The following is a 55,410-nucleotide window of genomic DNA, read 5'->3' as shown; positions in this document are numbered from 1 at the left end:
CGCCTGGCACTGCTAGAGAAGAAGCCGGACCTGCTCGCCGAGCAGCTGGAAGGCGATCACCTCGACCTTGCCCTGGACGTGGCCGATGCCGCCGCGTCCGGTCTGCGTCAGCGGCCGTTGTTCACCGAGCACTATCTGCTGGCCGGGCGGCGCGGCCATCCGGCCCTGGCCGCCCCCTTGTCCCTGGCGACCTTCTGCCAACTGGACCAGGCGCTGGTCTCTCCCACTGGCGGCGGCTTCGCCAGCACCACCGACCGCCTGCTGGCCGAGCGAGGCCTGGCGCGGCGCGTGGTGCTGTCGGTACCGCACTTCAGCACCCTGGCCAGCGCCCTGGTGAGCAGCGACCTGGTCGCCCTGCTGCCGTCGCGGATCGCCCTGGCGCACCCCGGTCTGCAGACCCAGCCGCCGCCCCTCGCCGTACCCGGCTTCGACATGCTGCTGCTCTGGCCGGAACGCCTGCACCGCGACCCGGCCCATGCCTGGCTGCGCGGGTTCATCGTCGCGCGCCTCGTCGGTTGACGAGCCGGGCCTGCAGGCCGGTAGAGCCGAGGCACAGCAGCCGCCTCACCAATCGACGCCGTGCAGGGGCGAGCATTGCCGCTGGCGGAGCGCCACCTGGCCGATGGCCGGGACTGACTGCTGAGCGGCGCGGCACCGACCTGCGCCGACATCACCCCCTGCACCGCCATCGCCTTCTCGAAATTCCCCACCAACCAGACACCACTGGACGAGCGCTTCGAGTACCTGGCGGCCTTCTGGGCGCGCCAGCTTCCGCGCCGCTGACTCCGTTCCAACCGCTGCTCCCCCGGGATGAAGGTCACCCGTAGCGTGGAAAACGGCGCAGCCTTTTCCACTGGACCGATCGCGATCGCCCCCTGTTCCAACCCCCCCCTCTCCCCCTGGGAAAGGGCCGGGGCGAGGGTCGTACACCCCTGACCCGCTAGTGTGGTGTTTCAGAAGTTCGCGCAAGAATTGGCGAGTGATTCTTTTGCTCGGGCTCGGCGTCGCGACGAGCCATGGCAGGGCTATGACGAGGAGTGGCAACGCCGCCCGGGCAAAAAAAGCGCCGCCAAAATTGTGCAGTCAACTTCTGAAACACCACACTAGCCCAGCCGCTCGCGCAACACCGCCAGAGCCACCTCCGGGCCGCCGACGACAAGGGATGTCGACACCGCCAGCATCAGATTCAGCGGCAGGCCGAATTCCTCCAGGGTCCAGCCATCGCGGTCCAGCAGGCCGGTGCCGAGCCACTCGGGATGGCGGGCACGGATGCGCTCGGCAAGGCTGCCCTGCTCCGGCACGTAGCCCACCACCGGCTTGCCCAGCGCCACGGCGTAGCCCACTTCGAAACAGGTACCGCTGTCGGGCTCGGCGCCACGGAAGAAGTCCAGATTGGCCAGCACGCCATCGGCCTGCTCGATCAACGCGACATTGGCGCGATAGATCCAGGCGGCCTGCGCGCGCGGCTCAGTCAGTTCGACGGGAATGGCATTGTCCAGGGGAAACAGGCCTTCGCAGCCCTGCCCGGCGCAGAGCGCCTTGAGCGCGTCGCCTTGGGCGATGGCATCGGGACGGAAGACATCGGGACCGGCGAGATAGATACGGGGCGGCATGGGCTGACCTCGGCAAAGCGGTCAGTCTAGACGGCTGACAGCTCCTCGTCTGCCCTGGCCCGGGGCGGCCCCGGACCAGAGCGGCCCGTACCTTTCACACCACGCCGATGACCGTTGGCGCCATAACCAACAGGTGACGCCCTGGTCGTATACCTTTTGAAAGGTAAGGGCTTTAACATCGCCGCCACTTGAAGAGCCTGGATCCCCCCGCTATCCGGAGTTGGGCTCGCTTCTTGGGCATGCTCACTCTGGTGTCGCTCGATGTCTGGCCGTTTCCGCCTTACCGCTCACCTCAACCGGCTGATCAACGGGCTGTTGGTGGTGGCTGCGCTCGCCACCGGCTGTGGCATGGCGCTGATCGTGCGTCAGGCCCACGAGGTGTCCGCCAGTCTGCAACTCACCCTGGCGCAGTTGCCGGTCTACAGTCAGGCCCTGCGCCTGGTGGAGGCCATTTCCGCCGAACGCGGCCCGACCAACGCCATGCTGGGCGAGCGCGACGGCGATCCCCAGGCGCTGGCCCGTGCCCGCGCCCTGAGCGATGAACGCTTCGCCCAACTGCGGCAGGCCGTGCAAGGCTGCCCGGAATGCAGCGTGACCGCCGAACAGGTAGCGACTGGCTACGACAGCCTGCGACAGGCCCGCGCCCTGGCGGACCAGCGTCTGAACCTGCCCGCCGGCGATCCCGCACGCCCCACCGTCGGCCAGGTGGTCAACGCCATGTTCCAGGCGTCCGACGCCAACTTCCGCGCCGCCGACTTCACCTTGCAGGATCTGGCCGTGCGGACCCCCGGCATCGCCGCCTGCCTGGTCAACACCAAGCTGGCGTCACGCCTGCGCGACACGGCCGGGCGCCTGGGCTCGCTGCTGACCCCGGCGCTGCAAGCGGCGCGCGCGCCCACGGCGGACGAGCGCGAGCTATTGCAGCAGACCCAGGGGCGCCTCAACCAGCTGGTGGATCTGTTACGCGGCAATCTCGAAGGCGCGGCGGCCAATGCCGAGCGCGAGCGCTTCCAGCAGTTGCGTGAGCGCTACCTGGGCCAGGGCCTGGAGTACTACCAGCAGACCCTGACGGCCCTGCTCGCCGGCCAGCCGTCCAGCGCTGCCGCCTTCGCCCGCGGCTACGTGCCCACCATGGCCAGCATCCTGGACCTGCGCGATACCGCCCTGAGTCTCGCCGAGCGCGAGGCCGCGCGCCTGGCTCGGGAAGCCCACCTGCGCCTGCTGCTGACCATCGCCGCGGCCCTCGGCATCCTGCTGGCGCTGGGCACCGGCCTGCTGCTGCTCAAGCGCCGCCTGCTGTCGCCGCTGCTGGCCAATACCCAACGGCTGCTCACCCTGACCCGGCGGCATAGGCCGGCCAGTGACGTCGCCGACGACGAGGACGATCCGCGCACCCTGTTCGCCGCCTTCGAGCAACTGGAACGCGAACTGCAGCAGGCCGATCTGCTGCGTCAGGAGCGCGACGCCCTGATCGCCGAACTCGGCGTCCGGGCGGAGACCGACTACCTCACCGGCCTAGCCAATCGCCGCGCCTTCGAACGCCAGCTGGCGCAAGGGGTAGCCCGGACACCGCATTATCTGGCGGTGATCGCCTTCGACATCGATCACTTCAAGCGGATCAACGATACCTACGGCCATCCCGCCGGCGATCTTCTGCTGCGGCACCTGGCGCAACGCTGCAGTACCCTGCTGCGCGAGGGCGATCGCCTGGCCCGCATCGGCGGCGAGGAATTCGCCGTGCTGGGCGACGTCGAGCAGCCGGAGGATGCCCTGGCGCTCGCCGAGCGCTTGCGCCAGGGCATCGCCGACACCCCCTTCGCCGTCGGTCCGACCGAAGCCCTGCCGGTCACCGCCAGCTTCGGCGTGGTCGTGACGGCGCAACGGCAGGAAGGCGCGCCGCTACGGCTGCTGGCCCAGGCCGATGCTGCCCTCTATCGCGCCAAGCACCGCGGACGCAATTGCAGCGAGGTTGCCGAAGTCGGCTAGACCAGCGCGGGCTCGGATAGCGTCTTGGCCTCGCTCAGCAGGCGTCGGGCCGTCTCGCCGACCCGGCGCACCCCCTCCTCCACCCCGGCCCGGTGGGCCTGGGCATAGTTCAGGCGCACGCAGTTGCGGTACTTGCCAGAGGCGGAAAAGATGCTGCCACAGGCGATCTGCACGCTCTGCGCCAGCAACTCGCGATCGAGCCGGTGGCTATCGCAGCCCTCGGGCAACTCCACCCAGAGCAGGAAGCTGCCCTGGGGCTGGCTGACCCGGGTGCCGGCGGGAAAGTAGCGCTGTACCCAGGTGCTCATCAGGTCGCGATTGCGCTGGTACTGGGCGCGCATGCGCCGTACGTGGACGGTGTAGTGGCCGGCGGCGATGAACTCGGCGATGGCCAGCTGTGGCTGGGGGGCGGTGCAGCCGGTACCGATGTACTTGAGGTGCAGGATGCGCTCGCCGTAGCGACCGGGCGCGACCCAGCCGACCCTCAGGCCGGGTGCCAGGGTCTTGGAGAAGGAACTGCAGAGGATCACCCGGTCGTCTTCGTCGAAGGCCTTGAGCGACCGACCCCGGGGATAGCCGTAGAGCAGGTCGCCGTAGACGTCGTCCTCGATCACCGCCAGGTCATGCTTGCGCGCCAGGGCCACCAGTTGGCGCTTGTTCGCTTCGGGCATGCAGTAGCCCAGCGGGTTGTTGCAGCTGGGAGTGAGCTGGATGGCCCGCACCGGCCACTGTTCCAGGGCCAGTTCCAGCGCCGGCAGGCTGATGCCGGTGCGCGGATCGGTGGGGATCTCCAGTGCCTTGAGGCCCTGCCCCTTGAGGGTCTGCATCACGCCGTGGAAGGTCGGCGAATCCACCGCCACGATGTCGCCCTCCTGGCAGGTGGCGCGCAGGGCGACGGCCAGGGCTTCGTGGGCACCGCTGGTGATGACGATGTCGTCGGCCGTGAGCACGCAGCCGGCATCCAGCTGCAGCCGTGCCACCTGTTCGCGCAGGGCGGCCACGCCCTGGATGCTGTCGTAGGACAGCCCGGCATTGCCCGGTCGCCGCGCCAGTCGCGCCATGCCGGCCAGGAGCGGGGCCAGGGTCGGCGCCTCGGTATCCGGCAGTCCCCGGCCGAGCTGGATCCGCACCGAATCGGGCGTACTGGTCATCAACTCGCGCACCGGTTCCCAGCCGGACACCTCCACCGGCCATTGTGCCGGGCGAGTCACCTGGGGCAATTCGATCACCCGCCGTTCGAGACGGACGAAATAGCCGGACTTGGGTCGCGGCTCCACCAGCCCGCGGTCTTCCAGCAGGCGATAGGCCTGCTGCACCGTGGCCAGGCTGACCCCGTGCTCCTGGGCGAGGGCCCGTACCGACGGCAGGCGTTCGCCCGGTCGATAGAGGCCCTGTTCGATACGACGGCCGAGCGCATCGGCCAACAGCTGATAACGGTTCATGCCCGGACTATAGCGGGGCGGATGGCCGGTGCGCGCCATACAGATACCTACGCGGGACACCATACAGCTCCCCGCTGTATAGCGACTGTATGGCGGACAACCCGCCGGCCTGGGTCTGCCCGTACAGCGTCCGGCGGCGGAGCATGGAGATAGACAGGAGAGACGCCATGCCCAGACCCGCTAGCCTTCATGACCAAACCCGTGCCGCCGGTTGCTGGCTGTTGTTCCGGCGCCAACTGACCACCCGCCGTCCCTTGCTGGAGCTCACGGAGCAGGAACTGGCCGATATCGGCCTGGATCGGATGACGGCCTGGCACGAGGCTCGACGTCCCTGGTGGCGAATACTGATCGATGCCTGGCGTCAGTCTGGCAGGCGTGACAGCCGCGCGCCCCAGTCGGCTACCGGTGCCGGCAGCTCGGGATGCCATAGCCTGCGCCAGACCACCGCCAGCTGTTCGCGACCGCCGCGCTCGCGGGGCCAGAGCGAAGGCTCGGCGACCAGTCGCCAGCCCGTGGCGTCGCGCTGAGCCAGCACGAAGCGAAAGGTGTGATAGCCCGTGGCGCCCAGGCGTAGGTCGGTCACCACCAGGTCGTCACCCAGCCGGTCGTAGCGCAGCCAGTCATCGGTGAACCAGCGCAGCCGTCGCTCGGCCGGTGCATCGGCGAGGATCGGCGCCAGTTCGCCACCGCGCGGCAAGGGCACCAGTTGTGGCGGACGATCGTCGAACAGCCCGACCCAGGTCTCCCGGTAGCGCTCCGGTCCATCGTCCACCATCACCCGCCAGAGCAGGCTGGTGAAGGGCAGGGGCGCGCTGAATAGCCGGGCATCCGCCTGTCCCTGGGCGGCCAGCACCTCGCGTACCTGGCGCTCGGCCACTTGCTTGGCCACCAGGGTCCAGCCCAGGTAGGCCGTGGAGATCACCAGGGCAACCACCGACAGGCGTGGGCTTCTGCCCTGCGGACCCATTACCAGCCCGGCGAGTACCGCCAGTAACAAGGGCAGGGTATAGAGCGGATCGATGATGAAGATGCTGGACCAGGCCACCGGGGTGGTCGGCATGGGCCAGAACAGTTGGGTGCCGTAGGTGGTGAAGGCATCCAGCAAGGGATGGGTGATGAGCACCAGCCAGAGCGTCAGGAACAGTCGTCGTCGACTGTAGCCCGGATCGCGCCAACGTCCGCAGAGCCAGGTCAGCGCCAGAGCCAACCCGGTCAGCACGAACAGCGAGTGGCTGAAGCCGCGGTGGTAGGTCATCTCGCTGACCGCATCGCCATAGTCGATGACCACGTCGAGATCGGGCAGGGTGGCCAGGGCGGCGCCGTAGAGGATGGCGCGACGACCCTGCCAGCGGCCGAGCAAGGCGGTCTGGAGGGTAGCACCGAGCACGGCCTGGGTCAGCGAATCCACCGGTCAGCGGCCTCGGGCGAAATCGAGCATCAGCCGCGCCAGGGCCTGGGGCGTCTGCAGCGGCATGAGGTGGCCGGCGCCGGGGATGACCTCTAGACGGCTGTTGGGGAAGGCGGCCAGGGTGGTACGGCGCTGCTCGTCCGGACCCGGTACCTGCTGATCATCGGCGCCGCAGACCAGCAGCACCGGATAATCCAGGGTCTCGATCCGGTCGCTCCAGTCCTCGCGACTGCCGTGATCGACCCAGGCGCGCCAGGCAGCGAGATTCAGCCGCTGGGCATCGGCGATCACCACCTCACGGATGGCATCCGGCAGGCGATGAGCGCTGGATTCGTCGACGAAGGCCTCGGCCTCCGCCCGGCTCTTGTCGTAGGCGCGCTGGGCGTCGCGATCGGCCTCGCTCATGGGTTGCGGCCCGGGCGGCGACGGCGCCACCAGGATCAGCCCGACCAGGTACTCCGGCCGTCGCGCCGCCAGCACCACGGCGACCTTGCCGGTCATCGAATGGCCGACCAGGATGCAACGTTCCAGACCCAGGGCGCGGATGCTGGCATCCACCCGATCGGCCATCTCGGCCACGCTGTAGCCCTGGACATCGGCTGCATCGCCGAACCCCGGGGTATTCAGCGCCACGCAACGGTGCTCGCCATCCAGGTAGGGCACGGTAGGAAACCAGGTACGGTGGGAGCCGCCAAGGAAGTGCATGAGCACGAAGGTGGGCGAACCGCTGCCCTGTTGGCTGTGGGGGAGCATCGGGAGTCCTCGGTGCGGAGCTGAAGGCGTACTAGTCAGATGGAGAGGTGGTCATCGCGCTAAGTTCCGCTTCGGTGAGCCTGCGCAACCCGCCCCGAGCGCGCAGGTCTCATCTGGAATCGTCCTGTTCGAGGAGTCCATCATGACCGCGCTCTCCCGCTTTCCCATCACTCAGCGCTGGCCCGCCCAGCATCCCGAGCGCCTGCAACTCTATTCGCTGCCCACACCCAATGGCGTCAAGGTCGCCATCCTGCTGGAAGAACTCGGCCTGCCCTACGAGGTGCATCGCGTCGACTTCGGCCAGGACGATCAGCACAGTCCGGAATTCCTCTCGCTGAGCCCCAACAACAAGATTCCCGCCATTCTCGATCCCGAAGGTCCCACCGGTGAGCCACTGGGGCTGTTCGAGTCCGGCGCCATCCTGCTCTATCTCGCGGAAAAGACCGGCCGCTTCCTGCCCACGGACCCAGCCCAGCGCTACCACGCCATCCAATGGCTGATGTTCCAGATGGGCGGCATCGGCCCCATGTTCGGCCAGCTCGGCTTCTTCACCAAATTCGCTGGCAAGGAGATCGAGGACCAGCGGCCCCGCGACCGTTACGTGACGGAAGCCCGGCGCCTGCTGGGCGTCCTGGACCATCAGCTGCAAGGTCGCACCTGGATCCTTGGCGACGACTACGGCATCGTCGACATCGCCACCTTCCCCTGGATTCGCGCGCTGGTGGAGGTTTACCAGGTAGATGACCTGGTCGGCTTCCAGGACTTCCGCGAGGTGCGCCGCACCCTGGACGCCTTCCTTGCCCGCCCGGCGGTGCAGCGCGGTCTGCAGATCCCGGCAGCGCCCTGATGCCCACTGGCGATCGGGAGCATCCGGAGCATCCGGAGCAGAATCCCGCCTCCGCGCGACCGATAGCGGGACCAGCGCTAGCGCAACTGACTGTCCTTGCTCCCGCGCCGGTTGTAGCCGCCGGCGCGCTGGTTCTCGGCATCCTGCTCCGTCTGGCAGCGGATGCACAGGCGTACCCCCGGCACCGCCTGGCGACGGGCCGCGGGAATGGCGTCGCCGCATTCCTCGCAGTGGCTGAGGCTCGCACCTCGAGGCAGACGGCTGCGGGCGCGCTGCACCGCATCGTCCACCGTGCTGTCGATCTGTTCCTGAACCGCGCCGTCTCCGGCCCACCCATTGGCCATGGCTGAGTCTCCCGTGTGTGGCCCCGATAGCCATTGGAAGCGACCTTCGCGCAGATGTTCGACGCCGTCCAGTATCCGCTGGTCGTGGCGCCTGGGGATGGCGCTGCTGGTGCTGGCCATGACGCTGACGGGCTGCTCCAGCCGGGAGCTGCTGCGCCAGGTCACGGTCGGACTGTGTGCGCCCAACGCCCGGCTCACCGGCTTCGCCACCCCGTGCCGCGCGGTGGTCGCCGACCCGGGCTATGCCGTGCTGCGCGCGCCTGGCGAGCGTCAGCATTTCATCCTGGTGCCGCTGCGTCCGCTGCGCGGGCTGGAAAGCCCGGCGTTGTGGCAGGAGGGTCAACCCAACTGGTTCGCCCTCGCCTGGCGCCAACGCTGGTACCTGAGCGCCTGGGGCCCGGTGCCGGTGCCGGATGCCTGGATCGGTCTCGCCCTCAATGCCCCCAGCGGACGCAGCCAGGATCAGCTGCACGTGCATCTCGCCTGCGTCCGGCCCGGCCTCCGCCAACAGCTATGGCAGCTGGCGCCGGGACTGGATGACCAGTGGCGACCGCTGCCCGTGGCCCTGGCCGACGGCCACTACCAGGCCAAACGCCTGAGCGAAGCCCAGTTGCTGGCACCGGACTTCTTCCACGACCTGGCCGCGCAACCGCCCTATCCGCTGCCCGATCCACGCCTGTCACTGGCCCTGGTCGCCTTGCCGGGCCGCACCGCCAGCCGCGAATTCCTGCTACTGGCCGGCCGCGCCGGTAGCCAGCCCGATGACTACGGTTCGGCGGAAGGGTTGCTGGCCGCGGACTGCCAGGGAACGACCAGCCCCCTGGCGACTCAATAGCGCCAGCGCGCCAGGAGGCTCCATGCCGCAGGAATTCCACGAACTCTTCGACTTCATCGACCAGCTGCTCGCCTGGTCCGACTTCTATCTCAAATCCGGCTTGCTGCTCTGCGGCCTGGGCATGGTCGTCGGCGCCGTGGCCTGGAAGCGCTGGTGGGGCAAGGCGCTGGCCTTCGGCTGCGCGGCGCTGGGGATGCTGGCCGCGCTGGGCCTGGATCTGCTCGGCCGGCTCTGAGAGCCTGTTCAACGTCTGCTGCACGTTGGCCAAACGCGTTGAAAAGCCCTTCGGAATGCTCATTTACCCCTCGTAAACTCGAGCGCGAGACCGATCCGCTTCCTCAGGCCTTTTCGTGGGGCCGCCTAGGCCTTGTTTGACTCTTGCTCGCGAGACTTGAACAGGCTCTGAATCCGGCGAGCCACTCCATATGGCGGCAAGATGACACTGGCCGTCGATTTCCGCCGCCAAAGCTTGAACTGTTTCACCGTCTCGAACAGCAAGCGGGCCGGGGTGGCGGATTGATCGCGCCAGCTTGTTAGGGTACTGCCCACAATAATGCGGCCTGGCCCACCACGGCCTTCATCTCTTCAGCTTATTCATACAGATCCCATCATGCCCATGTCCCTATCTCGCCTGCTGTCCCGCCTCCCGCGTCTCGGCCTGTGCCTGGCCGCCTCCCTCGTCTCCTTCGCCGGCACCGCCGTCGCCCAGGAGAGCAACGCCCGCTGGGTCAGCGACAGCCTGACCACCTATGTCCGCAGTGGGCCCACCGATGGTTATCGCATCGTCGGTACCCTCAAGTCCGGGCAGAAGGTCGAGCTGATCAGCACCCAGGGCGACTACAGCCAGGTCCGTGGCGAAGGCGGCGGCACCGTCTGGATTCCCAGCAGCGACCTGCAGGCCAAACCCGGCCAGGCCGAGCGCCTGCCGCAGCTGGAGCAGCAGGTGGCCGAACTGAGTGGCCAGCTCAAGACCATCGACGACAGCTGGAAGAATCGCGTCCAGGGCATGCAGGAGACCCTGGACTCGCGCAAGCAGCAGATCGACGAACTGGAAAGCCGCCGCAAGGAGCTGGACGCCCAGCTGACCCAGGCCCAGTCAGAACTGCGCAGCACCCAGGCCAAGCTCGGCAACGAGAACAAGCAGGCGCTGATGCAATACATGGTCTACGGCGGCAGCATCGCCGGTGCGGGCCTGCTGGCCGGTCTCATCCTGCCCTCCATGACCCGCCGGAAAAAGAACGACCGCTGGTTCTGACGGCGTAGCTCGGAGTTCTGCCCTGGCGACCGGGCGGAATCCACGCGGTGACGGACGATTCAAGGCAGCACGACTTCTGCTACCGTGCTGCCACGCTTCCCGCCAAGACGAGTCCCATGTCCGACACTTCCCGCATCCGTATCCAGCAGGTCGAGACCCTGGCCGACGACTGGGGCCTGCTGAAGAAGACCACCTTCGACTACCTGCGCCGCGACGGCACCTGGCAACGCCAGACCCGGGAGACCTACGACCGCGGCAACGGTGCCACCATCCTGCTCTACGACCGCGAGCGGCGCACCGTGCTACTGATCCGCCAGTTCCGCCTGCCCACTTTGGGCAACGGCCTGGACGATGGCCTGCTGGTGGAGACTCCTGCGGGTCTGCTGGATGAAGCGGCGCCCGAGGCCCGCATCAAGGCCGAGGTGGAGGAAGAGACCGGCTACCGCCTGGACAACGTCCAGCACCTGTTCGACGCCTTCATGAGCCCCGGCTCGGTGACCGAGCTGCTGTATTTCTTCGCTGGTGAGTACCGCGCCGACCAGCGCATCACCGACGGCGGTGGCGTGCACGAGGAAGGCGAGGATATCGAATTGCTGGAGCTGCCCTTCGACGAGGCCCTGGTCATGGCGCGGGATGGCCGGCTGGTGGATGGCAAGACCATCATGCTGCTGCAGTACGCCGCCCTCTACCTGTTGCCGCGCTAAGCCATGGAGTTCGTCCGCGCCCGTATCGAACGGCAGGTAATGAGCCTCACCGGGCTGTCCCTCGGTGAGGTCGACTACGAGCAGCCGCCCGGCGATCCCGGGCTGTTCGGCCCGCGCAGCGTCCCCTGGCGGGTGCACAGCGACTTCACCTGCATGCTGATCGGCGGCATCGCCGCCTTGCTCATGCAGACCCTGCATCCGTTGGCCCTGGCCGGTGTCTGGGATTACTCCCAGTTTCGCGAGGACATGCTCGGCCGCCTGCGCCGCACCGGACAATTCATCGCCGCCACCACCTTCGGCAGCCAGGCCGACGCCGAGCGGCTGATCGAGCGGGTCAAGGCGATCCACCGCCACATCCAAGGCCAGGCCGCCGACGGCCGTCCCTACCGCGCCGAAGATCCCGCCCTGCTGACCTGGGTGCACGTGGCCGAGGTCAGCCATTTCCTTGCCGCCTATCTGCGCTACTTCGATCCCGGGCTGCCGGGCGCGGAGCAGGATCGCTACTACGCCGAGATCGCCCTGGTGGCCGAGCGTCTGGGCGCGACCGACGTCCCGCGCTCACGAGCGGAGATCGCCGCCTACTATCAGCGGATACGCCCCGAATTGATGTGCGACGAGCGCAGCCGCGAGGTCTGTCGGGTACTGTTGCAGGCACCCGCGCCGAGCGTCCTGGCCAAGCCGTTCGGCAAACTGATGATGCAGGCCGGCATCGACCTGCTGCCCGACTGGGCCAGCGCGGAACTGGGCTTCCACCAGGGGCCGCTGCAACGACGGCTGATTCGTACCGGCATCGGCGCGACCGCCCCGGTGTTGCGCTGGGCGGTGCGCAACGGCTCGTCGCACCGAGCCCGGCGGCGGATGGGGATCGAGGGGTAGCCTTCGCAGTGATCGCGGCCATGGCGGTCCGCCGATACGACCGCTCTTACGGATGCCCAGGAGTCGGACACCTGCTCGGACAGCCCCCTCTCCCCCCTGGGAGAGGGCTGGGGTGAGGGCGCGCCTCGCGACGAAGTCCCCGTGGAAAAGGCTGCGCCGTTTTCCACGCTACGGCTCTGATCGCGACCATGGCGGTGCGCCGATACGACCGCACCTACCGGTAGCAAACCCATCCGTAGGAGCGGTCGCATCGGCGGACCGCCGTGGCCGCGATAAGGCAAAGACCGTTAGGAGTGGGCCGCCAGGGCCATACTGGCCGCAGCCAAATCCGCCCTACAACATCCGCACCTTGATCGACCGGCCCTTGATCTTGCCCTCGGCCAGGCGCTGCAGCGCCTGGCGCGCGATGTCTCTTTCCACGGCGACGAAGGCCTGGTGGTCGAACAGGGTGATCTTGCCGATCTTGGCGCCGGGCAGGCCGGCATCGCCGGTCAGGGCGCCGAGGATATCGCCGGGACGCAGCTTGTCCTTCTTGCCCGCCGCCAGGGCCAGGGTGTGCATGACCGGCACCAGCGGCTCCGGGGTATCGCGCAAGGCACCGAGGGGTTGCCAGTCCAGCGGGCTGCCCTGCTGGGCCTCGATGGCCTGGGCGCGGCTGGCCTCGGCCGGCGCCACCAGCGACAGCGCCAGGCCCTGCTCGCCGGCCCGGCCGCTACGGCCGATGCGGTGCACGTGCACCGCCGGATCGCGGGACAGCTCCACGTTGATCACGGCTTCCAGGCCGGCCACGTCGATGCCGCGGGCGGCCACGTCGGTGGCCACCAGCACGCAGAGGCTGCGATTGGCGAACATCGCCAGCACCTGGTCACGCTCACGCTGCTCCAGGTCGCCATGCAGGGCGGCGGCGGAGATGCGCTGGGCGTGCAGCGCCTCGACCACCTCCTGGCACTGCTGGCGAGTCTGGCAGAAGGCCACGGCGCTGGCCGGACGATGATGCCGCAGCAACCGCACCACGGCAGCCAGGCGATCCTGGGCGGCGATCTCGTAGAAGCGCTGGCGGATCTGGGTCTCGCTGTGCTGGCTCTCGACGCTGATGCGCAGGGGCGAGCGTAGATAGTCCTGGGCCAGCCGCTCGATGCCCTCCGGATAGGTGGCGGAGAACAGTAGCGTCTGCCGCCGCGCCGGGGTCTGCCGCAGGATGTCGGCGATGGCCTCGATGAAGCCCATGTCGAGCATGCGGTCGGCTTCGTCGAGCACGGCCACGTTGAGCCCGTCCAGCACCAGGGTGCCCTTGCGCAGGTGCTCCTGCACCCGGCCCGGGGTGCCGACGATCACCTGGGCGCCATGCTCCAGGGAGGCGATCTGCGGCCCCAGCGGCATGCCGCCGCAGAGGGTCAGGATCTTGAGATTGGCCGTGGCCCGCGCCAGGCGGCGCAGTTCGCGAGCGACCTGGTCGGCCAGCTCGCGGGTCGGGCACAGTACCAGCGCCTGGCAGCCGAAGTAGCGCGGATTGAGACCGGTCAACAGGCCGATGCCGAAGGCGGCCGTCTTGCCCGAACCGGTCTTGGCCTGGGCGATGAGGTCCTGGCCCTTGAGGATGATGGGCAGGCTGGCCGCCTGGATGGGCGTCATGCTCAGGTAGCCGAGGTCGGCCAGATTGGCCTGCATGGCGTCGGCCAGCGGCAGGGAGGCGAAGGATGCGGGCACGGGAGTCCTGTGAAACGGCTCGTAAAGGTTTGCCAGTCTAGCAGAAGGACACCGCCGCACTGGCGCGTGGACGCTGGTGGATGGCCTACCTATGCTAAGGGGTACGACAACTCAAGGAAGCGTCTCCATGCTCGACCGGCCCGTGCTCTATACCCATCCCATGTCGCGCGGACGCATCGTGCGCTGGCTGCTGGAAGAGCTCGGCCAGCCCTACGAGGTGCAGCGCATCGACTATGGTCCGGCGATGAAGTCGGCGGCCTACCGGGCGATCAACCCCATGGGCAAGGTACCGGCATTGCGGCACGGTGCGGCGGTGGTGACCGAAACCGCGGCCATCTGCGCCTATCTCGCCGATGCCTTTCCCGCCGCGGGCCTCGCGCCGCCGCTGCACGATCCGGCCCGCGGCGCCTACTACCGCTGGTTTTTCTTCGCCGCTGGCCCCCTGGAAGCCGCCACCACCAACCAGGCCATGGGTTTCACCCTGCCCGACGATCCGCAGCAGCGTCGCGCCCTGGGTTACGGCAGCCTCCCCGAGGTGCTCGATACCCTGGACGCCGCCCTGGCGCCCGGTGAATACCTGGTCGACGACCGCTTCACCGCCGCCGACGTCTATGTGGGTTCCCATCTCGCCTGGGGCATGGCCTTCGGCACCATCGAGCAGCGTCCGCACTTCGAGCGCTACGTGGCCGGGCTGGTAAGCCGTCCGGCTGCGATACGCGCCCGCGAACTCGACGACGCCGAGCTCGCCAAGCTCGACTGACCCTTTACGACAGCTCCACCGGTCCGCGCGGATGATGCAGTGGGCAGCCGTTGCGCTCGCTGCGAAACTGCGAAGACATCTCGTAGGCCAGTTGACGCGACCTCATGATGCCGCCCAGCGGGCGGTGCGCGGCCAGACCGTGCCAGGGGCTGAACACCATGCCGTCATCCACCTCGCGCGAGCGGGCCTCGTTCCAGGCCGGCTGCGGCGGCACCTCCAGGCGGGCCACGGTCACATAGGGCGTCAGGTCTTCCGGCCAGACCACCGAGGCGTCTTCGATGGGCGTCTGTTCGATGTCGACGCCCAGCTGCACGCGGATCTCCCAGACTCCGCCATGTTGGGCGAAATGGGCGTTGACCGCCTCGCGCAGGCCGTCGGGCTTGCCGTTGACCTCCACCGGGGCATCGGTCAGGGCGGTCAGCTCGGGGGCCACCGGCACCACGCTGAGCTTGGCGAAATAAGGCCCGTAGAGAAAGGGCACCATGGTATAGAAGGTCTCACCAAGGATATGGGTTTCCGGGTGACCGCCCAGGCTCTTCAGCGTCGGGCTCTCGCCACCCAAGGCTTCCACCACCTGCTCGGTGCCGCGCAGCACCGCCGAGGCCACCTGCTTCAGCCCTTCGCCGCGGTCGGTGGTCTTGGCCAGCAGCCTGAGCGTCTTGAGAAAGGTCTTGGGGTCCGGCGCGGTGAAGGCCGGCGCGTTCTGCATGACGAAATCCTGGGTCGCCTGCCCTTCGCTGCCTGGCAGGCGCGCACCGGACACGTCGATCAGCTTGAGCGCGAGACCGCGCGGGGTGGAGACGCTGTCCGGCAGGATGTCGCCCGGATTGGTGGAGAACCTCAATACCGCCGCATGGCTGCCAGGCGTGGCGAAGACGCCCTGGGCATAGGCCGGGGGCAGGCCGCCCAGAATCGTCACCCGGCCGGTGAGCAGTCCGTGGCTCTTGGCGTGGACGCTGCGAATGGCATGGCCGCCGTTGGCGTAGGTGGTCTCGGCGATGTCTCTCATGGCCTGGACCATCGCGCGAATGGTATCGGCTTCATCGTCCGGCACCTGTTCGAAGGCGGGCTGGAACGGCAGCGGGTGAACAGCGTTGGGCGTGGTCATCACGGGACTCCTCGGGCGCCGTCATTCGGGCGAGACGGTCCAACCGTAGACCGCTATCGCGCTAAGGACGTTCGGCCCAACTCCGTCGCCGCGACATAAGGCAAGCCTCCGCGGCCGCTCGGGAACGGCGCCGGCCAGACGGGTTCGATATCTGCGACGACCACGGGAGATCATCATGAGCGACGCCGACCGCAAGACCTACGACAACCCCAGCGACACCCCGCCGCCCGAAGAGCTGCCCTATGCCGACATGGAGCCGGAAGAGTTCCCCGATGACCCGGACGTGGCCGGCCAGACCGAATCGGGCACGCCCGGCTGAGTCCTCCTCGGCGCGGCGGACCGGGCCCGTCGCGCTTCTCGCCAGGTCCGCCGACGACACCGCCGGTTTGACGGCGCCCCTGGCTGCCGCGAAGATGAGTGGGCGTTATCCGCGTCGAGCCTCTCCTGCATGCTTTCCACCAAGATTCCTTTGCTTCTTCGCAGTCTCATCGGTCGGCTGGTGCGGATCGCCATCGCCTCCGGCGTGACCTACCAGACCTTCGACCGCCTGTTGCGCCAGACCTACTTCGAGGTGGCGCGCGACTTCGAACCCCTGGGCGACAAGCCCAACTCCGACAGCCGCATCTCGGTACTCACCGGCTTGCCGCGCCGCGAGGTCCGCACCCTGCGCGACGCCAGCCCCGACCAGCCGCGCGGCACCCCGAGCCTGGAATGGCAGGTGCTCAGCGCCTGGACCTCGCGGCTGGACCTGCTCGATGCCGAGGGCAATCTGCGGCCCCTGCCACGGACCCAGCGCCGCGGTGGCGAGCAGAGCTTCGATGCGCTGGTGGCCAGCGTCGGCAGCGACGTCCGCGCGCGAACCGTCTTGGATGAATGGCTGCGCAAGGGCTATGCCCGTCTCGACGAGGAAGACCGGGTGGTGCTCACCCCCCGCTCGCTGCTGCGCGGCACCGAGAGCCAGGAAGGCGCGGGCCGGCTATTGGCCCACTTCACCGGCGACCTGCTGGCCGGCTTCGAGCGCCTCTACCTGCAGGATCGCGCCGCGCCGGACTTCACCTTCCACGTGGTCTATGGGCACAACCTGACCCAGGACTCGACCCTCAGCCTCTATCAGATCGCCTACGACGAATCCATGCAGTTGCTCAACCGCCTGAATCGCCTGGTGGTGGAGCACGAAGCCTGCGACGCCGGCAAGGCCGACGCCACCCAGAGGATCACCCTGGGCTTCGGCGGCTGCCGGGTGGAACAGTGTCGGGATGCGGGCCTGGTGCAGCCGCGGGAGGACTAGCGCCAGCAGTTGCTGACCGTGGCGGCGTCGTTGGTCGCCGTCTTGCCCGCCGCGCCGCGCAGCCCGGTGGAGTCCAGCGTCAGGGTGCCGCAGGTGTCGCGGGCCTGGGCGTTCTGGGGCGTCGCGCTCAGGCTATAGGACGTCGCGGTCAGGGTGGTCAGGCTCAGGCTGTAGTAGCCGTTCGCCGAATCGACCGTGGTGGCGTTGGCCGTGCTGGTCAGGCCCAGCCGGTTGGGCGTGGCCGTGGCGTAGGTGCTGTTCTGCGCATAGTAGCGCTCCATCCGTGCCGCCGCCTCGCTGAGCAGGGCCATGCCCTCGGAGCGATGGCTGCGCAGGATGTAGCTCTGATAGCTCGGATAGGCGATGGCGGCCAGGATACCGACGATGGCGACGGTGATCATCACCTCGATCAGGGTGAAGCCTCGCGTGCTGCTCATGCTGCTGCTCTCTCTCGAACTCATTGCGGTTGCGGTATCACCCGCCAGGTTTGCCGGCCCGAGGCCTGGGGGCCCTTGCTGATGGCTTTCAGCTTGTCAGGGTCAGGGGAGAATACCTGGTCATTGGACAACGTGGTGCCGCCTGCAGTGCTGCCGAAGCCCGACACGACGGTTCCGTTGAGACCGTCCAGACTGTTGACCACACCATCGCCATTGAGGTCGAAGACGTTGAAGGCCGTGCGCCCACCCGAGGCCGGATCGACCGCATAGGTCCAGCCGGTGATGCCCGAGGAGCAGACATCCGCGTTGGGCGTGACCGTGCTGAACAGCAACGCCTGGCCGCTGGCCGTCATGGGGTTCACCACGCGCTCGCCGAGGGTCTGGTTGTTGCTTTGCAGATCCAGGTACCAGCCACTGGCGGTGGTCCAGTTCACCGTCGTATTGCTCAGTACCCGTGCGCTGGTCCCGTTCAGCGAGGACTCCAAGGTGAAGGTCTGCTGCTGCAGGTTGCTGCGCTGGAGCGCCGTCAGGGTGCTGGTGGTGTTGGGCGTGGCGAGGGTCGAGACGTTCTTGTCCCAGATGCCGTAGACGCTCTGCAGGTCGGTGGAGGTCTTGTCCTCGGTGGTGAAGTAGCTGCCGGTGCCGAACATGACGATGAAGCCGGTGCCCGAGGGATGCTTGACCACCGACGGCGGTGCCGTGATCGGCTGCAGCGTGCCATTGGTATCGCTGCTGCGCGCGGTGTAGAGCGGCCGGCCACCGAAGGCGACGCTGAAGTCGTTCAGGGTCGCCGTGGCCGTCAGGCTGCCGCTGCTCAGCAGGTCGAAGCGCCAGAGATTGCCCTTCAGATCGCCACCGTAGACGTAGTCGGCGATACCGTCGGAATTGACGTCCAGTGCCTTGAGGTTGAACAGCCCGTTGCTCTGGGTGGTGGTCTCGGCATCCAGCTGCTTGAGCAGCCGGCCCGTGGCGATGTCGAGGATCAGCAGCGAGGCGGTGCCACCGCTGCCGTTATAACCATTACCGGTCAGCACCGCCCATTGGCCGGTATGCAGGCGCGAGACCAGAGGCGTGCCGAAGCTGTAGCCCAGCGCGGCGTTGGTCTGGCTGTTGCCGCCGGCATTGCTGGCTTCGCCACTGAATTCCCAGAGCAGCTTGATGGCATCCGGGTCGGTGATGTCCAGGGCGAAGATCGAGCGACCGCCCCCGCGCAGGGTGCCGATGAGCACCTTGTGCCAGGCGCTGCCGAAATAGGCATCGGTGATCACCGGCGAGCCATCCACGTAGTAGGTGTGCTGCGACGCGGTGGCGTTGTTGTAGTTCGGCCTGGCCAGCAGATAGAGGTTGGGAATCACCGCCGTGGGCACGAAGGCGAAGGTCTCCTGCCCGGTGTTGGCATTGAAGCCGTGCAGCATGCCGTCGTTGGCACCCACGTAGACCATCGGCGTTTCGGCGGCCTGGTTGGTCTTGAAGGTCGCGTAGTCACCGCCGGTTTCCAGGGCGTTGGCCGCGCTGGTCAGGTACTGGGCGCCGACCGCCAGCGCCGGTGCCGAGTTGACGATGTCGCCCAGCAGGGTCTGGCGCTGGCGATAGCTCGAGGTGGCCAGGCTGTTGTCACCCCGGAGGAAGTTGACCTTGTTGACGTCCAGGTTGGTCTGCAGATCGTTGCCGCCATAGCGACGCCCGGAAAGCAGCGCATAGGTGAAGTCCTGGAGACCGGTGCCCGTCCCGGGTATCGCCGCCATCTTGATGGTCCGCGACGCCCAGCCCGGCATCTGGGCGCTGGCCTTCCACGCCGTGGTGCTGGTCTTGGTCGCCGTTCCGGTGGTGGTGGGCGTGATCTCGATGGTGGTCTTGGTCAGGTCGCCACTCCAGTAGGTGGCGTTCAGGGAGGTGGTGTAGCTGTCATAGCGCGTCGCCGAACCATTGGTGGTGCTCAGGTAGGGCAGCACGGCCGGGGCCGCTACCGAACTGTTGCTCTGCAGGATCTGGTTGAAGGCATTGGATAGCTGGGTCTTGAGCGTCGAGGCGTTGGTCACCAGGAAGTAATTGTCCGGCGTCCCCGACCGGTTGGAATCCCAGTCGCCAGCGACCGGCAGGGGGTTGCTGCTGGAATAGTTGTAGCCGCCCCATTTGGCCGCGTACCACAGCGGATTCTGCAGGTTGGTGACCAGGGAGCTGGCCGACGGGGTGAAGGTCCGCGAGGTGGAGGAACCTCCGTTCACGACCACGCTGTTACTCTTGCGCCCCGGCAAGGCCGGACAGTTGCTCGAACTGTTTACGCAGGCACCCGGTAGACGACCGGGTGGCGTGTCCAGCGCGTAGCGCAGGTTCCCGCTGTTGGACGAGGTCCCACCGCCAGTCACCTCCAGGTAGATGCCGTCCGCGTTGGTGCCCGACATGGTGTAGCCCATGTGGGAGTCGTTGCCCGACACCGAATACTGGGTATCGCTGGTGACCGTGATGGTGCCATTGGCATTGGCGGCCAGGGTGTAGAGGACGATGGCGTCCATGTCGTAGTCGCCGCCCTGGGCGGCGTCATCGTAGACCACGCGGAAACTGATCAGCGGGCGACCACCGTTCTTGCTGCTGTCCACCGGCATGCCGCTGAGATTGGCCATGGTGTCGACATAGAAACCGGTGATCTGCTCGGTCGCCTGATAGGTATTGCCCCCGGTGACCACCTTGCCGAAGGGCACCAGGGTCAGGGTACCGAGGCTGGTGGTCATCTGGATCCGCGGCTGGGTCGAGGACAGCGCCACGGCGAAGGTCTTCAGCCGTTGCCCGCTGGTGGTCAGGGCGGTCTTGTTGCCGTAGTAGGCAACGCTGGCGACGTTGTAGGTACCCTGCCGGGTAGGTTCGTCGGGCAGGCCGCGGAAATTGCCGAAGCCGTTCGCCGTCTTGGCGGTGGGGGCATAGTCGGTGGCGCTGCCGGCCACTTCGCCGATGTTGATGCTGCGGTTGCCGCTCACCTCGTTGTCCCAGATGGTCTGCCCCAGGGTACGGCTGCTGAACCCCGTCAGCGTGGCGGGCACGGAGGTCGCGGTGAAGGCACTGTCCGGCAAATCCGAGTCGTAGCTGGGATTCACGTCGCTGAGCAGCGTCTGGAAGGGCTTCGAGCACGAGGGATAGGTGCTGTAGGGATTGCTCCAGCGGGTCACCGCCGGCAGCCCCAGACCGCTGTCCACCGAACCGGCGGCATAGCCGGAGGTGGGCGTGGTGGCACCGCTGAAATAGCGCAGTACCTCGTAGGACATCTCCCCCAGCGGATTGCCATAGTTGTAGCACTGGCCGTTGCCGAGGTCGTTGCCGGGAGACGCCCAGCCCGAGCAGGAGCCATCCGAGGAATACTGGATGCCGTCCAGCGTGGCGATGATGCCCTGCTTGGTGTAGGTGATGTTCCTGCCGCTCCCCGAGGCCACCCCGAAGATTCCGGTGGTGGCATCCACCTCGTTGGCGAAGGAACTGATGGCCTTGCGCAGCACCCCGCCCTGAAGGTTGTCGTTGTAGGTGCCGGTCAGCAACCCGAAGTACATTTGGTTGCCCTCGCCATAGTCGTGCAGCAACCCGGTCGGCTTGTACTGCCCATTGGGATACGCCTTGCAGTTGCTTTCCAGCAACCCGCTGACGCAGGCCTGGACGCGGACGTTGAAGCTGTAGACGTTGCGGCCGGACGAACTGGTGAGAGTGCCCGAGGGCGTGGTCGCCGACAGGTTGACGTCCGAGAAGGACGTGGTGGTCGCGGTGTTCTGCCCCTGGACCGATTCGCGCGACACCCAACCCCAGATGCGGATATCCGAGGTACTGGGGATGACTCTCAGGCTTGGTTGGCCGCTGTAGGTGGTGTTGGCGAACAGCACGTAGGCATTGGTGCTGCTCGGCGTGCTGATGGGCGCATAGTCGGAGATGTTGTAGCCGTTGGCACGGTTGTATTCCTTGCCCCAGGAGTGGGCATCCGTCGGCACGTTGACCCGCGCCAGGACGGTGCTGGTCGCGGTATCGGTGGAGCGATAGCCGCCATAGAGCACCTTGCGCAGGGCATCCATCCGCGAGGTGGTCAGGTAGTTGAGGAAGTCCCCGCTCCAGGGCGCGGCGCTGTTGCCGGTCCCGCACTTCTTCGGCGTGCCGGTCGTGGGCGTGCCGGAAATCGCCGTACCCGGCCCCTGGGGGACGAAGTAGCCATTGGCGCTATCGTAGGCATAGCACTTGGCGGAATCGAAGTAACCGGTGTAGTCGATGACTCCCGGCTTGTAATAGATGTCCAGGACACCATCGCCATCCAGGTCCGCGGCATCGTTGTAGGCCGGGGCATAGAGCTTGTGGTCGCGCTCCACCACCAGCATGTTCAGCGGCGGCACCGCGCTGTTGACGAACAACGGCGTCTGGGTAGGGAAGTTGGTGACGGCCTGGGCGCTGGTCGCCAGGGCGAGCAGCAGCAGGGGCAGCGGGAAGCGACGGCGACCTTGCGCGTTCATGGCTTGCGCGTTCATGGATAGCGTCTCCGGTCGATCAGAAGGATTTGGTCATAACGGATCTCAGGGTGATCCGCTGCCCGCTCGGTGGGCTCGCGCAGCCCTCGCCAGCGCAGCTGTTGACTTCGTAGTAGCGGGTACCACAGCCGGTCAGGGCACAATTGTTTTCACTGCCATTGTCCAGCGGCCCGAGATCGACCACGTACCAGCGGGCATTGGGCGTCTCGGTGGCACTGGCGTTGCTCAGGATGCTGTAGCCGTCCAGGGTGGCGCTGGGATCGCCGTTGCGGAACAGCGGCGTCATATAGCCCCGGGGCACGCTGCGACCGCCGATCGTCTCGCTGCCCAGGGCCGTGCCGGCGGCATTGAGATAGGCGTTGTTGCGCAGCTGATAGGGCACGCAGAAGGTCGTCGTGCAACTGCTCGCCAGATCCGGCGCCACGACGGCCGTGCCGAGCGCGCCCTCCCCGGCCCGCAACGCGGTTTCGGCGGCGCTCTGCAGGTTGCGTTGCTGCTTGATGTTGCCCATCACCCGCGATTCCAGGGTGACGCCGCGCAGGCTGGTCAGCGCCAGGAGCGTCAGCAGCAACAGCAGGATCAGCGCGATCAGCAAGGAGGCACCGCGCTGCCGTTGTCCGGCGAGATTGCGCAAGACGGTCATGGCATCAGGTTCCTCAAGGTGATGGTGTCCTGGGCGATCTGATAGAGATAGGCGTTGCCGGTAAGGGTGGTGCCGTAGCGCCCGTTCCACTGGCTCAGGACGGCTGGCGTCTCGCCGCTGTCCCACACGCCCTGGGCTGGCGCCTGCATCAGTGCGGAATAACGCACCGTGAGGATCAGGTTGGCGGCGCTGACGGCGGGGGTGAGGCTGAAGGCGGTGACGCTGCGGTCGGCGCCGACGCCATAGTCGAAGCGCAGGTCGCGGACGCCGCCGATGAGTTGCGCGGTCGTGGTGTCGCCGTTGCTGCGGGTACAGGCGCCATTGCCACAGGCCAGCAGATTGCTGGCGCACACCAGGGCAGCGGGCCGCTCGTTGGCCGCGCCGGTCGTGACGTTGGCATCGGCCGCCAGGGAGAAGCGTTCGACGATCACCGCGTTCTGCGCCGTGTTGGAATACTCGTAGGGTGCATCGGCATTGTTGGCCAGGGCGGTAGACTGGGCACTGAGCACCTGCCCCCGGCAATCGGTCTCCTGGACGTCGCGGGCCTGGTAGCGGATGCAGAGGCTGGTGGCGGTGCCCGTCACCGCCGCACCGGCGGCGAAGTTGCAGCCCAGGGCGTTGCCCGTGGTGGTCGTCCCGCTGTCAGCGGGAAAATCCCGCGTGATGGCGATGTCCGGCCGTCGGCGATAGCCGGCCTTGGCCAGTTCCTGGCTCAACAGCGCCAACGCGAAGCGCCCGTTCTCCTGGTTGAATTCCTGGCCCTGCTGGAAGAGGTAGGTCTTCTTGTTGCTGATGTAGAGCTCGGTGACGCCCAGGATCAGGAAGCTACTGAGCGCCAGGGCCACCATCAGCTCGACGATGGACAGTCCCTGCTGCCGGACCGGTACGGTCGCGAAACGGTTGAGCATGACGGGCGCCTTCAGAGTCGGGTTCGTACGCGGTAGGTACAGATGGAGCTGGTCCCGCTGCTGGTCGCGGTGCCGTCCAGGCAGCTGTCGAGGGGTGCGCTCCAGGCCACCTGGATCTCGAGATAGTCGCCGCCGGTACAGGACGCCGTCGCGCCGGTAAGACCGGGGGTGGCATTGCGGCAGACATAGAAGGAGCTGGTCAGCAGATCCGCGGCACCCGGCAGCAGCGCACTCGCCTGGGCCGCCCAGCAGCCGAGCTGGTCCGCCGCGGCCGCGGGCGTGGGCAGGCAACTGTCCGGCGCGCTAGGAAAGTCGTCGCCGGGCGCCTTGAGATAGTCGGCGACGGCGTCGGGGTGACTGCGCACCAGTTCGAGCAGATCGTTGCTCAACATGATGGCGGCATTGCGCTGGACGGAATCCTGGGTGAAGGGCACGGCCTTGCTCTGCAGGGCGGCGATGCCGAGCAGCCCCACGCAGATCAGCACCACGCTGACCAGCACCTCGATCATGCTGAAGCCGGAGTGGCTGCGTCTCACGAGCACTCCCCGGTCTGCGGTCGGGTCGTCGAGGGCGGAGTGATGCGCCCGGTCACGCTGAGCCCGACGAAACGGCATTGCCCGGACTGGTCGGCGGAGCAGATGGTGAAGCACTGATTGGTCGTGGTGCCGCTGGTTCCGGTCGCGCTGAAGCTTGCCTGGGCCGCTCCCGAGCTGACCGTCACCCCGCTCTGCAGGCCACTCGCGTCGATCCGCCGCAGCGGCAGCGTCTGCCCGGCAGCGGACAGGGTGAAGCCGGCGTTCCAGGCGTTGGCGTCGGTCGCCGTCAGGGTCACGGTCACGCCCCGGGTGATGGCCTCGCCCCGCGCGTACTGCAATACCCCCACCAGCTCATCGGCGGCGGCCTGGACCCGGTTGGAACGGATCAGCCCCGCGAAGCTGGGCGCGGCAATGGCCAGGAAGATCCCCATCAGGGCGACCACCACCAGCATCTCGATCAGGGTGAAACCCCAGGTTCTACGCAATGACTCTCTCTTCACGACTGCAGTACCCAAGCGAAAGGCGTTAGCCCGGAGTCCGATTCCGCAGCAAAACAGCGCTCAGCCATCATCCTTGAGCATTCGGACAGCCGAACGTGAAGCCCGGGACCTCGAGCCCTGCACATTGACCATCGCGAATGATTCTCCCGCCATGCTGCGGTCAATCCCGCGACAAGTCAGTAGACGTATGACGTTCGGCCTCTAAAGCATGATGATCGGTGGCCCTGCCGGTGGAGCTGCCGCAGATGTGCCATTCATTCCCCATATGCAAATAAAGCCAGGCACCGAATAGCCTGCTACTGAAAATCTCGACAGCGCTCCGCAGCCTTGCAGGTAGCCGGAGCGCTGCGCGGCAGGACCACGGCGGCCCGAGCAGAGCGCCAAGAGCGTGCTACAGCCCTTGTCATGCGCGGATAGCGACGGCGAGACGGTCCAGCCGCCCGGTACCGGACGAAACGCTGCACTCTCGTCAGTAGGCTTCCCCGACCGCTGGGCAACCAGCGTCAGGCGCTAAGCCGTAGTTGTAATTCGCACTTCTGACGTAACAAAAGCAAGCTAAGCGTCAGCGAAGCAGCGGTAGCGGCACTTCCCTAAGCGAAGCTCCCAGGCCTTTCAATTTCACTATTAGACCAAAGTAGTAATGCTTATACCGCTGGGCGGATAGCCAGACGCGAGAGCAGCGCTCGTGGATGAGCCACCCGGATCGGCCTTGGCATTTGGGCAGATCCTGAATTCGCCGGACTTGCCCAGCAACGTCCATACCCCGCTGTCCCGCCCTGCTGATTGAACGAACAAATAACAAAGATTATTCAGCCGCCATATTTAATTGAAGAACCAAACAATAAAGACGCCATTAAAAGCACCAACTTCTCATTCGTGACGAACCTCTTCACCCATAACTAGCCAAAGACTTCGCAATTGTTTTAAAAAGAACGGGACCAAGGATCGCCGCGCGCCACCAAGGTCTCCGCGCCTGCCTCGCGGGACTGGAGTGCCAGGCCGCGAGTCCTTGCTGGACCGCGCTTCCGGAACGCCTGCGCGATGTCGACGTCTCGCCCTGGGCACCCACCTTCCACCATCGGACCCCGCTCCGAGTTAGCTCCGTACCGCCTCTGCTTTCATCTACCGACAATGACAAGGCCGCTATGCACGACTCGAAGAAAATCGATTATTCGCTGAATACCGCGGACACTTCCGCGCCCCATTCCGCACTGGACAATGCCGCCATCATTTCCGCCTACCGGCGCTGGGCCAATGTCTATGACCGCGTATTCGGCGGCGTCTCGGCGCCCGGTCGCAAGCGCGCGGTGGCGGCGGTCAATGCCCTGGCGGGCCCCCGGGTGCTGGAAGTCGGCGTGGGCACCGGCCTGGCCCTACCCCACTACGGACCGGACAAGCGCGTCACCGGCATCGACCTGTCACCCCACATGCTGGCCAAGGCCCAGGAGCGGGTGGCCCGCGACAGCATCGCCACGGTGGAGGCGCTGATCGAGGCCAACGCCGAGGAAACCGGCCTGCCCACCGGTTCCTTCGATATCGCGGTGGCCATGTTCGTCGCCTCCGTGGTGCCCAATCCGCGCAAGCTGATGCAGGAGATGCGCCGGGTGGTGAAACCCGGCGGCCACCTGCTGCTGGTCAACCACTTCCAGGCCGAAGGTGGCCTGCGCCTGCTGGCGGAAAAGGCCCTGGCCCCGGCCTCGCGCAAGCTGGGCTGGCATCCGGATTTCGCCATGGACTCCATCCTCTCCCGGGAAGACCTGCGCCGCGCCAGCCGCAGCAGCGTGCCGCCGTTCGGACTGTTCACCCTGGTGCAGCTGACCAACGATTGAGGCTTGTCTGAAAAGTCGCCGAGCGAAGGTGAGGCAAGGCGCAACGACCCACGGGAGTAACAGCCAACGGCTGGCCCGGAGGGTGAGCGCCAGCGAATCGAATCAGCGAGTAAGCGGGCCGGGCTCGCGAGCGAGTTTGCGAGTGGTAAATGAGCATTCCGGCTGCGCCGGCATTCCAGCTGATTTTTAACGCCGCATCGCCAATGCGCAGGCACTTTTCAGACAACGCCTAGTGTGGTGTTTCAGAAGTTCGCGCAAGAATTGGCGAGTGATTCTTTTGCTCGGGTTAGGCGCCACGACGAGCCATAGCAGGGCTATGGCGAGGAGTGGCAACGCCGCCCGGGCAAAAAAAGCGCCGCCAAAATTGTGCAGTTAACTTCTGAAACACCACACTAGCCCTACTCCACCCGATAGCCGCGCCCCGCCAGACACGCCCCCAGGGCCTGGCGGAAGCGCTGGGTCAGGTAGGGATCGGCCACCGTACCCGGGCGCTCGGGATCGAAGCCCGAGTCGCCGGCGGCATAGCGACGGCAGTCGTATCTGTCCGTGGCGTAGCGTTCCGGCGATTGCCCCTGCAGCGGATAGGCGGTGACGTCATAGGCGTCGTAGCCCATCCCGGTCGGCGCCGCGGAGGTGGTCGGCACCGCGGCGACCGTGGGATCGGCCACCGTGACGAAGCCACCGCCCGGATCGGTGCGGTAGTAGCTGCCCGCCGCGAAATAATAGGTGGTGCCGCCCATCCACAGCGTCTCGGCGAAGGCCGGCAGCACGCTCACCCGCACGCCGGTCGGCGGCAGCGTCACCACATAGCGCGGTCCCTGGGGCCGATACCAATAGCCGTCGGCATAGTAGTACTGACTATCGCGGTACCAGACGCGGGTGAAGCCTGCGGGAATTCCCGGCACCTCGAAGCCCGGTCGCCACTGCGGATGGGCGCCCCAGCCCGGTCGATTGCCTGACCAGCCCTGGTCGTATCCGGGATTGGGACGGGGCGGCCTTGGTGGATTCCAGTCGGGCTGCGCGGGCGCCGGCATCATGTAGCCGGGCCGCGGCAGCGGCACCGGACGATCCTGGAAGGCTGGCTGCACATCCGGCCGCGGTCCCGGAGCGGGACGCCCCCAGCGCTCCGGCGGCGGCGCATACCCCTGGCCCGGCCCCTGACCACGACCAGGCGGCGGCGCGCCGTTCCAGTTACCCGGACCGCCCCCTTGCCAGCCACCGCCATTGCCGGACTGTGCCGGCGGCGGTGCCGCGCCCGGGGTCGGCGTCACATAGCCACCGCCCAGGCGATAGTTGGAATCGGCCCAGGCGGGCGCGGTGCTCCCGCCGGCGACACCCAGCAGGGCGAGAGCGAAGAGGACGGCAGGCGCTTTCATCGCGCGGCTCCTTGAAGGAATGGCCCAGCTTACCTCAAGGCTTGGACCGCCCCACGACCCGACCGTCAGCCGCCGCCTGGTTCGGTGTCGCAAGGGCATTCCGGAGCGAGTCGCTCGGCCGCCAACGCTCACCGCTCACGCCATGGATTTCGACTACGTCCAGGGGCCAGCGGCGAAGTTATAGCCGTCTGTCATCGCACTTCTGGCGCTCCGCTCGGGTCTATCGCCCCACGCAAGGAGGAAAACACATGTCGAAACACCATCATCACGTCGGCTGGTTCAAGCGCCGCCATGAGGTAAAGCCGGACGACCTCACCATCGTCGACAACTCCCTGGTCAAGCGCGCCGTCGGCGCCGCCGCCCTGGGCAACGCCATGGAGTGGTTCGACTTCGGCGTCTATGGCTACCTGGCCGTCACCCTGGGCAAGGTGTTCTTTCCCGACGGCGATGCCGCGGCCCAACTGATCGCCACCTTCGCCACCTTCACCGTGGCCTTCCTGGTCCGCCCCCTCGGCGGCATGGTATTCGGCCCCCTGGGCGACAAGTACGGGCGCCAGAAGGTGCTCGCCCTGACCATGATCATGATGGCCCTGGGCACCTTCAGCATCGGCCTGATCCCCAGCTACGCGAGCATCGGCATCTGGGCACCCGCCCTGCTGTTGCTGGCGCGGGTGGTGCAAGGCTTCTCCACCGGCGGCGAATACGGCGGCGCGGCGACGTTCATCGCCGAGTACGCCACCGACAAGACCCGCGGGCGAATGGGCAGTTGGCTGGAATTCGGCACCCTGGCCGGCTACATCGCCGGAGCCGGGACGGTCACCGCCCTCACCGCGGCCCTGACCCAGGAGCAGTTGCTCGACTGGGGTTGGCGCGTGCCCTTCTTCATCGCCGGCCCCCTGGGCCTGCTCGGCCTCTACATGCGCCTGAAGCTGGAAGAAACCCCGGCGTTCAAGGCCCATACCGAGGCCAACGAAGGCAAGGGCGCGGAAAGCCCGGCGCACAGCCTGCGCGAGCTGTTCACCCTGCATCGTATCGCCCTGCTCAAGTGCATCGGCCTGGTGCTGGTGTTCAACGTCACCGACTACATGCTGCTGACCTACATGCCCAGCTATCTGGCGGTAACGATGGGCTATGCCGAGACCAAGGGTCTGCTGCTGATCCTCATCGTCATGGTGGTGATGATGCCGCTCAACATCCTGGGGGGCTTCTTCAGCGACCGCCTGGGCCGCAAGCCGATGATCATCGGTGCCTGCCTGGCGATCCTGGTCCTGGCCATTCCCTGCCTCAAGCTGATCGGCAGCGGCCACGACTGGCTGATCTTCCTTGGCCTGATGCTGCTGGGCATGGCCCTGGCCTGCTTCACCAGCACCATGCCCTCTACCCTGCCCGCGCTGTTCTACACCCCGATCCGCTACAGCGCCCTGTCCATCGCCTTCAACATCTCGGTGTCGCTGTTCGGCGGGACCACCCCGCTGGTCACTGCCTGGCTGGTGGAAAAGACCGGCGACCCCCTGGTGCCCGCCTACTACCTGATGGCCGCGGCGGTGATCGGCATCCTGACCATGCTCACCGTGCGCGAGACCGCCGGCCAACCCCTGCGCGGCTCGCCGCCCTCGGTGGCCAGCGAAGAGGAAGCCAAGGCGTTCCTCGCCAGCGACGCGCCCCTGACCGTGGACAAGCAGCCGCCGGGGCAGGCCTGAGTTTCGCGGATTGATCGCGGCCATGGCGGTCCGCCGATGCGGCCGCTCCTACAGACACGAACTACCCGTAGGAGCGGCCCATGGCCGTGATGCTCTTCCCCCTACCGAACCTCCCAACACCCCCCTCTTCAATTGGGAATAGCCCACCCCATTCCAAAAACCCCGCCCAAAAGAAAAGGGGAGACCTCGCGGCCTCCCCTTGAATTCGTTGTCCTCTCGCACCGCTCGTGACGGTGGCTGCGATCGACCAGGAATGGTGACCTGGGCGGGCCCGGGCGCGGCAGACGGGATGCCGTCGTTGGCGATGCGAAAGGCCCTCCTGGGGCACCTTCGTTGGACAGCTCTACCGGGCTATCGAAGTTGAGTTCAGCTTACGCCGCTGCCGCCAGCAGGGGGTTGCGTTGTACGCCTTCTTCACTGCCTCTTGCGCAATCCATGGCTAAAAATCTAGCATTCAGCGCAATCCGCCAGTACAAGGTAGGCAAAATGGACAAACTCGATCGCTTCGATCTGAAAATCCTGGCAGAACTGCAGCGCGATGCGCGCCTCTCCAACCAGGAGCTGGCCGAGCGCATCGGCCTGTCGCCCTCACCCTGCTCGCGGCGGGTCAAGCAACTGGAAGACAGTGGCTACATCACCCGCCAGGTCGCCCTGCTGGATCGCAAGAAGCTCGGCCTCTCGCTGACCGCCTTCGTGCTCATCGGCATGGACAGGCACACTCCCGAGCGCTTCGAGAACTTCCAGGCCGTCATCGCCCAGTGCCCCGAGGTGCTGGAGTGCTGCCTGGTGACCGGCATGGATGCGGACTACCAGCTCAAGGTCGTGGTGCCCGACATGGAGCATTACCAGCAGCTGCTGCTGGGCACCCTGACGCGCATCGAAGGCGTGTCCAGCGTGCGCTCGAGCTTCGTGCTCAACCAGATCCTGGCCAGCACCGAGCTACCGCTCAATCACCTGCGCCCCTGAACGCGGCGCGGCCTCGGCGCCAGGTGCGAGGAAGCGCGGCAGCACCAGCATGTGGGGCACGGCGAAGGCCGCCAGGACGGCGAACAGCGCGCGGATGCCGGTGCGCTCCTGCAGCAGGAAGACCAGTCCGCCGGCCAGGGTGAAAAGGGCCGCACCCAGCAGGATCGGCCAGGTCAGTTGCAGGTAGGCCTTGAAGCTAGACGCACCCAGCAACCGCTGGCGTACCCCGGTCTGGGGCGCGGCGTGCAGCAGATAGAAACCCAGGGCGAACCCGACCAGGGGCGGCGCCAGCACCGCCGCCAGCAGCGTGGCCGCCAGCCAGGGGCAGCGGCGCTGCCAGGCGGCCAGCAACAGCACCGGTAACGCCAGCGTCCCCCCCAGGGCAAGCAGCCTGCCCAGCCAAGCCGCCAAGGCCGGAGCGGCATCCGGTCCCATGGCCAGTGCCAGCAGCCGGGCCACGGCCGCTTCGTGTAGCACTGCCGGACCACCCACGATGAACAGTCCCAGCGCCAGCGAACTCAACCGATCGGCGAGGAGTTCGTCTTCATGGGCGAAATGCCAGATCGAGAGCAGCAGGAACAGCGGCAGGGCCACCTTGCCCGCCAGTTGCCAGCCCAGCAGGCAGGCCAGGGCAGTCGCCAGGTAGCCGCCGAGAAAGGCCAGGCGCCGCGCGGGAGCGACCAGGCGCAGATCGCTGGCGCCATGCAGCAGGCCCAGGCCCAGGCCTACTGCCAGGGCATAGGCCAGTTGCCCTGCCCCGCCTGCCAAGCTGGCGAGCCCGGCGGTCAGCAGCAGCGCCAGCCAGCCTCGACCGGCCTCGCGCATCCCTAGACGCCGGTCCGTGCCAGGGCCGCGCGCAGATTGCGCTCGGAGGTGAAGGCGTAGACCACCTTGGCCAGCACATCGAGGATCAGGAAGGCCCAGACCGTGGCGGCATCGCTCACCGTCCAGACACCCTCCGGCCCGATGGCGAAGACCACCGGATAGATCAGCCAGAGCACGCTGAGAAAGCCGACGTTCTTGCGATAGGCCGCGCCGACCGCCGCCGTCTGCCCGGCCAGGGCCGCCAGCGGCTTCCACAGCAGATAGAGCACCCCGGCGAAGGCCGCGCAGGACCAGGCGAAGAACACCCACTTGATGGTGCCGTAGGGCGCCAGGGAGGCCACCAGGCCGGTCACGATCATCACCACGTCCAGGGTGACGATGGCCGCCACGAAGCCCGCCTGGCCTTCCTGCTCGCGGGCCCCCAGATAGGCCGAGCTCACCACTCCGGCCAGCAGCAGCGGCGTGGTGAAGGTCCAGTCCAGGTAGCGGGCGACGTAGGTGACACTGCCGTCCGGCTTGAGCAGGTTGCCGACGCCCAGGTACATGGTCAGATAGGACGTGGCCGCGATGAAGGGCACCGCCGCGTGCACCAGGGTGTGCCCGCGTAGCGGGCCGTGGTGCGCGCCCTTGGCATAGATGGCCAGGGACGCGAGGGACATGATGACGAAGCCGATGAGCAGAGGGGTTTGAATCATGGAAGTCTCCAAAGGCGATGGGAGCGAACCGGTACGACCACCCTCTCTACCCTGGGGTTTTCACGACGACCGCTGCGCTTAAGGTAGAGAAGTCGCCGCGAAATTTGGTTCAAAATGTTTCAGCGCCGCCTGGCGGTGACCGCCGTTGACCGGTATCAAGACGCCCTTCGCGCCCCTCGGGCAGCCTGTCGCGTTTCTTGCCGCAGGGACCCGCCCATGCTGCCAGCCCAGAACGTGATGCTGAGCTATGGACGCTGCTGCGCCAGCCCCGCCTTCTTCGATGACTTCTACCAGCGCTTCCAGGCCAGCTCGCCGCGGGTCCGGGAGAAATTCGCCCACACCGACATGGCTGCGCAGCGGTTGCTGCTGCGCCACGGCATCATGAACCTGGTCCTGGTGGCCCGCGGCCTGCCCGCTACCAAGCTGCGCCAGCTTGGCGAAAGCCATTGCCGGGCGCGGCTGGACATAGGCACCGAGCTCTACGAACTCTGGGTCGACTGCCTGCTCGCCACCCTCGCTCAGCACGACGCCGAATTCTCTCCAGCGCTGCGCCAGGAATGGCGGGACGTGCTGGAGGCAGGGATCGCAGTGATGCGCAGCTACTACTGAGCCGGCCTAGGTCCTGTTGGGCCTCGCTGCGCTCAGCCCAACCTACCCGCTACCCGTAGGTTGGGCTGAGACAGCTCCATCGTCGAAGCCCAACGCCCCAAGGCAACGCACCTCACCCAAACGCCCCCTCTCCCCCAGGGAGAGGGCCGGGGTGAGGGCAAACCAAACCTCGAAGTACCGCTATCCCCCCAAAACAGCCCAATACCGGCCACCTGCCCGCCACCATCGGTCGGCCAACAGCGCCAATCACCCCTGAAAAGCCCTGCCCTGCTTTACCCGCCTCGCCCGCCTGGCTAACGTATGACGAAAGGATTTTTGTGCGCCAGGTCTCGGTTTGGTCCGCCCTGCCCGCACCTCGGAATGGATGACCGATGGCCCGCTTCTTCCCCGCTCGCAGCCAATGCCAGTTCGATACCGCCGGTGAACGCCGCTTCGCCGAACGCCTGGAAAAACTGCTCGAAGACGACTACCTCTGCTGGAGCAACGTCCCGCTTGGCCCCCGTTCGCGGTATCCCGACTTCGTCGTCCTGCATCCCCGGCGCGGCGTCCTGGTGCTGGAGGTCAAGGACTGGAAGCTGGACACCCTGGCGTCCATCACGCCGAACGAAGTCCGGCTGCATACGCAAGACGGACTCAAGACCCAGGTCAACCCCTTCCTCCAGGCCCGCGTCTGCGTGCTGGAGGTCACCGGTGTCCTGAAGAAAGACCCCCTGCTCCGCCAGGATCGGACCTCGCCGCGTCCAGGCGAACTGATCATGCCCTGGGGCTGGGGCGTGGTGCTCACTGGCATCACCCGTCGCCAGTTCGAGCAGGCCAACCTGGGCGATGTCCTCGCTCCCCAGCGGGTCATCTGCCAGGACGAGATGACCGAATCCGCCGACCCCGAGACCTTCCAGCAGCGCCTCTGGGACATGTTTCCCCATGTCTTTCCTTGCGCCCTCACCCTGCCGCAGATCGATAGGGTGCGCTACCACCTGTTCCCCGAGGTGCGTGTCAGCAGCCAGCCCGGTCAATTCGGCCTGTTCGATGCCGCCGAGGCGCCGCTGCCCAGCCTGATCAAGGTCATGGACCTGCAGCAGGAACAACTGGCCCGCTCCCTGGGCGATGGCCACCGGGTCATCCATGGGGCCGCCGGCAGCGGCAAGACCATGATCCTCGGCTATCGCTGCGCCCATCTGGCCAAGGTCTCGGTCAAACCCATCCTGGTGCTCTGCTACAACAAGTCCCTGGCCGGGCGCCTGCGCCAGGTGATCGAGCAGAAGGGCCTGGGCGAGCGGGTGGTGGTGCAGAACTTCCACGCCTGGTGCGCCGAGATGCTCACCGCCTACCAAGTGGACAAGCCGGATCACCGCCTGCCGGTGGCGGCCAAGATGGAGCAATACGTACTGCGCACCATCGACGGCGTCGACCGCGGCCAGATTCCCCGCGGCCAATACAGCGCCGTGCTCATCGACGAAGGCCACGACTTCGCCCCCGAGTGGTTCAAGCTGGTGGTGCAGATGGTCGATCCCAGCACCCAGTCGCTGCTGGTGCTCTATGACGACGCCCAGGCCATCTACCGCGGCAAGGGCGGCAAGAAGGCGCTGGACTTCAGCTTCGCCAGCGTCGGCATCCAGGCCCAGGGCCGTACCACCATCCTCAAGCTCAACTACCGCAACACGGTGGAGATCCTTGCCGTCGCCCGCGCCTTCGCCACCGAACTGCTGACCAGCCGCGACGCCAGCGAAGACGGCGTGCCCCTGATCGCCCCGGAAAGCGCCGGCCGCCGCGGGCCCTTCCCCGAACTCATCCAGTGCGGTAGCGACCGCGAAGAATGGGACCTGCTCATCGCCCGCATTCGCGACGAACAGGCAGCCGGACGCCCGCTCAGCGACATGGCCATCCTCTACCGCAGCACCAGCCAGGCCTACCAGGCCGAATACGAACTCAAGAAGGCCGCCCTTCCCTATCGCTCCGGCGCCAGCAACAAGGGCCGCGCCCAACTCTACGACGCCGAAGACAGCGTGAAGATCGTCAGCATGCACTCCAGCAAGGGGCTGGAGTTTGGTTTGGCATTGATTCCCGGACTAGGCGAAATGCCCAAGCAGGGTGAGCCGGAGGCGGATGAGGCACGGTTGCTGTATGTGGCGATGACGCGGGCGATTGATCGGTTGGTGATGACGTATCAAGTGAAGTCACTATTTACGCAAAAAATAAAATCTCAAATTAAAAGCAGTAATTCTAAAATCGGAAAATAGCGGACAAAGCCATGGCAAAAATATTACTACATTTCGAAGGCGACATAACCAAGCACAACCACTCAATTTCGCTAAGAACCCTTGGCACAAGCCTAACACACTTACAAGCGGCCATTAACAGAGCTCATCTCGACGTCAAATATGGCGAAGTGTGGAAAAATGCACGATTAAAACATGAAGACTACGAAGATACCGAACTATGGGCTAACCCGCCCCAGGAGGGAGGATACATAATTGATTTTGTCAACGACAGCCCCAAGTTAAAGAAAACCCTAAAAAGAGTCGTGGACGCTATAACACCAGCCATTGAAAAATCCAAATCAAAAGCACTAGCTACTGCCGGCTCTCTCGCCCAACAATCCGACTTAAGAAAAGAGCAAATCTCGAAAGGAATAATCGAACCTACCGAACTAGAAGATTATATACCAACAGCATCACAACTACCTTATGGAGACAGAGCGATAAACAAAGAAATCGACCTACTTGCTGGAGTTATAAGAACACCAAACGCAGGACGAAGTACGATCGAATTATTCATAGATGGAGAAAAAAGCTCTAAATTTAGATTCAACCGAATACAAAGCGAAAATTTTCACTCTTTTATATCAAAAAGAAGCCTCGGTGACCCTTTAGTTTTTAGCGCAAATGTTTTGGAGCTAGACGCTAAAAACAAATCGGCCAGAATACATAACTTAGTCACAGAAAAAGACATAAAAATGACTTTTGCTGGGGATGATTCATTTGAAAAAATAAAGCCATTCCTTGGGATAAAAACGCCAATGCGCTTCTATGGAAGCCCTATCTACGAAGGAGGAACTTATGACTTCAAGGGCGGCGATGTCTTCTTTATCGGCCTAGCATAATGGATAAATTAATAGAGTATTGCCAAGCTCGTTACGCGGAAGAGATCGAATATAAATTCTCTCTATCAAATATAATTTGCTGGCTATTATTTTTAGTCGCACTACATTCTTTTTACAAAACAAAGCTTGAAACACTACTTCAAGCAATCAAAGAACTAAGTCTAAAGGAAATCTTTGATACTGGAAACGGAATATTACTAAACGCACCACTATCCCAAATACTAATAGCTATCGCTTTCGCGGCATTCACCTCAGCAGCTTGCAAAAAGTTGTCTGGATTTTTATTTTACCTGTTTTCACTTAAATCTGACTTTACCCAACTAATAATAGAAATTACATTTAAATTCTTAAAAAACAAAAATACAGAAACAAAAAAATTTCTAGCTGAAAACGCTCGTGAAAAGCTATCTACGAATCAGAGAAAACTAAAGCGATTAAATAGCTTGTCTGAAATATGCCTTTGCATATCAATCAGCAGCCTCATAGGATTAAAAGTAAATTCAATTAACTGCACTACCGCCACTGCAGGAATTTTAGTGTTCTTATATTTGAGCTGGAAATCTTTCCAGCTTTTCATCGAGGAAGTTTTACCATATTTTACAGCCATTAAATACTCAGAGGACGAATTAACGGAACTAATGTCCGCATTTGAAGAATCAAGAAAATAATCTCTTAAACCCCCTTATAAACAGTTAGATTCGATCTTTAATTTCTCAACAAAATACTCACAAACGCCTCCGCCTGCGGCGACACCTCATCCCGGCGCCTGAGCAACCACACCGCCGAGGTCGCATCCGGGTCATCCAGCTCCCGATACACCAGCCCCTCCATCTGGGTGCGCTGGTAGGTGGCGGGCAGCACGGTGATGCCGAGGCCGGCGGCGACCAGGCCGAGGATGATGAGGACTTCGCTGGCCTCCTGGACGATGCGCGGGGTGAAGCCGGCGCGGGCGGCGAGGCCGTGGACCTGTTCGTAGAGGCCGGTGCCATAGGTGCGTGGAAAGTAGACGAAGGGCTCTTCGGCGAGGGCGGCCATGGGCAAGGGCCCTGTGCCCTGCCGGGCCAGGGGATGGTCGTGGCGCAGGGCAACCACCAAGGGTTCGCGGAAGAGTTCGACCGCCACCAGGGAATCCGGCAGTTCGATGGGGCGGATCAGGCCGATCTGCAGGTTGCCGGCGAGCATGGCGTCGATCTGTTCGCGGCTGCTCATCTCCTGCAGTTGCAGGTGTACCTCGGGATAGGCGCGGCGATAGGCGAACAGGGTCTTGGGGATGGTGGCGACGAAGGGCGAGGAGGCGCTGAAGCCCACCTGCAGCTGCCCCGTCTCGCCGCGGCCGGCGCGGCGGACCCGTTCGGCGGCGCGCTCGCTGGCCGCGAGGATCTGGCGAGCTTCGTCGAGGAACAGCCGGCCGGCCTCGGTGAGGGCGACGCGTCGGTTGGTACGCTCCAGCAGGCGGGTATCCAGCTCGGCTTCCAGCGCCTGGATCTGCTGGCTCAGCGGCGGCTGGGAGATGTTCAGGCGCTCGGCCGCGCGGCCGAAGTGCAGCTCCTCGGCCACCGCCACGAAATACCTCAGATGCCGCAGTTCCATGCCGTCTCCATCGAGTCGTAAAACCTATCAATCGAGACGAACAATATATTGGATGTATGGCAGCTACCAGCCTAGGGTGTAGCGGTCAGATCCGTAACCCGACCCAGCACCGAGGTATCCGTGAACACGTCCCGGTCGTCCGCCACGCCGCCCGCCCCCGCCCTGGAAAGCCGCCCGGCTGCCAACGAGGCGCAGCACGAACCCGCCGCCTTCATCGAGAAGGGCACGCCGCAGTTCCTGCGCACCGCCCTGGCGCTGTTCTGTGGCGGCTTCGCCACCTTCGCCCTGCTCTATTGCGTGCAGCCGCTGATGCCGATCTTTTCCCAGGCCTTCGGCCTCACCGCCGCGGCCAGCAGTCTGTCGCTGTCCCTGGCTACGGGGCTGATGGCGTGCGGACTGCTGGTGACCGGGCCGATTTCCGATGCCATCGGGCGCAAGTCGGTGATGGTCTATGCGCTGTTCGCCGCGGGCGGCTTCACCCTGCTCAGCGCCCTGATGCCGACCTGGGACGGCATCCTGGTGACCCGCGCCCTGGTGGGGCTGTCGCTGGCCGGCGTGGCGGCGGTGGCCATGACCTACCTGGCCGAGGAGGTGCACCCCGAGCATCTGGGCTATGCCATGGGCCTCTATATCAGCGGCAACGCCCTGGGCGGGATGTCGGGCCGGTTGATCAGCGGGGTCCTGGTGGATTTCGTCTCCTGGCGCATCGCCCTCGGCGCCCTGGGGGTGCTGGCCCTGGTGGCGGCGGTGCTGTTCAAGCGCAGCCTGCCGGCCTCGAAGCGCTTCCAGCCGCGCCCCTTGCGGCCGCGCAGCCTGCTCGCCGGCTATGCCCTGCACTTTCGCGATGCCGGCCTGCCCTGGCTGTTCCTGGAGGCCTTCCTGCTGATGGGCGCCTTCGTCACCCTGTTCAACTACATCGCCTATCGCCTGCTGGCCGAGCCCTATCACCTGAGCCAGGCCTGGATCGGCGTCCTGTCGCTGGTCTATCTGGCGGGCATCTATAGCTCGGCCAAGTTCGGCAGCCTGGCCGATCGCTTCGGCCGGCGGCGGGTGTTCGCCGCGGCCATCGTGCTCAAGCTGGGCGGTCTGCTGCTGACCCTGTTCACGCCGCTGTGGCTGGTGCTGCCGGGCATGCTGCTGTTCACCTTCGGCTTCTTCGGTGCCCATTCGGTGGCCAGCAGCTGGGTCGGTCGCCGGGCCCGCCAGGCCCGGGGCCAGGCCTCGTCCCTCTATCTGTTCAGCTACTACGCCGGCTCCAGCGTGGCCGGTACCCTGGGTGGTTTCTGCTGGCACCTGGGTGGCTGGACCGGCGTGGGCCTGTTCATCGGCGCCCTGTTGCTGGCCGCCCTGGCCGTGGCCGTGCGCCTGGCGAAGTTGCAGCCCTTGCCGGCGGTGTGAGAGGCCCTGGAACCGAATTCCCCAGTGGAAAAGGCTGCGCCGTTTTCCACGCTACGGTGCTGCACCCTCACCGTAGGAGCGACTGTCTTATCGCCTGAGCCACCGAAGGCGAATGTCCGCTCGAAGCGCCCCCTCTCCCTCCGGGAGAGGGCTGGGGTGAGGGAAACTCCAGCGGCGAACTCCCCGTGGAAAAGGCTGCGCCGTTTTCCACGCTACGGTGCTGCACCCTCACCGTAGGAGCGACTGTCTTATGCCTGAGCCACCGAAGATGAATGTCCGCTCGAAGCGCCCTCTCTCCCTCCGGGAGAGGGCTGGGGTGAGGGAACCCCCAGCGGCGAACTCCCCGTGGAAAAGGCTGCGCCGTTTTCCACGCTACGGTGCTGCCGCAGGTATGGCTTTCGCGGCCATGGCGGTCCGCCAATAGGGCTGTACCTCCAGAATATCGATACCTTGATCGCGGCCATGGGCCGCTCCTACAGGTTCAGGCACGACTGTAGGAGCGGCCGCATCGGCGGACCGCCGTGGCCGCGATAGAGCAGGCAGCTGAGAGCGATCTCATCACCGTCTATATCCTTCCCTGATTGCCGCTCGTCGCACGGAGCGGCGTTTCGTGCCCTTGCCAGGGGCTCCGATGCCCCAGCCAGGCTAGCCTGTCCCAGACTCAACGCCGGCGACTGCACCCCCTTCGCAAAGTTCATGCAAATGTTTGCCTAGGTGTGTAGCCGTTTGGATAATGCGCGGCGAACGCTGCAGTACCCTGCTCATCAGGGATAGATGAACGGCAAGCAGGTAGGCTCCGGGGTAGATTCAGCCGTGAACATGCACTTCCAGATCAGCGATTGGCGCGCCTGGGCGCCTGGTCTCATCGACCAGGACGCCTGGCGGCAGTGGTGCGCCGCGCCCTGGCGTCCGGCGGACGATGGCAGCCAGCCCGACGCCAGCTTCCTGCCGGCCATGCAGCGCCGTCGCCTGAGCCGGCTGGCGCGCATGACCTTCCAGGTGGCCTGGCCGCTGGCCGACGCCCATGGCGCGCCGCTGCCGCTGATCTTCGCCTCGCGCCACGGTGAAACGCCGCGTACCCTGGCCATTCTCCAGGAACTGGCCCGCGGCGAACCGCTCTCCCCCACGCAATTCAGTCTCTCGGTGCACAACGCCATCATCGGCCAGTGGTCGATCCTGCGGGGCGATCACAGCGAGATGAACGCCCTGGCCACCGGCCGCGACGGCCTCGAACACGCGGTGCTGGAAGCCTGCACCCTGCTCGCCGAAGGCGCCACCGGGGTGCTGGTGGTGATCGCCGAGGAAGCTCCGCCGACCCTCTATGCGCCGCAGATCGACGACGTGCCCTTTCCCTATGCCGTCGGCCTGCTGCTCACCCCCGGCAGCACCTGCGTCCTGAGGGGCGCGCCGGCGCCGGCCGAGGCCACGACCAGCACCTGGCCCCATGCCTTGGAATTGCTCCGCCTGCTCGAGACCCACGGCGCCCTGCACCACGCCTACGCCGGACGCGCCTGGCACTGGCAGGCGGAGGCGCGCGGATGATCGGCCGGCTGGACTATGCCTACCGCCTGCTGGCCACGGGGCTCAACTTCGTGGTGTTCGGCTGCGGCGCGCTGGTCTTCCGCCTGCTGATCCTGCCCGTCCTGCTGGCGCTGCCGGGCGCTCGGCTGCGGCGCCGTCAGCGCGCCCGCCGGGCCAATGCCTGGCTGTTCCGTTCCTTCGTCGCCTTCATGGTGCTGACCCGGGTGATGAACCTGCGCATCCAGGGCCGCGAGCGCCTGGGTCGTCCGGGCCAGCTGATCATCGCCAACCACCCGTCGCTGATCGATGTGGTGGTGCTCATCGGCCTGGTGCCCGACGCCAATTGCGTGGTCAAGCAAGGCCTCTGGCAGAACCCCTATCTCAAGCGGCAGATCCAGGCCGCCGGCTACATCAGCAACGACGGCAGCGCCGAGATGCTCGATGCCGCCGCCGATTCCCTGCGCGACGGCCAGACGCTGATCGTCTTCCCCGAAGGCACCCGCACCACGCCGGGCGAGCCGCCACGCTTCCATCGGGGCGCCGCGGCCATCGCCCTGCGCGGCGCCCGCTGCATCACCCCGGTGATCATCCGCGTAGTGCCCAGCACCCTGACCAAGGCCACACCCTGGTACCGCATTCCGTCCCGGCGTTTCGATTTCCAATTGGAAGTCGGCGCCGACATAGACCCCACCACCTTCGCCGGGCGGCCGCTGCCGCTGGCGTCGCGTGAACTCAACGACCAGCTGCACCAGCTCTACCTGAAGGAAACCGGCAACCATGACTGACCTCAACCGCGAGCTCAAGAGCCTGATCATCGAGGCGCTCGGCCTCGAGGACGTCACCGTCGACGACATCGGCGACGACCAGACCCTGTTCGGCGAAGGCCTGGGCCTGGATTCGGTGGACGCCCTGGAGCTGGGCCTGGCGATCCAGAAGCGCTACGGCATCCGCATCGACGCCGAAGCCAAGGACACCCGCACCCATTTCGCCAACGTCAACGCCCTCGCGGCCTTCGTCGCCGCCCAGCGCGCCGCCTGAGGAGATCGCCATGCAAAGCCGTGAAGCCATCTTCGACACCCTGCGCAACGCCCTGGTCGAACTCTTCGAGCTGGAGCCCGAGCGGGTGACCCTGGAGGCCAACCTCTACGAGGACCTGGAGATCGACAGCATCGACGCCGTCGACCTGATCGACCACCTGCGTCGCCAGACCGGCCACAAGATCGCCGCCGAGCAGTTCCGCCAGGTGCGCACCGTGGGCGACGTGGTCGAGGCGGTCCATCGCATCAGCCAAGCGGAAGCCTGATCCGCCACTTATGAGTGCGCTGCCTTCCCGCTCCCCCCTGGGCCTGCTCGCCGGTGCCCTGCTGCTCCTGCTCGGCCTGGCCTACCCCTTCGCCGTCTACTTCGGCCTGCAGCACCTCTCGCCACGGCTGTTCGCTGCCGCCCTCGGCACGCTCTGGTGCCTGCGCCTGCTGCAACCCTGTGCCAGCGCCCTGCAGCGCGGCACGGCCCTGGTCGCCCTCGGCTTCTGCCTGCTGCTGGCGCTGAGCGAGGCCGCCGTGCTGCTGCGCTGGTATCCGGTGCTGCTCAGCCTCTTCCTGCTGGCGGTGTTCGGCCTGAGCCTGGTCCATGGCCAGCCGGTGATCGAGCGCCTGGCGCGGCTGCGCGAACCCGAGCTGCCGCCACGGGCAGTGCGCTACACCCGCCGGGTGACCCAGGTCTGGTGCCTGTTCTTCCTGTTCAATGCCCTGACCGCCGCCGCCCTGGCGCTCTGGGCACCGTTGGCCTGGTGGACCCTCTACACCGGCGTCATCGCCTACGTGCTGATGGGCCTGCTGTTCGCCGGTGAATGGCTGATCCGCCAGCGCGTGCGGAGGCAATCATGAGTTTCACCCCCCTGGCCGAGCTGCTCGGCGCCACGAGCCCCCTGGACGCCACCCTCCAGCGGCGCGCCCTGCAGCTGGCGGCCGCCTTCCAGGGCGCCGGCCTCAAGCGCCTGGCCCTGCATCTGAGCGATGCCGAAGACCTGGCCTGCGCCCTGTTCGGCGCCTGGCGCGCCGGGATCGAGGTGCTGCTGCCGGCCGACGACCAGCCCGCCACCCGCGCGCGCCTGGCGCCGACGCTGGACGCCTGGTTGGACGACCTCGATGGCTGGACCGCTGCCGAGCCCCTGACGCCCGCCCTGCTCGATCTGCAGACATCGCTGCTGACCCTGAGCACCTCGGGCTCCAGTGGCGAACCCAAGCCCATCGCCAAGCGGCTGTTCCAGCTGGCCAACGAGGTCGCCGCCCTGGAATGCCTCTGGGGCGCGTCCCTGGGGGATGCGACCGTCCTCGGTAGCGTCTCCACCCAGCACATCTACGGCCTGCTGTTCCGCGTGCTCTGGCCGCTCTGCGCCGGTCGCCCTTTCGCCCGCCAAGCGCTGCCCTTCACCGAGGAATTGCAGCGCGAAACCGCCGCCTTGCTGCGCCAAGGCCAGCGCGCGGTGTGGATCAGCAGCCCGGCGCTGCTCAAGCGCCTGGGCGAGAATCTCGACGACGCCATCCTCGGCCAGGTGGTACGGGTGTTTTCCTCCGGCGGCGTGCTGCCGGCAGCGGCGGCCAACGCCTGCCAGGCCCGCTTCGGCCAGTTCCCCACCGAGGTCTACGGCAGCTCCGAGACCGGCGGCATCGCCTGGCGACAGGGGCCCCAGCCCTGGCAGGCCTTCGCCGACATCGAGCTGGGCCAGGACGCCGACGGCGCCCTCTGGCTGAGCTCGCCCTACCTGCCCGTGGGCCTGCGCGAGCAGACCATGGACGGCGTGCACCTGCTGGGCGACGGCCGCTTCGAATTGCTCGGCCGGCTGGATCGCATCGTCAAGCTGGAAGAGAAACGCATCGCCCTGCCGGCACTGGAAGCGCGCCTGCTCGACCATCCCGCCGTCGCCGACGTCCGCCTGGGCGTGGTGCAGCAGGGTCGCGCCCTGCTCGGCGCCCTGGTCGCCCTGAGCGAGCACGGCCTGCACCAGCTGCGCAATGGCGGTCGCCGCGCCCTGGTGGCCGAGTTGCGCGAACACCTGGTCGGCCATTGCGAAGCCATCGCCCTGCCGCGCCGCTGGCGCCTGCTGCTGGCACTGCCCTACAGCGCCCAGGGCAAGCTGGCCCAGGCCGAGGTGGAGCGGCGGCTGGCCCAGCCCCGGCCGGTGGACATCGAGCCGCTGAGCGTCGAGCGGACCCCAGACGGCTGGCGCCTGGAGCTGGAGATCGCCCCCGACCTGGCCTTCTTCTCCGGTCATTTCCCCAGGGTGCCGGTGGTACCGGGCGTGGTGCAGGTCGGCTGGGCCCAGCGCCTGGCCCGCCAGCACCTGGAGCTGCCCGCGGACTTCGCCGGCCTGGAGGTGCTCAAGTTCCAGCAGCTCCTGCGACCGGGTGATCGCACCACCCTCAGCTTCCACTTCGACGCCAGCCGCAGCAAGCTGCACTTCGCCTTCCGCCGCGGCGAGGCGGCCTGCTCCTCCGGGCGCATCCTGCTCCAGGGGAGCCAGCCATGAGCTTTCGCGCCTGCGCGGTGATCCCGGTGTTCGACCACGAACACGCCCTGCCGCTGGTGGTCGAGGCCCTGCGCCAGCGCGCCCTGCCCTGCGTGCTGGTGGACGACGCCTCCAGCCCGGCCTGCGCCCAGGTGATGGACGAGCTGGCGACCCTGCCCGACATCCACCTGCTGCGCCTGCCGCTCAACCAGGGCAAGGGCGGCGCGGTGATGGCCGGGCTGGCCGAGGCGCAGCGGCTGGGCTTCACCCATGCCCTGCAGGTGGACGCCGACGGCCAGCACGACCTGGCTGATGTGTCAGCCTTTCTCGCCGAGGCCCGGGCCTATCCCGAGGCGCTGATCTGCGGCTATCCGCGCTTCGACGACTCGGTGCCCAAGGGCCGGCTCTATGCCCGCTATCTCACCCACGTCTGGGTGTGGATCAACAGCCTGTCGCTCGAGATCCGCGACAGCATGTGCGGTTTTCGCGTCTATCCGCTGGCGCCGACCCTGGCGGTGATCCAGGCCGGCGGCCTGGGCAAGCGCATGGATTTCGACCCCGAGATCCTGGTGCGCCTGGCCTGGCGCGAGCAGCCCATGCGCTGGCGCCCGACGCGGGTGCATTACCCGCTGGATGGCCGTTCGCACTTTCGCCTCTGGCAGGACAACGTGCTGATCTCGCGCATGCACACCCGGCTGTTCTTCGGCATGCTGCTGCGCGCGCCGCGCCTGCTCTGGCGCCGGGTGCGCCCGTGAGCGGCCACTGGGCGCAGCAGCGCGAGCGCGGCAGCCCGCTGCTGATGCGCCTCACCGCCTGGCTGGCACGGCACCTGGGCCGGCGTGCCATCGCCCCGTTGCTGCGGCTGATCGTGCTGTACTTCTTCCTGTTCGGCGGGCGCGCCCGGCGCGGCATCCAGGAGTACCAGCAGCGCCTGGCCGCCTGGAGCGGTCGTCCCGAGCTGGGTCCCAGCTGGCGCAGCGGCTATGCCCAGTTCATGGCCTTCGCCGAGGCCCTGCTGGACAAGCTCGACGCCTGGAACGGCCGCCTCGGCCTGGATCAGGTGCAGCTGCACGACGACGACCAGGTGCACGCGCGGATGAACGCGCCGCGCGGCGAGATCCTGGTCACCGCCCACCTGGGCAATCTGGAGGTCTGTCGCGCCCTGGCCCAGCTGGGGCGCCGGGTACGGCTCAACGTACTGGTGCACACCCGTCACGCCGAGGCCTTCAATCGTCTGCTGGAAGAGGCCGGCGCCAGCGACCTGCGGCTGATCCAGGTCAGCGAGCTGGACCCGGCGGTGATGCTGCAGCTGAGCGAGCGCCTGGAGCGCGGCGAGTGGCTGGCCATTGCCGGCGACCGGGTACCGCTGCATGGTGGCCGCACCGTGGCGGTGGACTTCCTCGGCGCCGCGGCGCCCTTCCCCCAGGGCCCCTGGCTGCTGGCGCACCTGTTGCACTGCCCGACCAACCTGCTGTTCTGCCTGCGCCAGGACGACGGCTACCACGTCTACCTGGAAGACTTCGCCCCCATTCCCGCCTGGCGCCGCCAGGAACGCGCCGCCGGCATCCAGGGCCTGGCCCAGGCCTATGCCGAGCGCCTCGCCGCCTACTGCCTGAAAGCTCCGCGGCAGTGGTTCAACTTCTACCCCTTCTGGAGTCGCGATGAACGCTAGTGTTCGCTTTGGTAGCCAGGCCCTCGCCATCGAAGACCTGGTCGCCCTGGCCGGGGGCCGCGCCACCGCCGCGTTGCAGGACGACGCCCCCTTCCGCGACGGCATCGCCCGCGGCGCACTCTTCGTCGATTCGCTGCTGGCCCGCGAGGGCTCGGTCTATGGCATCACCACCGGCTACGGCGATTCCTGCGTGGTCGCCGTACCCCTGGCCCAGGTCGAGGCGCTGCCGCGCCAGCTCTACACCTTCCACGGCTGCGGCCTGGGTCGCCACCTGGACCCGGCAGCGACCCGCGCGGTACTGGCGGCGCGGTTGCAGTCGCTGTGCCAGGGCGTCTCCGGGGTGCGCGTCGAATTGCTCGAACGCCTCACCGCCTTCCTCCGTGAGGACATCCTGCCGCTGATCCCCGAAGAGGGTTCGGTGGGCGCCAGTGGCGATCTCACCCCGCTGTCCTACGTGGCTGCCGCCCTCTGCGGCGAGCGCCAGGTGCGCTGGCGCGATGAGGTGCGGGAAGCGGCCGATGTCCATGCCGAGCTGGGCTGGACGCCGCTGGTGCTCCGCCCCAAGGAAGCCCTGGCGCTGATGAACGGCACCGCGGTCATGACCGGCCTGGCCTGCCTGGCCTTCGCCCGCGCCGAGTACCTGCTGCGCCTGGCCACGCGCATCACCGCGCTCAACGTGGTGGCCCTGGCCGGCAATCCCGAGCACTTCGACCAGCGCCTGTTCGCCGCCAAGCCGCATCCGGGCCAGGGCCAGGTGGCCGCCTGGCTGCGCGCGGACCTCGCGGCCGAGGGGCCGGCCGCGCCGCTACATCGCCTGCAGGATCGCTATTCGCTGCGCTGCGCGCCCCATGTGCTGGGGGTCCTGGCCGACAGCCTGCCCTGGCTGCGCCAGTTCATCGAGACCGAACTCAACAGCGCCAACGACAATCCGCTGATCGACGCCGAGGACGAGCGGGTGCTGCATGGCGGCCACTTCTATGGCGGCCATATCGCCTGCGCCATGGACAGCCTCAAGACCCTGGTGGCCAACGTCGCCGACCTGCTCGACCGCCAGCTCGCCCTGCTGGTGGACGCCCGCTACAACCATGGCCTGCCGGGCAATCTCTCCGGCGCGCCCGCCGAACGCGCCATGCTCAACCACGGCTTCAAGGCGGTGCAGATCGGCGCCAGCGCCTGGACCGCCGAGGCGCTCAAGGGCACCCTGCCGGCCAGTGTCTTCTCCCGCTCCACCGAGTGCCATAACCAGGACAAGGTCAGCATGGGCACCATCGCCGCCCGCGACGCCCTGCGCGTGCTGGAACTCACCGAGCAGGTCGCCGCCGCCACCCTGCTGGCCGCCCAGCAGGGCGTCTGGCTCCGCCGCGCCCAGGGTGTCGAACCACCCGCCCCCTTGGCGGCCATGCATGCCGAGCTGGGCGAGACCTTCCCGCCGCTGGTCGAGGACCGCGCCCTGGAGCCCGAGCTGCGCCAGGCCCTGATCCTGATCCGCGCCCGCCACTGGAGGCTCTATGCGTAAGACCGGTGTCCTGCAGGTCGAGGTGGAGATGCAGATCCCCTTCTACGACGTCGACATGATGGAAATCGCCTGGCACGGCCATTACGTCAAGTACCTGGAGGTGGCGCGCTGCGCCCTGCTCGACCGCCTCGACCACAACTACCTGCGGATGCGCGACTCCGGCTACGGCTGGCCGGTGATCGACCTGCAGATTCGCTACATCCGCCCGCTGCTGTTCCAGCAGCGCGTCCGCGTGCGGGCCGATCTGGTGGAGTGGGAGCACCGCCTCAAGCTCAACTACCTGATCAGCGATGCCGCCACCGGCGAGCGCCTGACCCGCGCCAGCACCGTGCAGGTGGCCGTGGACATCGCCAGCCGCGAGATGCAGCTGGCCTCGCCCCAGGTCTTCATCGACGCCGTGGAGAGGGCCCTGGCATGCACCGACTGATCGCTCTGCTATTCATCCTGGCCGCCCCCCTGGCCCAGGCCTTCGACCTCGACGACCTGGCCAGCCAGCTGGCACGCCCGGCCGCCGTGGAAGGCAGCTTCGTCCAGCAGCGTTATCTGCGCGCCCTGCCGCAGCCGCTCACCAGCAGCGGCCACTTCATCCTGGCCCGTGGCCTGGGCCTGCTCTGGCGGCTGGAAAAGCCCCTGGCACAGACCTATCGCATCACCCCCGGCGCCATCGCCAAGCAGACCCCCGCGGGCTGGACGCCGCTGCCCGGCAGCGACCTGGCCGCGCGCCAGAGTGCGCTGTTCCTCGCCGTGCTCGGCGGCGATCGCAGCGGCCTGGCGCGAGACTTCGAACTGGCCCTGAGCGGCGACGCCAGTCACTGGCAGCTGCGCCTGACCCCGCGCGGCGCCCTGCTCAAGCAGGTGTTCGACGGCATCCTCATCCAGGGCGGGGCTCTGGTGGAGCAGGTGGAAATCCGCGAGACCCAGGGCGACCGCAGCCTGCTCACGCTCCATGGCCAGGCCAGCGACACCCTCTCCGCCGACCAGCACGCGGCCTTCCAGTGACCCGCCTGCACCGTCCCTTCCTGCTGTTCCTGCTGTTCCTGCTCGCCCTGCTGGCGCTCAGCGCCTGGCAGTGGCGGCACGGCCCGCCGGTGGCCGCCGATCTGCTGGCCCTGCTGCCCCAGGGCGCCGGCGATGCCCTCACCCTGCAAGCCGAGGCGCGCATGGCCGAGCCGCTCAATCGCGAGGTGCTGCTGCTGGTCGGTCATCCCCAACGCGAGCGGGTCGCCGCCCTGGTCGAGCGCCTGGGCCAGGCCTGGTCCCAAGCGCCGCTGTTCGAGAAGGTGCAGTGGCAACTCACGCCGGACCTGCCCGGCCTGCGCCAGCAACTCCTGGCCAGTCGCCTGGCGCTGGCGCCGGGGCCGGCGCGCGACGAGCTGCTCAAGACGCCCGATGCCTATCTGCAAGCCCGCGCCGCGGCGCTCTTCGATCCCTTCGCCGGTGCTGGCGCCCTGCCCCTGGAGCAGGACTGGTTCGGCCTCGGCCTGCTGCTGCAGCGCCAGCTCACCCCGGCCAGCAAGGTGCAATTCGACGCCGGCAGCGGCCTGCTGCTGACCCAGGGCGATGGCCTGACCTGGGCGCTGGTTCGCGCCCGCACCCGCGCCGATGCCTTCGATTTCGACGCCCCGCCCCAGGTGGAGGCCTTGGTCGAGGCCGCCCGCCGCGAGGTGGTCGCCGACGGTGGCCAACTGCTCGCCGCCAGTGGCCTGAGATACGCCGCCAACGGCCAGGCCACCGCCAGCCGCGAGATGTCGCTGATCGGCGGCCTCGCCACCCTCGGCACCCTGGCCCTGCTGCTGGGGCTGTTCCGCCGCTGGCGGGTGCTGCTCAGCCTCCTGGCCGTGGGCGTGGCCCTGCTGGCCGGCAGTGCCGCCTGCGTACTGCTGTTCGGCCAGATCAACGCCCTCACCCTGATCCTCGGCGCCAGCCTGACCGGGGTGGCCGCCGACTATCCACTGCACTATCTCAGCAAGAGCTGGAAGGGCGGCCCCTGGGACGCCACGGGCATCCTGCGCGAGACCCTGCCCGGTTTGTCCCTCAGCCTGGCCACCAACCTGCTCGGCTACCTGGCACTGGCTTGCACGCCCTTCCCGGCCCTGACCCAGGTGGCGGTGTTCTCCGCTGCCGGCCTGATCGGCGCCTACCTCACCACCGTCTGCCTATTGCCGGCCTGGTGGCAGCGCCTGGACCTGGCGCCGCCCGCCGCGCCCCTGCGCCTCATGCAGCGCCTGCTCGACCTGCGCCTGCGGCTGCTGGCCCGCACCGGCAGCCTGCCGCTGCTCCTGGCGCTGCTGGCCTTCTGCGGCGCCGGCCTCTGGCAGTTGCACACCCAGAACGACCTGCGCCTCTGGCTCGGCCAGGACCCGGCGCTGACCCGTGAAGCCCAGGCCATCGCCCGCCTCACCGGCTTGCAACCCACCAGCCAGTTCTTCCTGGTGCGCGGCGCGGACGCCGACCAGGTGCTGCAACGCCAGACCGCCCTGGGCCAGCGCCTCGACGCCCTGGTCGCAGACGGCAAGCTGCAGGGCTATCGCGCCCTCAGCGGCCTGGTCGCCCCCGCCGCCGCGCAGGCCGAACTGCGCCAGGCCCTGGCCGGCTGGCAAGAGCGCCTGCAACCCCTGCTGGCGGTAGGCATACCGGCCGGGGCGCTGGACGCCGAACTCAAGCAAATGCATCAGTTACCCGACCTGAGTCTCGACCAGGCCCTGGCCGGGCCCCTGGGCGAACCCTGGCGACCGCTCTGGCTAGGCCGGACGGCCGATGGCGGCGCGGCCGGCCTGGTCAGCCTGCAAGGCTTGGGCGATGCCCGTCTGCTACAGACGGTGGCCGACGGCCTGCCCGGCGTGCAACTGGTGGATCGCCTCGGCGAACTGCGCGGGCTGTTCGTCCACACCCAGCGCCTGGCAGTCGAGCTCAAGCTGCTGGCCTCGGGGGCCATCTTCCTCCTGCTGCTCTGGGCCTTCGGTCGCCGCGCGGCGCTGCGCATCGTCTGCCTGCCGCTGTTGGCCGCGCTGGCGGCCCTGGCCTGCCTGGGCTGGCTGGGCCAGCCGCTGACCCTGTTCAGCCTCTTCGCCCTGCTGCTGATCACCGCCATCGGCGTGGACTACGCCATCCTCATGCACGAGGCCATCGGCGGCGCTGCGGTGAGTCTGCTCGGTGGCCTGCTGTCCGGCGTCGGCAGCTGGCTGTCGTTCGGCCTGCTGCTGCTCAGCAGCACCCCGGCCATCGCCAACTTCGGCCTGGCCATCAGCCTGGGGCTGGTGTTCAGCTTTCTGCTGGCGCCCTGGGCCTCGCCTCCCGTCTCCCACGAAAAGGACCTTCGTCATGGTTGAACATCATCCCCTGGTCGTCATCGGTGCCGGTCCGGCCGGCGCCGTGGTCGCCGCCCTGCTCAAGCGTCGCGGCCATGCGGTGCTGGTGCTGGAAGCCCAGCACTTTCCGCGCTTTTCCATCGGCGAGAGCCTGCTCTCCCACAGCCTGGACTTCGTCGAGGAAGCCGGGATGCTGCCGGCGGTCGAGGCCGCCGGTTTCCAGACCAAGGTCGGCGCGGCCTTCGCCTGGGGCGAGCGCTACACCGACTTCGACTTTCGCGACACTTATAGCGGTGGCCGCAGCACCTTCCAGGTCCAGCGCGGCCCCTTCGACAAGATCCTCGCCGATGACGCCGCGCGCCAGGGCGTGGCGATCCGCTACGGCCAGCGCGTCACCGCCGTGACCCTGGGCGAAGGCGGTGAAAGGACGCGGATCGAGGTGCTGGGCGACGACGGCCAGGCCTATGCGCTGACCACCGACTTCCTGCTCGACGCCAGCGGCTACGGCCGCGTCCTGCCGCGCCTGCTGGATCTGGAGGCACCGTCGAACTTCCCCATGCGGCGCGCCCTCTTCACCCACGTCGAGGACCGCATCGACGACCCCGGCTTCGACCGCGAACGTATCCTCATCACCACCCACCCGACCCTGCGCGACGTCTGGTTCTGGACCATTCCCTTCAGCGACGGCCGCACCTCCCTGGGCGTGGTCGCCGCCGCCGAGCGCTATGCCGGGCGCGCCCTTGATCTCGCCACCTGTCTGCGCGACTGGGTCGCCGAGACCCCGAGCCTGGCCCGGGTGCTGCACAATGCGGTCTGGGATACCCCGGTACGCGAGCTGGGTGGCTACGCGGCCAACGTCAAGCGCCTGCACGGCCCCGGCTTCGCCCTGCTGGGCAACGCCGCCGAGTTCCTCGATCCGGTGTTCTCCTCGGGCGTCACCATCGCCCTGCGCTCGGCCAGCCTGGCCGCGCCCCTGGTGGATCGCCAGCTGCGCGGCGAGCCGGTGGACTGGGAAACCGAATTCGCCCAGCCGCTCAAGGCGGGCGTCGATACGTTCCGTGCCTATGTGGAGGGCTGGTACGATGGCAGTTTCCAGGACGTCATCTATTTCGAGCACGCCCAGCCCGAGATCCGCAGCATGATCTGCGCCATCCTCGCCGGCTACGCCTGGGACGTTCGCAACCCCTTCGTCAAGGAACCCAAGCGGCGCCTGCGCCTGCTCGTGGAGCTTTGCCAGCTGAATTCGGCCCATCCTGCATGACCTTGCTCCGTCCGCTCCTCCTCCTGGCTGGCCTGCTGCTCGCCGCCTGCGCCAGCCAGCCGCCGCTGCCCAGCAGTCCGCCGCCGCTGGACCGCGCGCGCGTCTACCAGGTGGAGCGCCAGACGCCGGCAGGCAGCGATGCCCTGCTGCTGGCGATCCAGCCGGAAGGTCGCCACCTGCGTTTCTCGCTGTTCGATCCGCTTGGCGTGCCCCAGGCGCGCCAGCAATTCATCGATGGCGCCTGGCAGGCCGACGGCCTGCTGCCGCCGAACCCCCAGGCGCGCGCCTTCTTCGCCGTGCTCCTGTTCGCCCTGACGCCCGCCGCGCAGTTGCCCCGGGCCTATGCCGCGGGCGGCTGGCAGCAGGCTGCCGATGGCAGCCGCACCCTCGAGGACTGGCAGGTGCGCTATCCCGCCGCCGACCGCCTGGAACTGCAGGCACCGGACCAGCCGAGCTACCGCCTGATCCTGCTCCCGGAGTCCGCGCCTTGAGCGCCTACCTGAACGCCCTGGGCCTGCTCTGCGCCCTGGGCCAGGGCAAGGCCGAGGTGGCCCGCGGGCTGTTCGCCGGCGACACGGCCGGCATGCGGCCCACCCCGGGCTGGATTCCCGAGCGCCAGCCGCCGGTGGGTACCGTCACCGCCGCCCTGCCGGCCTGGCCAGCGGCCTGGGCACCCTTCTTCAGCCGCAACAACCAGCTGCTGCTGGCCGCCCTCACCGAGATCGAGCCCCAGGTGCGCCAAGCCATCGAGCGCCACGGCCCGGCCCGCATCGGCGTAGTGCTGGGCACCAGCACCTCGGGCATTCACGAGGCCAGCCAGGGCATCGCCTTGCACCAGCGCAGCGGCCAGCTGCCCGAGGGCTATCAGTACGCCCAGCAGGAACTGGTGGCACCGGCCGACTTCCTCGCCCGCTACCTGGGCCTGAGCGGTCCCTGCTACGGTCTGTCCACCGCCTGCACCAGCAGCGCCCGCGCCCTGCTCAGCGCCCGGCGGCTGCTGGTCCAGGGCCATTGCGACGCCGTGCTCTGCGGCGGCGTCGACAGCCTCTGCGGCCTGACCCTGAATGGCTTCGCCGCCCTGGAAGCCATCAGCGAGGCGCTGTGCAACCCCTTCTCGGTCAACCGCTGCGGCATCAACATCGGCGAGGGGGCGGCGCTGTTCCTGCTGACCCGCGAGCCCGGCCCCATCGTCCTGCTCGGTGGCGGCGCCAGCTCCGACGCCCATCACATCTCGGCCCCCGACCCCAGCGGGCGCGGCGCCATCCAGGCCATGCAGACGGCCCTGCGCGCCAGCGGCCTGGCACCGACCGACATCGGCTATCTCAACCTGCACGGCACCGCCACGCCGCATAACGATGCCATGGAAAGCCAGGCGACCCAGGCGGTGTTCCCGGCCGGGGTGCCCTGCTCGTCGACCAAGCCGCTGACCGGCCATACCCTCGGCGCCGCCGGGGCCCTGGAAGCCGCCTTCGCCTGGCTGACCCTCGATCCGGCCCTCAATTCCGCCGGCCAGTTGCCGCCGCACCGCTGGGACGGCCAGCCCGATCCGGCCCTGCCGCGCCTGGCACTCACCACTCCCGACAGCCGCCTGGACGGCCGCCGCCACGCCATGAGCAACAGCTTCGCCTTCGGTGGCAGCAACGTCAGCCTCATCCTCGGAGCCCCCTCATGATTCCCTGGCCCCTCGCCGAGCTGGTACCCCACGCCGGCGACATGCTGCTGATCGACGAGATCCTCGCCTGCGACGACGACAGCATCGAGACCCGCCTGGTGGTGCGTCCCGGCCTCTTCACCGACGTCGACGGCGCCCTGCCGGCCTGGATCGGCGTGGAGCTGATGGCCCAGAGCGTGGCCGCCTTCGCTGGCTGCCAGGCGCGCCGCCGTGGCGAGGCACCGGCGCTGGGCTTCCTGCTCGGCACCCGCCAGTTCGCCTGCGACGTGCCAGCCTTTCCCGCCGGCGCCGAATTGCGCATCCGCGCCCAGTCGGCGCTGGAAAACGAGGATGGCATGGCCATCTTCGACTGCCAGCTGCAGGGCCCTGGCTGCCAGGCCAGCGCCCGCCTGAACGTCTATCGCCCGCCCCAGGCGGATCTGTACCTAGAGGAGCCCGCGCCATGAGCGTCGCCCCCGCCCCGGTCCTGGTGACCGGTTCCAGTCGCGGCCTGGGCCGCGCCATCGCCCTGCGCCTGGCCGCCGCCGGCCATGACCTGGTGCTGCACTGCCGCAGCCGCCGCGACGAAGCCGAGGCCGTGCGCGCCGAGGTCGAGGCCCTGGGCCGCCGCGCCCGGGTGCTGCAATTCGACGTCGGCGACCGCGCCGCCTGCGCCGCCATCCTGGAGGCCGACACCGAAGCCCACGGCGGCTACTACGGGGTAGTCTGCAACGCCGGCCTGACCCGCGACGGCGCCTTCCCGGCACTGACCGGCGAGGACTGGGACGTGGTGCTGCGCACCAACCTCGACGGCTTCTACAACGTGCTGCACCCGGTGGTCATGCCGATGATCCGCCGCCGCGCGCCGGGGCGCATCGTCTGCATCACCTCGGTGTCCGGTCTGATCGGCAATCGCGGCCAGGTCAACTACAGCGCTTCCAAGGCCGGCCTGATTGGCGCCGCCAAGGCCCTGGCGGTGGAGCTGGCCAAGCGCAAGATAACCGTCAACTGCGTCGCCCCGGGGCTGATCGACACCGAGATCCTCGACGAGCACGTGCCGGTGGACAAGATTCTCGAGATGATCCCCGCCGGGCGGATGGGCACCCCCGAGGAGGTGGCCCACGCGGTGGCCTTCCTGCTCGCACCCGAGGCCGGCTACATCACCCGCCAGGTGCTGGCGGTCAACGGAGGGCTGTGCTGATGAGCGGTCGTCGCGTCGTGATCACCGGGATGGCCGGCGTCACCGCCCTGGGCAGTGACTGGCCGACCATCCGCGACCACTTCCTGGCCGGCCACAGCGGCATCCGCCGCATGGACGCCTGGGACCGCTATACCGAGATGAACACCCGCCTGGGTGGCCCCATCGTCGACTTCCAGGTGCCCAGTCACTGGACCCGCAAGCAGCTGCGCAGCATGGGTCGTGTCTCCCAGCTGGCGGTGGCCGCCGCCGAGCGCGCCCTGGCCGATGCCGGGCTGCTGGACGATGCCAGCATCGCCGACGGCCGCATGGGCGTGGCCTGCGGCTCCTCCACCGGCAGCACCGACGACATCAAGGCGCTGGCCAACATGCTGCTCAGCGACGCCGCGGTGGGCCTCAATGCCAACACCTATGTGCGCATGATGCCGCACACCGCCGCCGCCAACCTGAGTCTGTTCTTCGGGCTCAAGGGCCGGCTGATCCCCACCTCCAGCGCCTGCACCAGTGGCAGCCAGGGCATCGGCTACGCCTACGAGGCGATCAAGTTCGGCCGCCTGCCGCTGATGCTGGCCGGCGGCGCCGAAGAACTCTGCCCCAGCGAAGCCATGGTCTTCGACACCCTCTATGCCACCAGCCTGCGCAACGACGCCCCCCACACGTCGCCACGCCCCTACGACCAGGGCCGCGATGGCCTGGTGATCGGCGAAGGTGCCGGCATCCTGGTGCTGGAAGAGCTGGAACACGCCCTGGCGCGCGGTGCGCACATCCACGCCGAGATCGTCGGCTTCGGCAGCAACGCCGACGGCCAGCACTCCACCCGCCCCGAGCAGGCCACCATGCAGCGCGCCATGGAGCTGGCCCTGGAAGACGCCGGGCTGGCGCCGGAGGCCATCGGCTATGTCAACGGCCACGGCACCGCTACCGAGCAGGGCGACATCGCCGAGACCCGCGCCACCCAGGCGCTGTTCGGCGCGCGCATGCCCATCAGCTCGCAGAAGAGCTACCTGGGCCACACCCTCGGGGCCTGCGGTGCCCTGGAATCCTGGTTCAGCATCGCCATGATGAACGAGGAACTGTTCGTACCGACCCTCAACCTCGACGAGCTGGACCCCCAGTGCGGCGAGCTGGACTATCTGCGTGACGGGCCGCGCACGCTGCGTACCGAGCATGTGATGAACAACAATTTCGCCTTCGGCGGGGTGAACACCTCGCTGATCTTCCGCCGCTGGTCCTGATGATCACCCCAA

The 55,410-nt window shown here is 67.2% G+C and carries 54 protein-coding genes and 1 pseudogene (1 of these 55 cut by a window edge); 38 read left to right on the top strand and 17 right to left on the bottom strand.

The annotated features are described in order from the left end of the window. Together AR540_RS19160 and AR540_RS26130 are read left to right on the top strand one after the other, a co-directional pair. Positions 1–519, top strand: the 3' portion of a protein-coding gene (locus AR540_RS19160) for a LysR family transcriptional regulator (RefSeq protein ID WP_059231039.1). It extends 384 nt beyond the left edge of the window; the window shows 519 of its 903 coding nt (coding positions 385–903); its start codon lies beyond the left edge, outside the window; its stop codon occupies positions 517–519. A gap of 81 nt (positions 520–600) precedes the next feature. Beyond that, positions 601–765, top strand: a pseudogene (locus tag AR540_RS26130) (glutathione S-transferase); the annotation flags it as partial. A gap of 338 nt (positions 766–1,103) precedes the next feature. On the opposite strand, the gene AR540_RS19155 reads toward AR540_RS26130, so the two are convergent. Continuing rightward, entirely contained in the window at positions 1,104–1,613 is a 510-nt protein-coding gene (locus AR540_RS19155) for a nucleoside 2-deoxyribosyltransferase (protein WP_059231037.1), read from the bottom strand. A 261-nt stretch (positions 1,614–1,874) separates the two neighbouring features. Between AR540_RS19155 and AR540_RS19150 the strand changes: the two genes are divergently transcribed. Next, a complete protein-coding gene (locus tag AR540_RS19150) occupies positions 1,875–3,599 on the top strand; it encodes a GGDEF domain-containing protein (protein WP_059231036.1) in 1,725 nt (574 codons plus the stop codon). Here AR540_RS19150 and AR540_RS19145 read toward each other — a convergent pair. The 3 genes from AR540_RS19145 to AR540_RS19135 form a co-directional block, all read right to left on the bottom strand. Further along, entirely contained in the window at positions 3,596–5,041 is a 1,446-nt protein-coding gene (locus tag AR540_RS19145) for an aminotransferase-like domain-containing protein (protein WP_059231602.1), read from the bottom strand. The two genes, AR540_RS19150 and AR540_RS19145, sit on opposite strands and share 4 nt — an antisense overlap. Before the next feature lie 361 nt (positions 5,042–5,402). After that, positions 5,403–6,449, bottom strand: coding sequence for a metal-dependent hydrolase (locus tag AR540_RS19140; RefSeq protein ID WP_059231034.1), 1,047 nt, complete (start codon positions 6,447–6,449; stop codon positions 5,403–5,405). Positions 6,450–6,452: 3 nt separating this feature from the next. Next, positions 6,453–7,202 (bottom strand): alpha/beta fold hydrolase, encoded by a 750-nt coding sequence (locus AR540_RS19135; RefSeq protein WP_059231032.1) that lies wholly within the window; start codon positions 7,200–7,202, stop codon positions 6,453–6,455. A gap of 142 nt (positions 7,203–7,344) precedes the next feature. On the opposite strand from AR540_RS19135, the gene AR540_RS19130 reads away from it, so the two are divergent. Continuing rightward, positions 7,345–8,049, top strand: a complete 705-nt coding sequence (locus AR540_RS19130) for a glutathione S-transferase N-terminal domain-containing protein (protein WP_059231030.1) — start codon at positions 7,345–7,347, stop codon at positions 8,047–8,049. 77 nt (positions 8,050–8,126) lie between these two features. On the opposite strand, the gene AR540_RS19125 is transcribed toward AR540_RS19130, so the two are convergent. Beyond that, positions 8,127–8,393, bottom strand: a complete 267-nt coding sequence (locus AR540_RS19125) for a DksA/TraR family C4-type zinc finger protein (protein WP_059231028.1) — start codon at positions 8,391–8,393, stop codon at positions 8,127–8,129. Positions 8,394–8,490: 97 nt separating this feature from the next. Here AR540_RS19125 and AR540_RS19120 point away from each other — a divergent pair, with 97 nt between their 5' ends. From AR540_RS19120 to AR540_RS19100, 5 genes are all read left to right on the top strand, one after another. After that, positions 8,491–9,228, top strand: a complete 738-nt coding sequence (locus AR540_RS19120; protein WP_236712090.1) for a CDP-diacylglycerol diphosphatase — start codon at positions 8,491–8,493, stop codon at positions 9,226–9,228. 22 nt (positions 9,229–9,250) lie between these two features. Further along, positions 9,251–9,463 (top strand): hypothetical protein, encoded by a 213-nt coding sequence (locus AR540_RS19115; protein WP_059231026.1) that lies wholly within the window; start codon positions 9,251–9,253, stop codon positions 9,461–9,463. 375 nt (positions 9,464–9,838) lie between these two features. Beyond that, the gene (locus AR540_RS19110; RefSeq protein WP_059231024.1) at positions 9,839–10,483 is read left to right on the top strand and encodes a TIGR04211 family SH3 domain-containing protein; all 645 of its coding nucleotides are present in this window, start codon (positions 9,839–9,841) and stop codon (positions 10,481–10,483) included. 116 nt (positions 10,484–10,599) lie between these two features. After that, positions 10,600–11,187: an NUDIX domain-containing protein gene (locus AR540_RS19105; protein ID WP_059231022.1), complete on the top strand. Its 588-nt coding sequence runs from the start codon at positions 10,600–10,602 to the stop codon at positions 11,185–11,187. Between the two features lie 3 nt (positions 11,188–11,190). Then, on the top strand, positions 11,191–12,063 hold the full coding sequence (locus tag AR540_RS19100) for an oxygenase MpaB family protein (RefSeq protein WP_059231020.1): 873 nt from the start codon (positions 11,191–11,193) through the stop codon (positions 12,061–12,063). 333 nt (positions 12,064–12,396) lie between these two features. Here AR540_RS19100 and dbpA read toward each other — a convergent pair whose 3' ends face one another. Continuing rightward, positions 12,397–13,770, bottom strand: a complete 1,374-nt coding sequence (gene dbpA, locus AR540_RS19095) for an ATP-dependent RNA helicase DbpA (protein WP_082707048.1) — start codon at positions 13,768–13,770, stop codon at positions 12,397–12,399. A gap of 127 nt (positions 13,771–13,897) precedes the next feature. On the opposite strand from dbpA, the gene AR540_RS19090 reads away from it, so the two are divergent. Further along, positions 13,898–14,530, top strand: a complete 633-nt coding sequence (locus AR540_RS19090; protein WP_059231018.1) for a glutathione S-transferase family protein — start codon at positions 13,898–13,900, stop codon at positions 14,528–14,530. A 4-nt stretch (positions 14,531–14,534) separates the two neighbouring features. Here AR540_RS19090 and AR540_RS19085 read toward each other — a convergent pair whose 3' ends face one another. After that, on the bottom strand, positions 14,535–15,638 hold the full coding sequence (locus AR540_RS19085) for a catalase family protein (RefSeq protein ID WP_059231017.1): 1,104 nt from the start codon (positions 15,636–15,638) through the stop codon (positions 14,535–14,537). A 175-nt stretch (positions 15,639–15,813) separates the two neighbouring features. Here AR540_RS19085 and AR540_RS25790 point away from each other — a divergent pair, with 175 nt between their 5' ends. Both AR540_RS25790 and AR540_RS19080 read left to right on the top strand, forming a co-directional pair. After that, positions 15,814–15,957 (top strand): hypothetical protein, encoded by a 144-nt coding sequence (locus AR540_RS25790; protein ID WP_177339259.1) that lies wholly within the window; start codon positions 15,814–15,816, stop codon positions 15,955–15,957. A 150-nt stretch (positions 15,958–16,107) separates the two neighbouring features. Next, positions 16,108–16,926: a DUF6502 family protein gene (locus AR540_RS19080; protein WP_236712089.1), complete on the top strand. Its 819-nt coding sequence runs from the start codon at positions 16,108–16,110 to the stop codon at positions 16,924–16,926. Here AR540_RS19080 and AR540_RS19075 read toward each other — a convergent pair. Genes AR540_RS19075 through AR540_RS19050 form a run of 6 tightly spaced genes read right to left on the bottom strand, consistent with a single transcriptional unit; the run spans position 16,923 to position 24,425 of the window. After that, positions 16,923–17,363 carry a type IV pilin protein gene (locus AR540_RS19075; RefSeq protein WP_059231014.1) on the bottom strand — a complete coding sequence of 147 codons (441 nt, stop codon included), beginning with the start codon at positions 17,361–17,363 and terminating at the stop codon, positions 16,923–16,925. The two genes, AR540_RS19080 and AR540_RS19075, sit on opposite strands and share 4 nt — an antisense overlap. 20 nt (positions 17,364–17,383) lie before the next feature. Then, positions 17,384–21,853 (bottom strand): pilus assembly protein, encoded by a 4,470-nt coding sequence (locus tag AR540_RS19070; protein ID WP_059231012.1) that lies wholly within the window; start codon positions 21,851–21,853, stop codon positions 17,384–17,386. Positions 21,854–21,872: 19 nt separating this feature from the next. Continuing rightward, a complete protein-coding gene (locus AR540_RS19065; RefSeq protein WP_059231010.1) occupies positions 21,873–22,496 on the bottom strand; it encodes a PilX N-terminal domain-containing pilus assembly protein in 624 nt (207 codons plus the stop codon). Continuing rightward, positions 22,493–23,404, bottom strand: coding sequence for a PilW family protein (locus tag AR540_RS19060; RefSeq protein ID WP_059231008.1), 912 nt, complete (start codon positions 23,402–23,404; stop codon positions 22,493–22,495). Before AR540_RS19060 ends, AR540_RS19065 begins: the two co-directional genes overlap by 4 nt. 11 nt (positions 23,405–23,415) lie before the next feature. Next, positions 23,416–23,940 (bottom strand): type IV pilus modification protein PilV, encoded by a 525-nt coding sequence (gene pilV, locus AR540_RS19055; protein ID WP_269085545.1) that lies wholly within the window; start codon positions 23,938–23,940, stop codon positions 23,416–23,418. Further along, positions 23,937–24,425, bottom strand: a complete 489-nt coding sequence (locus AR540_RS19050) for a GspH/FimT family pseudopilin (protein ID WP_059231006.1) — start codon at positions 24,423–24,425, stop codon at positions 23,937–23,939. The genes pilV and AR540_RS19050 overlap by 4 nt, the downstream gene beginning before the upstream one ends. A gap of 1,160 nt (positions 24,426–25,585) precedes the next feature. Between AR540_RS19050 and AR540_RS19045 the strand changes: the two genes are divergently transcribed. Beyond that, a complete protein-coding gene (locus tag AR540_RS19045) occupies positions 25,586–26,269 on the top strand; it encodes a class I SAM-dependent methyltransferase (RefSeq protein WP_059231004.1) in 684 nt (227 codons plus the stop codon). A gap of 398 nt (positions 26,270–26,667) precedes the next feature. Here AR540_RS19045 and AR540_RS19040 read toward each other — a convergent pair whose 3' ends face one another. After that, positions 26,668–27,645: a DUF6515 family protein gene (locus tag AR540_RS19040; RefSeq protein ID WP_059231002.1), complete on the bottom strand. Its 978-nt coding sequence runs from the start codon at positions 27,643–27,645 to the stop codon at positions 26,668–26,670. Positions 27,646–27,893: 248 nt separating this feature from the next. Between AR540_RS19040 and proP the strand changes: the two genes are divergently transcribed. Together proP and AR540_RS19030 are read left to right on the top strand one after the other, a co-directional pair. After that, the gene (gene proP / locus AR540_RS19035) at positions 27,894–29,345 is read left to right on the top strand and encodes a glycine betaine/L-proline transporter ProP (RefSeq protein WP_059231000.1); all 1,452 of its coding nucleotides are present in this window, start codon (positions 27,894–27,896) and stop codon (positions 29,343–29,345) included. Between the two features lie 486 nt (positions 29,346–29,831). Continuing rightward, positions 29,832–30,311, top strand: a complete 480-nt coding sequence (locus AR540_RS19030; protein ID WP_059230999.1) for an Lrp/AsnC family transcriptional regulator — start codon at positions 29,832–29,834, stop codon at positions 30,309–30,311. On the opposite strand, the gene AR540_RS19025 is transcribed toward AR540_RS19030, so the two are convergent. After that, positions 30,285–31,136, bottom strand: a complete 852-nt coding sequence (locus tag AR540_RS19025; RefSeq protein WP_059230997.1) for a Brp/Blh family beta-carotene 15,15'-dioxygenase — start codon at positions 31,134–31,136, stop codon at positions 30,285–30,287. The two genes, AR540_RS19030 and AR540_RS19025, sit on opposite strands and share 27 nt — an antisense overlap. Before the next feature lie 2 nt (positions 31,137–31,138). Continuing rightward, the gene (locus AR540_RS19020; RefSeq protein WP_059230995.1) at positions 31,139–31,831 is read right to left on the bottom strand and encodes a bacteriorhodopsin; all 693 of its coding nucleotides are present in this window, start codon (positions 31,829–31,831) and stop codon (positions 31,139–31,141) included. Positions 31,832–32,047: 216 nt separating this feature from the next. Between AR540_RS19020 and AR540_RS19015 the strand changes: the two genes are divergently transcribed. The 4 genes from AR540_RS19015 to AR540_RS25500 all read left to right on the top strand — a co-directional run bounded on the left by AR540_RS19015 (position 32,048) and on the right by AR540_RS25500 (position 36,208). Then, positions 32,048–32,440 (top strand): globin domain-containing protein, encoded by a 393-nt coding sequence (locus tag AR540_RS19015; protein ID WP_059230993.1) that lies wholly within the window; start codon positions 32,048–32,050, stop codon positions 32,438–32,440. 371 nt (positions 32,441–32,811) lie between these two features. Next, complete coding sequence (locus tag AR540_RS19010) at positions 32,812–34,677, top strand: 3'-5' exonuclease (protein WP_059230991.1); 1,866 nt, start codon at positions 32,812–32,814, stop codon at positions 34,675–34,677. 11 nt (positions 34,678–34,688) lie between these two features. Next, positions 34,689–35,540 carry a hypothetical protein gene (locus tag AR540_RS25505; protein WP_153014275.1) on the top strand — a complete coding sequence of 284 codons (852 nt, stop codon included), beginning with the start codon at positions 34,689–34,691 and terminating at the stop codon, positions 35,538–35,540. Next, positions 35,540–36,208, top strand: a complete 669-nt coding sequence (locus AR540_RS25500; protein ID WP_153014274.1) for a hypothetical protein — start codon at positions 35,540–35,542, stop codon at positions 36,206–36,208. The genes AR540_RS25505 and AR540_RS25500 overlap by 1 nt, the downstream gene beginning before the upstream one ends. Before the next feature lie 37 nt (positions 36,209–36,245). Here AR540_RS25500 and AR540_RS19005 read toward each other — a convergent pair whose 3' ends face one another. Beyond that, a complete protein-coding gene (locus AR540_RS19005; protein WP_059230989.1) occupies positions 36,246–37,130 on the bottom strand; it encodes a LysR substrate-binding domain-containing protein in 885 nt (294 codons plus the stop codon). A 120-nt stretch (positions 37,131–37,250) separates the two neighbouring features. Between AR540_RS19005 and AR540_RS19000 the strand changes: the two genes are divergently transcribed. From AR540_RS19000 to AR540_RS18910, 19 genes are all read left to right on the top strand, one after another. After that, positions 37,251–38,528 (top strand): MFS transporter, encoded by a 1,278-nt coding sequence (locus tag AR540_RS19000; RefSeq protein WP_059230987.1) that lies wholly within the window; start codon positions 37,251–37,253, stop codon positions 38,526–38,528. Positions 38,529–39,347: 819 nt separating this feature from the next. Next, complete coding sequence (locus AR540_RS18995) at positions 39,348–40,070, top strand: beta-ketoacyl synthase chain length factor (protein WP_059231595.1); 723 nt, start codon at positions 39,348–39,350, stop codon at positions 40,068–40,070. After that, complete coding sequence (locus tag AR540_RS18990; RefSeq protein ID WP_059230985.1) at positions 40,067–40,834, top strand: lysophospholipid acyltransferase family protein; 768 nt, start codon at positions 40,067–40,069, stop codon at positions 40,832–40,834. The genes AR540_RS18995 and AR540_RS18990 overlap by 4 nt, the downstream gene beginning before the upstream one ends. After that, positions 40,827–41,087: a phosphopantetheine-binding protein gene (locus AR540_RS18985; RefSeq protein WP_059230983.1), complete on the top strand. Its 261-nt coding sequence runs from the start codon at positions 40,827–40,829 to the stop codon at positions 41,085–41,087. Before AR540_RS18990 ends, AR540_RS18985 begins: the two co-directional genes overlap by 8 nt. Before the next feature lie 10 nt (positions 41,088–41,097). After that, complete coding sequence (locus AR540_RS18980) at positions 41,098–41,352, top strand: acyl carrier protein (protein WP_059230980.1); 255 nt, start codon at positions 41,098–41,100, stop codon at positions 41,350–41,352. Positions 41,353–41,362: 10 nt separating this feature from the next. Next, on the top strand, positions 41,363–41,935 hold the full coding sequence (locus AR540_RS18975; protein WP_059230979.1) for a hypothetical protein: 573 nt from the start codon (positions 41,363–41,365) through the stop codon (positions 41,933–41,935). Further along, on the top strand, positions 41,932–43,578 hold the full coding sequence (locus AR540_RS18970; protein WP_059230977.1) for an AMP-binding protein: 1,647 nt from the start codon (positions 41,932–41,934) through the stop codon (positions 43,576–43,578). Before AR540_RS18975 ends, AR540_RS18970 begins: the two co-directional genes overlap by 4 nt. Then, positions 43,575–44,312: a glycosyltransferase family 2 protein gene (locus AR540_RS18965; protein WP_059230975.1), complete on the top strand. Its 738-nt coding sequence runs from the start codon at positions 43,575–43,577 to the stop codon at positions 44,310–44,312. The genes AR540_RS18970 and AR540_RS18965 overlap by 4 nt, the downstream gene beginning before the upstream one ends. Next, positions 44,309–45,229 carry an LpxL/LpxP family acyltransferase gene (locus AR540_RS18960; RefSeq protein WP_059230973.1) on the top strand — a complete coding sequence of 307 codons (921 nt, stop codon included), beginning with the start codon at positions 44,309–44,311 and terminating at the stop codon, positions 45,227–45,229. The genes AR540_RS18965 and AR540_RS18960 overlap by 4 nt, the downstream gene beginning before the upstream one ends. Further along, on the top strand, positions 45,219–46,745 hold the full coding sequence (locus AR540_RS18955) for an HAL/PAL/TAL family ammonia-lyase (RefSeq protein ID WP_059230972.1): 1,527 nt from the start codon (positions 45,219–45,221) through the stop codon (positions 46,743–46,745). Before AR540_RS18960 ends, AR540_RS18955 begins: the two co-directional genes overlap by 11 nt. Then, entirely contained in the window at positions 46,738–47,172 is a 435-nt protein-coding gene (locus AR540_RS18950; protein ID WP_059230970.1) for an acyl-CoA thioesterase, read from the top strand. The genes AR540_RS18955 and AR540_RS18950 overlap by 8 nt, the downstream gene beginning before the upstream one ends. Beyond that, positions 47,160–47,744 carry an outer membrane lipoprotein carrier protein LolA gene (locus AR540_RS18945; RefSeq protein WP_059230968.1) on the top strand — a complete coding sequence of 195 codons (585 nt, stop codon included), beginning with the start codon at positions 47,160–47,162 and terminating at the stop codon, positions 47,742–47,744. The genes AR540_RS18950 and AR540_RS18945 overlap by 13 nt, the downstream gene beginning before the upstream one ends. After that, positions 47,741–50,074, top strand: coding sequence for an MMPL family transporter (locus AR540_RS18940; RefSeq protein WP_059230965.1), 2,334 nt, complete (start codon positions 47,741–47,743; stop codon positions 50,072–50,074). Before AR540_RS18945 ends, AR540_RS18940 begins: the two co-directional genes overlap by 4 nt. Further along, complete coding sequence (locus tag AR540_RS18935) at positions 50,067–51,314, top strand: NAD(P)/FAD-dependent oxidoreductase (RefSeq protein ID WP_059230964.1); 1,248 nt, start codon at positions 50,067–50,069, stop codon at positions 51,312–51,314. Before AR540_RS18940 ends, AR540_RS18935 begins: the two co-directional genes overlap by 8 nt. Continuing rightward, positions 51,311–51,805, top strand: a complete 495-nt coding sequence (locus AR540_RS18930) for a hypothetical protein (RefSeq protein WP_059230961.1) — start codon at positions 51,311–51,313, stop codon at positions 51,803–51,805. The genes AR540_RS18935 and AR540_RS18930 overlap by 4 nt, the downstream gene beginning before the upstream one ends. After that, the gene (locus AR540_RS18925; RefSeq protein WP_059230959.1) at positions 51,802–52,986 is read left to right on the top strand and encodes a beta-ketoacyl-[acyl-carrier-protein] synthase family protein; all 1,185 of its coding nucleotides are present in this window, start codon (positions 51,802–51,804) and stop codon (positions 52,984–52,986) included. Before AR540_RS18930 ends, AR540_RS18925 begins: the two co-directional genes overlap by 4 nt. After that, on the top strand, positions 52,983–53,432 hold the full coding sequence (locus tag AR540_RS18920; RefSeq protein WP_059230958.1) for an ApeP family dehydratase: 450 nt from the start codon (positions 52,983–52,985) through the stop codon (positions 53,430–53,432). The genes AR540_RS18925 and AR540_RS18920 overlap by 4 nt, the downstream gene beginning before the upstream one ends. Next, positions 53,429–54,166: a 3-oxoacyl-ACP reductase FabG gene (gene fabG, locus AR540_RS18915; protein WP_059230956.1), complete on the top strand. Its 738-nt coding sequence runs from the start codon at positions 53,429–53,431 to the stop codon at positions 54,164–54,166. Before AR540_RS18920 ends, fabG begins: the two co-directional genes overlap by 4 nt. Continuing rightward, positions 54,166–55,398 carry a beta-ketoacyl-ACP synthase gene (locus AR540_RS18910; protein ID WP_059230954.1) on the top strand — a complete coding sequence of 411 codons (1,233 nt, stop codon included), beginning with the start codon at positions 54,166–54,168 and terminating at the stop codon, positions 55,396–55,398. The genes fabG and AR540_RS18910 overlap by 1 nt, the downstream gene beginning before the upstream one ends. Positions 55,399–55,410 lie beyond the last annotated feature (12 nt).

The sequence above is a fragment of the Pseudomonas sp. EpS/L25 genome, assembly GCF_001512295.1.
Taxonomy (GTDB): domain Bacteria; phylum Pseudomonadota; class Gammaproteobacteria; order Pseudomonadales; family Pseudomonadaceae; genus Chryseomonas.
The sequence above is the reverse complement of the archived record's forward strand: the minus strand, read 5'-3'. Positions and strand labels throughout refer to the sequence as shown.

What these genes read in the sequence shown, in the direction of transcription:
- AR540_RS19155 (WP_059231037.1), bottom strand. Translation starts at nt 1,613, where the DNA reads ATGCCGCCCCGTATCTATCTCGCCGGTCCCGATGTCTTCCGTCCCGAT.
- AR540_RS19150 (WP_059231036.1), top strand. Translation starts at nt 1,875, where the DNA reads ATGTCTGGCCGTTTCCGCCTTACCGCTCACCTCAACCGGCTGATCAAC.
- AR540_RS19145 (WP_059231602.1), bottom strand. Translation starts at nt 5,041, where the DNA reads ATGAACCGTTATCAGCTGTTGGCCGATGCGCTCGGCCGTCGTATCGAA.
- AR540_RS19135 (WP_059231032.1), bottom strand. Translation starts at nt 7,202, where the DNA reads ATGCTCCCCCACAGCCAACAGGGCAGCGGTTCGCCCACCTTCGTGCTC.
- AR540_RS19130 (WP_059231030.1), top strand. Translation starts at nt 7,345, where the DNA reads ATGACCGCGCTCTCCCGCTTTCCCATCACTCAGCGCTGGCCCGCCCAG.
- AR540_RS19125 (WP_059231028.1), bottom strand. Translation starts at nt 8,393, where the DNA reads ATGGCCAATGGGTGGGCCGGAGACGGCGCGGTTCAGGAACAGATCGAC.
- AR540_RS19120 (WP_236712090.1), top strand. Translation starts at nt 8,491, where the DNA reads ATGGCGCTGCTGGTGCTGGCCATGACGCTGACGGGCTGCTCCAGCCGG.
- AR540_RS19115 (WP_059231026.1), top strand. Translation starts at nt 9,251, where the DNA reads ATGCCGCAGGAATTCCACGAACTCTTCGACTTCATCGACCAGCTGCTC.
- AR540_RS19110 (WP_059231024.1), top strand. Translation starts at nt 9,839, where the DNA reads ATGCCCATGTCCCTATCTCGCCTGCTGTCCCGCCTCCCGCGTCTCGGC.
- AR540_RS19105 (WP_059231022.1), top strand. Translation starts at nt 10,600, where the DNA reads ATGTCCGACACTTCCCGCATCCGTATCCAGCAGGTCGAGACCCTGGCC.
- AR540_RS19100 (WP_059231020.1), top strand. Translation starts at nt 11,191, where the DNA reads ATGGAGTTCGTCCGCGCCCGTATCGAACGGCAGGTAATGAGCCTCACC.
- AR540_RS19090 (WP_059231018.1), top strand. Translation starts at nt 13,898, where the DNA reads ATGCTCGACCGGCCCGTGCTCTATACCCATCCCATGTCGCGCGGACGC.
- AR540_RS19085 (WP_059231017.1), bottom strand. Translation starts at nt 15,638, where the DNA reads ATGACCACGCCCAACGCTGTTCACCCGCTGCCGTTCCAGCCCGCCTTC.
- AR540_RS25790 (WP_177339259.1), top strand. Translation starts at nt 15,814, where the DNA reads ATGAGCGACGCCGACCGCAAGACCTACGACAACCCCAGCGACACCCCG.
- AR540_RS19075 (WP_059231014.1), bottom strand. Translation starts at nt 17,363, where the DNA reads ATGAGCAGCACGCGAGGCTTCACCCTGATCGAGGTGATGATCACCGTC.
- AR540_RS19070 (WP_059231012.1), bottom strand. Translation starts at nt 21,853, where the DNA reads ATGAACGCGCAAGCCATGAACGCGCAAGGTCGCCGTCGCTTCCCGCTG.
- AR540_RS19065 (WP_059231010.1), bottom strand. Translation starts at nt 22,496, where the DNA reads ATGACCGTCTTGCGCAATCTCGCCGGACAACGGCAGCGCGGTGCCTCC.
- AR540_RS19060 (WP_059231008.1), bottom strand. Translation starts at nt 23,404, where the DNA reads ATGCTCAACCGTTTCGCGACCGTACCGGTCCGGCAGCAGGGACTGTCC.
- AR540_RS19045 (WP_059231004.1), top strand. Translation starts at nt 25,586, where the DNA reads ATGCACGACTCGAAGAAAATCGATTATTCGCTGAATACCGCGGACACT.
- AR540_RS19040 (WP_059231002.1), bottom strand. Translation starts at nt 27,645, where the DNA reads ATGAAAGCGCCTGCCGTCCTCTTCGCTCTCGCCCTGCTGGGTGTCGCC.
- proP (WP_059231000.1), top strand. Translation starts at nt 27,894, where the DNA reads ATGTCGAAACACCATCATCACGTCGGCTGGTTCAAGCGCCGCCATGAG.
- AR540_RS19030 (WP_059230999.1), top strand. Translation starts at nt 29,832, where the DNA reads ATGGACAAACTCGATCGCTTCGATCTGAAAATCCTGGCAGAACTGCAG.
- AR540_RS19025 (WP_059230997.1), bottom strand. Translation starts at nt 31,136, where the DNA reads ATGCGCGAGGCCGGTCGAGGCTGGCTGGCGCTGCTGCTGACCGCCGGG.
- AR540_RS19020 (WP_059230995.1), bottom strand. Translation starts at nt 31,831, where the DNA reads ATGATTCAAACCCCTCTGCTCATCGGCTTCGTCATCATGTCCCTCGCG.
- AR540_RS19015 (WP_059230993.1), top strand. Translation starts at nt 32,048, where the DNA reads ATGCTGCCAGCCCAGAACGTGATGCTGAGCTATGGACGCTGCTGCGCC.
- AR540_RS19010 (WP_059230991.1), top strand. Translation starts at nt 32,812, where the DNA reads ATGGCCCGCTTCTTCCCCGCTCGCAGCCAATGCCAGTTCGATACCGCC.
- AR540_RS25505 (WP_153014275.1), top strand. Translation starts at nt 34,689, where the DNA reads ATGGCAAAAATATTACTACATTTCGAAGGCGACATAACCAAGCACAAC.
- AR540_RS25500 (WP_153014274.1), top strand. Translation starts at nt 35,540, where the DNA reads ATGGATAAATTAATAGAGTATTGCCAAGCTCGTTACGCGGAAGAGATC.
- AR540_RS19005 (WP_059230989.1), bottom strand. Translation starts at nt 37,130, where the DNA reads ATGGAACTGCGGCATCTGAGGTATTTCGTGGCGGTGGCCGAGGAGCTG.
- AR540_RS18995 (WP_059231595.1), top strand. Translation starts at nt 39,348, where the DNA reads ATGCACTTCCAGATCAGCGATTGGCGCGCCTGGGCGCCTGGTCTCATC.
- AR540_RS18990 (WP_059230985.1), top strand. Translation starts at nt 40,067, where the DNA reads ATGATCGGCCGGCTGGACTATGCCTACCGCCTGCTGGCCACGGGGCTC.
- AR540_RS18985 (WP_059230983.1), top strand. Translation starts at nt 40,827, where the DNA reads ATGACTGACCTCAACCGCGAGCTCAAGAGCCTGATCATCGAGGCGCTC.
- AR540_RS18980 (WP_059230980.1), top strand. Translation starts at nt 41,098, where the DNA reads ATGCAAAGCCGTGAAGCCATCTTCGACACCCTGCGCAACGCCCTGGTC.
- AR540_RS18975 (WP_059230979.1), top strand. Translation starts at nt 41,363, where the DNA reads ATGAGTGCGCTGCCTTCCCGCTCCCCCCTGGGCCTGCTCGCCGGTGCC.
- AR540_RS18970 (WP_059230977.1), top strand. Translation starts at nt 41,932, where the DNA reads ATGAGTTTCACCCCCCTGGCCGAGCTGCTCGGCGCCACGAGCCCCCTG.
- AR540_RS18965 (WP_059230975.1), top strand. Translation starts at nt 43,575, where the DNA reads ATGAGCTTTCGCGCCTGCGCGGTGATCCCGGTGTTCGACCACGAACAC.
- AR540_RS18955 (WP_059230972.1), top strand. Translation starts at nt 45,219, where the DNA reads ATGAACGCTAGTGTTCGCTTTGGTAGCCAGGCCCTCGCCATCGAAGAC.
- AR540_RS18950 (WP_059230970.1), top strand. Translation starts at nt 46,738, where the DNA reads ATGCGTAAGACCGGTGTCCTGCAGGTCGAGGTGGAGATGCAGATCCCC.
- AR540_RS18945 (WP_059230968.1), top strand. Translation starts at nt 47,160, where the DNA reads ATGCACCGACTGATCGCTCTGCTATTCATCCTGGCCGCCCCCCTGGCC.
- AR540_RS18935 (WP_059230964.1), top strand. Translation starts at nt 50,067, where the DNA reads ATGGTTGAACATCATCCCCTGGTCGTCATCGGTGCCGGTCCGGCCGGC.
- AR540_RS18930 (WP_059230961.1), top strand. Translation starts at nt 51,311, where the DNA reads ATGACCTTGCTCCGTCCGCTCCTCCTCCTGGCTGGCCTGCTGCTCGCC.
- AR540_RS18920 (WP_059230958.1), top strand. Translation starts at nt 52,983, where the DNA reads ATGATTCCCTGGCCCCTCGCCGAGCTGGTACCCCACGCCGGCGACATG.
- fabG (WP_059230956.1), top strand. Translation starts at nt 53,429, where the DNA reads ATGAGCGTCGCCCCCGCCCCGGTCCTGGTGACCGGTTCCAGTCGCGGC.
- AR540_RS18910 (WP_059230954.1), top strand. Translation starts at nt 54,166, where the DNA reads ATGAGCGGTCGTCGCGTCGTGATCACCGGGATGGCCGGCGTCACCGCC.